The organism is Mesorhizobium sp. WSM4846 (assembly GCF_055811415.1).
This window is the reverse complement of record NZ_JBVVPZ010000034.1, coordinates 1-57,671: the sequence shown is the minus strand read 5'-3', so window position 1 is coordinate 57,671 and position 57,671 is coordinate 1. Positions and strand designations below refer to the sequence as shown.

35 protein-coding genes and 14 pseudogenes (1 of these 49 running past the window's edge) are annotated in these 57,671 nt (G+C 58.1%); 25 read left to right on the top strand and 24 right to left on the bottom strand.

From position 1 onward, the window contains the following. From AC0L15_RS24255 to AC0L15_RS24245, 3 genes are all read left to right on the top strand, one after another. Nucleotides 1–290, top strand: the end of a protein-coding gene (locus AC0L15_RS24255) for a M16 family metallopeptidase (protein ID WP_473497344.1). It extends 1,096 nt beyond the left edge of the window; the window shows 290 of its 1,386 coding nt (coding positions 1,097–1,386); the start codon falls outside the window, past its left edge; its stop codon occupies nt 288–290. Between the two features lie 284 nt (nt 291–574). After that, complete coding sequence (locus AC0L15_RS24250; RefSeq protein WP_473497321.1) at nt 575–2,416, top strand: type II toxin-antitoxin system HipA family toxin; 1,842 nt, start codon at nt 575–577, stop codon at nt 2,414–2,416. A 424-nt stretch (nt 2,417–2,840) separates the two neighbouring features. Further along, nucleotides 2,841–3,380: a hypothetical protein gene (locus AC0L15_RS24245; protein WP_473497319.1), complete on the top strand. Its 540-nt coding sequence runs from the start codon at nt 2,841–2,843 to the stop codon at nt 3,378–3,380. Nucleotides 3,381–3,444: 64 nt separating this feature from the next. Here the strand turns inward: AC0L15_RS24245 and AC0L15_RS24240 are convergent, their stop codons facing one another. Continuing rightward, entirely contained in the window at nt 3,445–4,800 is a 1,356-nt protein-coding gene (locus tag AC0L15_RS24240) for an aspartate aminotransferase family protein (protein ID WP_473497318.1), read from the bottom strand. A 1,474-nt stretch (nt 4,801–6,274) separates the two neighbouring features. On the opposite strand from AC0L15_RS24240, the gene AC0L15_RS24235 reads away from it, so the two are divergent. The 3 genes from AC0L15_RS24235 (at nt 6,275) to AC0L15_RS24225 (ending at nt 10,554) form a co-directional block, all read left to right on the top strand. After that, the gene (locus AC0L15_RS24235; RefSeq protein WP_473497316.1) at nt 6,275–7,750 is read left to right on the top strand and encodes an NAD-dependent succinate-semialdehyde dehydrogenase; all 1,476 of its coding nucleotides are present in this window, start codon (nt 6,275–6,277) and stop codon (nt 7,748–7,750) included. Between the two features lie 1,269 nt (nt 7,751–9,019). Further along, nucleotides 9,020–9,793 (top strand): HAD-IIA family hydrolase, encoded by a 774-nt coding sequence (locus AC0L15_RS24230; RefSeq protein ID WP_473497314.1) that lies wholly within the window; start codon nt 9,020–9,022, stop codon nt 9,791–9,793. Between the two features lie 341 nt (nt 9,794–10,134). Next, nucleotides 10,135–10,554: an aminotransferase class V-fold PLP-dependent enzyme gene (locus AC0L15_RS24225; RefSeq protein WP_473497313.1), complete on the top strand. Its 420-nt coding sequence runs from the start codon at nt 10,135–10,137 to the stop codon at nt 10,552–10,554. Between the two features lie 479 nt (nt 10,555–11,033). On the opposite strand, the gene AC0L15_RS24220 is transcribed toward AC0L15_RS24225, so the two are convergent. Both AC0L15_RS24220 and AC0L15_RS24215 read right to left on the bottom strand, forming a co-directional pair. Continuing rightward, nucleotides 11,034–11,549, bottom strand: a complete 516-nt coding sequence (locus AC0L15_RS24220) for a DUF2285 domain-containing protein (RefSeq protein WP_473492028.1) — start codon at nt 11,547–11,549, stop codon at nt 11,034–11,036. A 115-nt stretch (nt 11,550–11,664) separates the two neighbouring features. Beyond that, nucleotides 11,665–11,841, bottom strand: a pseudogene (locus AC0L15_RS24215) (transcriptional regulator domain-containing protein); the annotation flags it as partial. 1,226 nt (nt 11,842–13,067) lie between these two features. On the opposite strand from AC0L15_RS24215, the gene AC0L15_RS24210 reads away from it, so the two are divergent. The 3 genes from AC0L15_RS24210 (at nt 13,068) to AC0L15_RS24200 (ending at nt 19,459) form a co-directional block, all read left to right on the top strand. Further along, the gene (locus tag AC0L15_RS24210) at nt 13,068–15,197 is read left to right on the top strand and encodes a prolyl oligopeptidase family serine peptidase (protein WP_473497311.1); all 2,130 of its coding nucleotides are present in this window, start codon (nt 13,068–13,070) and stop codon (nt 15,195–15,197) included. A gap of 672 nt (nt 15,198–15,869) precedes the next feature. Next, complete coding sequence (locus AC0L15_RS24205; RefSeq protein WP_473492074.1) at nt 15,870–16,547, top strand: OmpW/AlkL family protein; 678 nt, start codon at nt 15,870–15,872, stop codon at nt 16,545–16,547. Between the two features lie 608 nt (nt 16,548–17,155). Then, complete coding sequence (locus AC0L15_RS24200) at nt 17,156–19,459, top strand: S9 family peptidase (RefSeq protein WP_473497309.1); 2,304 nt, start codon at nt 17,156–17,158, stop codon at nt 19,457–19,459. A gap of 618 nt (nt 19,460–20,077) precedes the next feature. On the opposite strand, the gene AC0L15_RS24195 is transcribed toward AC0L15_RS24200, so the two are convergent. After that, nucleotides 20,078–20,311, bottom strand: a complete 234-nt coding sequence (locus AC0L15_RS24195; RefSeq protein WP_473497308.1) for a helix-turn-helix domain-containing protein — start codon at nt 20,309–20,311, stop codon at nt 20,078–20,080. A gap of 116 nt (nt 20,312–20,427) precedes the next feature. Between AC0L15_RS24195 and AC0L15_RS24190 the strand changes: the two genes are divergently transcribed. Then, the gene (locus tag AC0L15_RS24190; protein WP_473497306.1) at nt 20,428–20,709 is read left to right on the top strand and encodes a DNA -binding domain-containing protein; all 282 of its coding nucleotides are present in this window, start codon (nt 20,428–20,430) and stop codon (nt 20,707–20,709) included. Nucleotides 20,710–21,032: 323 nt separating this feature from the next. Here AC0L15_RS24190 and AC0L15_RS24185 read toward each other — a convergent pair whose 3' ends face one another. The 4 genes and pseudogenes from AC0L15_RS24185 to AC0L15_RS24170 form a co-directional block, all read right to left on the bottom strand. Beyond that, complete coding sequence (locus tag AC0L15_RS24185) at nt 21,033–21,758, bottom strand: LuxR family transcriptional regulator (protein WP_473497305.1); 726 nt, start codon at nt 21,756–21,758, stop codon at nt 21,033–21,035. 396 nt (nt 21,759–22,154) lie between these two features. After that, nucleotides 22,155–22,645: pseudogene (locus tag AC0L15_RS24180) on the bottom strand (electron transfer flavoprotein subunit alpha/FixB family protein); the annotation flags it as partial. 814 nt (nt 22,646–23,459) lie between these two features. Continuing rightward, the gene (locus tag AC0L15_RS24175) at nt 23,460–24,248 is read right to left on the bottom strand and encodes a putative hydro-lyase (protein ID WP_473497303.1); all 789 of its coding nucleotides are present in this window, start codon (nt 24,246–24,248) and stop codon (nt 23,460–23,462) included. A gap of 145 nt (nt 24,249–24,393) precedes the next feature. Next, nucleotides 24,394–25,653, bottom strand: coding sequence for an NAD(P)/FAD-dependent oxidoreductase (locus AC0L15_RS24170; RefSeq protein ID WP_473497301.1), 1,260 nt, complete (start codon nt 25,651–25,653; stop codon nt 24,394–24,396). Between the two features lie 97 nt (nt 25,654–25,750). Between AC0L15_RS24170 and AC0L15_RS24165 the strand changes: the two are divergent. Beyond that, nucleotides 25,751–25,895: pseudogene (locus tag AC0L15_RS24165) on the top strand (IS110 family RNA-guided transposase); the annotation flags it as partial. A gap of 144 nt (nt 25,896–26,039) precedes the next feature. Here AC0L15_RS24165 and AC0L15_RS24160 read toward each other — a convergent pair. Continuing rightward, nucleotides 26,040–27,360 (bottom strand): annotated as a pseudogene (locus AC0L15_RS24160) (Glu/Leu/Phe/Val family dehydrogenase). Nucleotides 27,361–27,549: 189 nt separating this feature from the next. Then, a pseudogene (locus tag AC0L15_RS24155) lies at nt 27,550–28,269 on the bottom strand (trifunctional transcriptional regulator/proline dehydrogenase/L-glutamate gamma-semialdehyde dehydrogenase); the annotation flags it as partial. A gap of 675 nt (nt 28,270–28,944) precedes the next feature. On the opposite strand from AC0L15_RS24155, the gene lhpI reads away from it, so the two are divergent. The 9 genes from lhpI (at nt 28,945) to tnpB (ending at nt 39,882) form a co-directional block, all read left to right on the top strand. Further along, nucleotides 28,945–29,928 carry a bifunctional Delta(1)-pyrroline-2-carboxylate/Delta(1)-piperideine-2-carboxylate reductase gene (gene lhpI, locus AC0L15_RS24150; RefSeq protein ID WP_473497299.1) on the top strand — a complete coding sequence of 328 codons (984 nt, stop codon included), beginning with the start codon at nt 28,945–28,947 and terminating at the stop codon, nt 29,926–29,928. A gap of 865 nt (nt 29,929–30,793) precedes the next feature. Next, nucleotides 30,794–31,813 carry a dipeptidase gene (locus AC0L15_RS24145; RefSeq protein WP_473497297.1) on the top strand — a complete coding sequence of 340 codons (1,020 nt, stop codon included), beginning with the start codon at nt 30,794–30,796 and terminating at the stop codon, nt 31,811–31,813. Nucleotides 31,814–31,865: 52 nt separating this feature from the next. Next, nucleotides 31,866–32,969: a mandelate racemase/muconate lactonizing enzyme family protein gene (locus tag AC0L15_RS24140; protein ID WP_473497295.1), complete on the top strand. Its 1,104-nt coding sequence runs from the start codon at nt 31,866–31,868 to the stop codon at nt 32,967–32,969. A gap of 665 nt (nt 32,970–33,634) precedes the next feature. Next, the gene (locus AC0L15_RS24135; protein ID WP_473497343.1) at nt 33,635–35,473 is read left to right on the top strand and encodes an ABC transporter ATP-binding protein; all 1,839 of its coding nucleotides are present in this window, start codon (nt 33,635–33,637) and stop codon (nt 35,471–35,473) included. A gap of 1 nt (nt 35,474) precedes the next feature. Next, nucleotides 35,475–37,076 carry an ABC transporter substrate-binding protein gene (locus AC0L15_RS24130; RefSeq protein WP_473497293.1) on the top strand — a complete coding sequence of 534 codons (1,602 nt, stop codon included), beginning with the start codon at nt 35,475–35,477 and terminating at the stop codon, nt 37,074–37,076. Nucleotides 37,077–37,107: 31 nt separating this feature from the next. Beyond that, nucleotides 37,108–38,052, top strand: coding sequence for an ABC transporter permease (locus AC0L15_RS24125; protein ID WP_473497291.1), 945 nt, complete (start codon nt 37,108–37,110; stop codon nt 38,050–38,052). 13 nt (nt 38,053–38,065) lie between these two features. Beyond that, nucleotides 38,066–38,923: an ABC transporter permease gene (locus AC0L15_RS24120; RefSeq protein ID WP_473497289.1), complete on the top strand. Its 858-nt coding sequence runs from the start codon at nt 38,066–38,068 to the stop codon at nt 38,921–38,923. Between the two features lie 272 nt (nt 38,924–39,195). Beyond that, complete coding sequence (locus tag AC0L15_RS24115; RefSeq protein ID WP_473497287.1) at nt 39,196–39,495, top strand: transposase; 300 nt, start codon at nt 39,196–39,198, stop codon at nt 39,493–39,495. A 261-nt stretch (nt 39,496–39,756) separates the two neighbouring features. Then, nucleotides 39,757–39,882: an IS66 family insertion sequence element accessory protein TnpB gene (gene tnpB / locus AC0L15_RS24110; protein WP_473497285.1), complete on the top strand. Its 126-nt coding sequence runs from the start codon at nt 39,757–39,759 to the stop codon at nt 39,880–39,882. A 12-nt stretch (nt 39,883–39,894) separates the two neighbouring features. Here the strand turns inward: tnpB and AC0L15_RS24105 are convergent. The 8 genes and pseudogenes from AC0L15_RS24105 to AC0L15_RS24070 all read right to left on the bottom strand — a co-directional run. Further along, nucleotides 39,895–40,106, bottom strand: a pseudogene (locus AC0L15_RS24105) (IS21 family transposase); the annotation flags it as partial. A 134-nt stretch (nt 40,107–40,240) separates the two neighbouring features. Further along, nucleotides 40,241–40,471, bottom strand: a pseudogene (locus AC0L15_RS24100) (amino acid kinase family protein); the annotation flags it as partial. A 305-nt stretch (nt 40,472–40,776) separates the two neighbouring features. Further along, a pseudogene (locus AC0L15_RS24095) lies at nt 40,777–41,017 on the bottom strand (IS21 family transposase); the annotation flags it as partial. Nucleotides 41,018–41,130: 113 nt separating this feature from the next. Beyond that, nucleotides 41,131–41,331 (bottom strand): annotated as a pseudogene (locus tag AC0L15_RS24090) (glutamate 5-kinase); the annotation flags it as partial. A gap of 272 nt (nt 41,332–41,603) precedes the next feature. Then, nucleotides 41,604–42,842, bottom strand: a complete 1,239-nt coding sequence (locus tag AC0L15_RS24085) for an ATP-grasp domain-containing protein (protein WP_473497283.1) — start codon at nt 42,840–42,842, stop codon at nt 41,604–41,606. A gap of 1,103 nt (nt 42,843–43,945) precedes the next feature. Then, complete coding sequence (gene alr, locus AC0L15_RS24080; RefSeq protein ID WP_473497282.1) at nt 43,946–45,115, bottom strand: alanine racemase; 1,170 nt, start codon at nt 45,113–45,115, stop codon at nt 43,946–43,948. A 361-nt stretch (nt 45,116–45,476) separates the two neighbouring features. After that, nucleotides 45,477–46,319 carry an aspartyl/asparaginyl beta-hydroxylase domain-containing protein gene (locus AC0L15_RS24075; RefSeq protein WP_473497280.1) on the bottom strand — a complete coding sequence of 281 codons (843 nt, stop codon included), beginning with the start codon at nt 46,317–46,319 and terminating at the stop codon, nt 45,477–45,479. Nucleotides 46,320–46,371: 52 nt separating this feature from the next. Beyond that, nucleotides 46,372–48,993 carry an AMP-binding protein gene (locus AC0L15_RS24070; RefSeq protein WP_473497278.1) on the bottom strand — a complete coding sequence of 874 codons (2,622 nt, stop codon included), beginning with the start codon at nt 48,991–48,993 and terminating at the stop codon, nt 46,372–46,374. A gap of 621 nt (nt 48,994–49,614) precedes the next feature. Here AC0L15_RS24070 and AC0L15_RS24065 point away from each other — a divergent pair. The 4 genes and pseudogenes from AC0L15_RS24065 to AC0L15_RS24050 form a co-directional block, all read left to right on the top strand. Then, nucleotides 49,615–50,239, top strand: a pseudogene (locus tag AC0L15_RS24065) (IS110 family transposase); the annotation flags it as partial. 299 nt (nt 50,240–50,538) lie between these two features. Then, a complete protein-coding gene (locus AC0L15_RS24060) occupies nt 50,539–50,712 on the top strand; it encodes a hypothetical protein (RefSeq protein ID WP_155249177.1) in 174 nt (57 codons plus the stop codon). A gap of 110 nt (nt 50,713–50,822) precedes the next feature. Further along, complete coding sequence (locus AC0L15_RS24055; protein WP_473497276.1) at nt 50,823–51,131, top strand: recombinase family protein; 309 nt, start codon at nt 50,823–50,825, stop codon at nt 51,129–51,131. Beyond that, complete coding sequence (locus AC0L15_RS24050; RefSeq protein WP_473497274.1) at nt 51,119–51,664, top strand: recombinase family protein; 546 nt, start codon at nt 51,119–51,121, stop codon at nt 51,662–51,664. The genes AC0L15_RS24055 and AC0L15_RS24050 overlap by 13 nt, the downstream gene beginning before the upstream one ends. 379 nt (nt 51,665–52,043) lie before the next feature. Here the strand turns inward: AC0L15_RS24050 and AC0L15_RS24045 are convergent. Next, a pseudogene (locus AC0L15_RS24045) lies at nt 52,044–52,129 on the bottom strand (IS6 family transposase); the annotation flags it as partial. 355 nt (nt 52,130–52,484) lie between these two features. Here AC0L15_RS24045 and proB point away from each other — a divergent pair. Further along, nucleotides 52,485–53,327: a glutamate 5-kinase gene (gene proB, locus AC0L15_RS24040; RefSeq protein WP_473497273.1), complete on the top strand. Its 843-nt coding sequence runs from the start codon at nt 52,485–52,487 to the stop codon at nt 53,325–53,327. An 80-nt stretch (nt 53,328–53,407) separates the two neighbouring features. Here the strand turns inward: proB and AC0L15_RS24035 are convergent. From AC0L15_RS24035 to AC0L15_RS24015, 5 genes and pseudogenes are all read right to left on the bottom strand, one after another. After that, nucleotides 53,408–54,324: pseudogene (locus tag AC0L15_RS24035) on the bottom strand (IS110 family RNA-guided transposase); the annotation flags it as partial. Nucleotides 54,325–54,405: 81 nt separating this feature from the next. Next, nucleotides 54,406–54,768, bottom strand: coding sequence for a hypothetical protein (locus tag AC0L15_RS24030; RefSeq protein WP_473497271.1), 363 nt, complete (start codon nt 54,766–54,768; stop codon nt 54,406–54,408). After that, nucleotides 54,765–55,769 (bottom strand): annotated as a pseudogene (locus tag AC0L15_RS24025) (IS5 family transposase). Before AC0L15_RS24025 ends, AC0L15_RS24030 begins: the two are co-directional and overlap by 4 nt. 285 nt (nt 55,770–56,054) lie before the next feature. Further along, nucleotides 56,055–57,186: pseudogene (locus AC0L15_RS24020) on the bottom strand (IS110 family RNA-guided transposase). A gap of 195 nt (nt 57,187–57,381) precedes the next feature. Continuing rightward, nucleotides 57,382–57,671: cupin domain-containing protein (locus AC0L15_RS24015; RefSeq protein ID WP_473497269.1), on the bottom strand; the 290-nt coding region annotated here is incomplete at its 5' end.

Here is a 57,671-nt window from a genome sequence, read left to right as displayed (position 1 = left end):
GACAAGTAATCAAGGAGCTGGTGGACACCGGGCCAACAGCGGCCGAGCTCGAAGCGAGCAAAAAGTATCTGATCGGGGCCTATGCTATGAGCAATCTTGGTTCCTCCAGGGCGATTTCAGCCACGCTTCTCAGGCTGCAGCTCGACAAGCGCGGCATAGACTACATCCAACGGCGCCCGGCCCTCATCGAGCAGGTGACGCTCGACGAAGTCAGAGCGGCGGCGAAGAAACTGCTGTCGGCCGAGCCCGCCATTATGGGCGTTGGCCCGCGGCTAGCTGGTGTCCCGTGACAGCGAATAATCTCGCGCTCTAAGAATAGTTGCTGAAGGACTCCGCCCACATACGTTTGGCTGATTCGACTATGGTGCGGCAGAATGCACGCCTTGATTTCTGCCTGCTCGCCCTCGTAGACAAGGTTCTCGCCCGGCGGTCCTATTGCCGAGCCGGAGAACGCCCGACCTTCCGAGAAAGCATTCTAACTTTCGCGTATATGAAACACGCGAAAGTTAGATTCTCTTGAATTTTGGAGCTCACTATGCTACTTTCCCGTATTTCAGATACGAGAAAGTTAGAAATGGCCCTTCACCTCGTCGGGGAAAACATCGATAAAACCCGCAGCCACTATCAGGCTGAAACGGGCAAGCTCGTCCAGCTAATGCGCGGCATCTATGTCGATGCCGGGGAGGATATCGAGGCCACGATACTCAAACACGCCGTCCGCGTCGCCAAATACCTGTATCCCAACGCTTACCTCTCGGCGGCGAGCGCTGTCATTCTCGGCCCGACCCGCGATGGCCGTCTGTTCCTGAGCGGGCGACGAATACAGCGCACGCGCTTGCGCTCGCTGGAAATCATTCAGAACGCAGCCCCCGACCACCCATCAGTCGCTCAAGCGAATGTCGATGATGGCATGGGAGAATTCCGGATCGACGTCTCCTCGATGCGCCAGCGCTTCCTCGAAGCTTTCCGCCTGCGCAGCGAACACGCGGCATCCATCGATGAGACGATGCGCGAGACAATCGCGAACCGCCTCATAGAAGAATACGGCAGCGCCCAGGGCGCTGCCGACGCGACATGGGCGCTTGCCCGCGAAAACCAGTGGTATCGCGAAGGCGAGCACGCCGAGCGCTTCCTCCTGCGCCGTCCAGTGACCGCAGAGCCTGCGCGCAATGAAGCCGCGTTCGATCTGATCGTAGCGTGGCACGGCGCTCCGCTCGGCAATCTCACACATGATGGTTTTGAGTGGCGCTGGAATCCAGACGATCAGGATGGCCCGCCACTTGTTCGCCAGACCACGCCGGGCAAGCTCCCTCCTTTCATCCTCTCGCTGCTGCCTGAAGGCTGGCTTGAGTCGGTGTTGAATGACCGCGACGAGCGCGCGACGCTGCGCTCGGGCAAACGCTACATGTCCAACATCACCATCGTCGAGCGTGCGAGCGATCTCTCCGCCCTGCCGCCCGACGTCCTGCTAACCCGGCTCAATGGCTTCACTAGAAATTCTATCTTCACTGGCCAGTATGCAGGGCCGGGTCGGGGCGATCTGGAGCAGAGCTTCGAGCGCAATCTGGCGCAGATTTTCGAGCGTACCGATACGCCGCGTTTATCAGGCGTTCAGATCAAAGCGCCGATGTTCCTCGATAACGACGGTACTCTCTCCCCCAGTACCGGCAAACCATTCACCCATATCCTCAAGCCTGCCGGTACAGGTGGATTTGAACCCCTGCCGGTTATCGAATGGCAGTCGCTCGCTTTGGGCAGCGCGGCCGGTTTCAAGACGCCCGCGACGGCGCTCGTCCCCATGCCTGACGGGATGCCTCCGGCGCTCCTCGTCGAGCGGTTCGACATCAGAACGAGCCTTGACGACAAGCACCTTTTGGCGCTTGAGGATTTTTGCTCAGTGCTCGGTGTGCCCACGGAAGCAAAATACGACGGCACAATGGAGCGAATCGCGCGGGCACTAAGACCGCTATCGACCTCCCCCGAAGACGACGTCCTGCTTGTCCTCAAGCGATCCTTATTCGCCTGGCTGATCGCCGATGGCGACATGCACCTGAAGAACATGGCACTGCTGAAAATCGCAGAGCCCGGCAGCGCGCAGTTCAGCTCAGTCCGCATGGCTCCGCTCTACGACGCGGTCACGACTCGCGTGTTTCCACATCTCGAAAAAGACCGGATGGCCCTCAAGCTGAACGGCAAAGACGATCGTCTGCGGCGCGCCGACTTCAAGGCTTTCGCGAGCACGGCTGGCATCAAGGCAGCCGATGCGGATAGCAGCATCGACGATCTCGTTGCAGCCCTCTCACGCGCTCTCAACCACCTCGAATTGCCGCCGCCTCTATCAGACGGCTCTCAAGGCGCAAAGATGGCGGAGCAAATGCGCGCTATTGTCCACGAACGCATCGAAGGGTTTGCGTAGATATATCGATTACTGATACGACGGTTTCCGCTCTCAGACCCAAACACCCTATATGGCTGAACCGCCTAGCCATATAGCGTTCGAGCTTGAGCTTGCGCTTTTTCCCAATCCGGCCTCCCATCCGCGTCCAATTTTTTGCCCCCTTATGGACTGTGCGACGTCAGCGTTCGCCCGGGCGGAGCTGGTCAAGGTTGCGCAGCCCGGGCGGGCGCGGATCGCGCTTGGCAGCTGAAGGGTGATCAGGCGCGGTTCTTGAAACGCCAGGACTCGCGTGGACAGGTGACAAGTCATTGATGCTGCGGACCTGCAACTTTTCTCTGTCGTGAAAGGACAAGTTCTTTATCAATAATCCTAAATTTCACATTGGAATCATAATTCTTGATGATGTTTCCATAGTCTTTCTGCGCGAAGGATCGTCACCCGTATGGGCCAAGACTCTGCTTCGCCGAAGGCCACGCAGGGGCTTGGCCTATACAACGACGCGATGGAAGCCTTCTTGATGGCGCAGGTCCGGGCCATTGTGCAGGAAGCGGGCTCCCAGCAAAAACAACTCACACTGGGTAGAAGGACTCGGAAACGCCGCAAACCAACCCTGCAAAATCTCAGAAAGCGGCAGGAATGCTGGAGGTCCGGTGAAAAACGACAAACCTCTTCACTGCAGTCAAACCGCGAAGCCGATGGGGCGTCGTTGCGCGCGGCACTCGATTTGCGCGTGTGCACGGGCAGGCAAGCTGACAATTACCGGTCGATCCCGGACCAGCCGCGCCAGGCGCTGCCATACTGCGCCAAGCGCAATTGGCAGCTAACGGTCGAATTTAGTTTGTCGAACCGGGTGCGAGCGGCTCCGATAACCGCCCCCCTTGAACGGCAGCGTGTTCTCGACGTGACGACGTTCGTCGGTGCCGACGTTATTGTCGTGCATTCCTTTCCCGCTTCGCTCCCGATCACTTCTCGGATCCAATAACAGGTATCGGCGAAGCCGCCGACGCGAGCGCTGCCGCGAAACTGCGCTTTCCACCATTGCTCGATCAGTCCCACGGAGATTGTTTCCAAGTTTCATGAACGGCATCCACCAGCGCTGCGGCTAGATCTTGGACATCGGTCTCGCTCATCGGAGTCGAGAGCGCGCCAGAGCAATTCGTCGTCATTAGAAAACTCCGTTCCAGCATTGCAAGGTGCACCTTTGCGAGCGCCGCCTTCTGCAACGCGCTCGGGAACGACGTCCGGTAGTTTCGGATCACTTCAGTCTTCAGGTGGAGCCGAAAGAGGGAGCTCGCGCCGGTAACGTGCGCGGGGAGTTCGCGCCTTCTGAGTTGCTCAATGATTTCACTACGAAGCGTTTCGCCCATCTGGTTAAGACGGGCCACGGCATCCTTTGTGTATGATTGCAGTGCCACCAGCCCAGCTGTCATGCTGAGCGGGTTTGCGCTGAACGTGCCGCCGTGGGACACGGCTGGCTTGCCCCTGGTGTGATCGAAGACCGCCATGTACGACGCAGGCCCCGCTACGGCTCCAACGGGCAAACCTCCGCCGATGATCTTGCCCAAAGCGACCAGATCCGGCTCAAAGCCGAAGATGTCATGGGCGCCACGGAAACCGACGCGGTAAGAAACGACCTCGTCAACCACAAGCAGGATGCCGTAGCGGTTACAGCAATCCTGGATGACCTCCCGCAAATCCGGCTCTATCGGAACCATGCCCACGCGGGGAGCAACTGGATCGAGAAGGATCGCGGCGAGGCGCTCATGGTGTGCACGGATGAGCTCTCTGCACGACTTGGCCTCGTTGTAAGGAAGGACAAGGACATCCGCGGCGGTGGAGGCGGGAGTTCCACTGGCATAGAGCACACTGTTAGGCGACGATTCGCCCCAGTTGTCTGGTGCAGAATCAAGGCTCACTTCCACATAGTCATAGGCGCCGTGATATGCGCCCTCGAACTTGGCAATCATCGGGCGCCCTGTAATAGCGCGAGCGGCCTTGACAGCGAACATAACAGCCTCGGTGCCGGAGCTCGTAAAGCGGACCTGCTCAAGCTTCGGCGAACGCGTCGTGATTGCTTCCGCGAGCCTGGTCTCGCTTGTGGTCGGAAGCCCGAATGCGGTGCCGTCGTCCAGGACCTTGTGCAGCGCCTCGATCACCGGCGGAAAGGCATGGCCGTGAATGAGCGAGAAGGAGTTGTTTGCGCAGTCGAAGACCTTGCTGCCGTCCGCGTCAGTGATCCAGCTGCCCGCTCCTGCCACAGCATAGGGCGGGTGGGGAGCGAAGAACTGCGCAGCACGCATGCTGCCGCCGGGCGTGATCTTTAGCGCTCGTTGGAACTCCTCGCGAGATTTTGGCCCAACGACCTCTCCCCGGTTGTGGCCCAGCCCTGAAATGCGCTGCATGTCCGAACTCCTTGACTACCTTTGTCGAGATGGCGAGGCTCTACGAAACTTTGATGCCATTTGGCGCTGGAGCGAGTTCTGATGGAGGTGATTGCACCATCAACACGGATCGAGAATGCTGCCTACTTTCGTGGCGGAATCGCAGCTCGCCGGCACTCTCGGTGCCGCAACCATCACGCGAAACTGCGGCGTCGGCACGCCGGCATCGCGGGCTAGTCTCTTGGCGATGATCTTGTCGAGCGCTAGCCCATGCCGAGGCGGGCCGGATCCGGTGTACGGGATGCCCGCCGGGGCATGGCGGGAACTCGCCCTGAATACCGTACGCATGTTGAAGGCGATCCCCGAGGGCCGGGCCTGCGGATGGGCGGCATAAACCACACGAGCGAAGCGAGCAGTTCTTTATCGCCGTCGCACCCCGGCGTCTGGTGGCCGCCCTCTCGCAGTACCGCCGTCATGCTTTTGACCTCGCCTCGGTGGTCGACCTCCGGGCGCGGCTGTCCGAACCGATGATCATGCCGGTGTGACCATGGATCTATACCACGACTACTCGCATCAGCTACTCCTTCAGTTTGCGCACCGTCACATTCTGCGCGCAGGTGGTTGATCGATAGGAACAATTCGTCTGGGCCCCCGGCCGTTAACTGTCACGTGCAATTGACGTGCCACCGAGGAGCGCGATCAAAAGGAGAAAAGCACGCATTCGTGCCACGCGGGTGGGATGCCGGCGTGTAAGTTGTGTTGGGTTTCGAACCTAAGACGTCTTCAATCGGACACGGCCGGAAACAGGAACATCTCCTGGTCTTCAGGGATAGAGGCCGAGCTCGAGGCAACCAAGGAACATGGATCGGCGCCTATGCTATCTACAAGCTGGATCCCTCCAGGTCGATTGCAGCCCCGCCCCTCGAATCGCAGCTCGAGAAGCTCGGCATCGACAACACTCAGCGGCGCGCAGCCTGATCGATCGGTGATGCTCGATCAAGTCAGGGCAGCGGCGGAGCTGCTTCCGGCCGAGCCCGCCATTTATGGTCGTCGGCCTGACACTGGGGGCAAGGATGAGCCCGGCAGCCCAGTTCGCCTTCCTTCTCCCTTTCTCGGGGAAATAAATTCGGTTCGGTGAGAAATGCCGGCGGAGCTGTTTTCGCGGGCGTGCGAAGCACCTGCCGGGTCAGTCGACCGATCCGCCGAATCGTGGCTCGCCTTCTCCTCATGGGAGCCTCCCTTCCGATGGCAGAGATCGCGATCCGTTCAGGCCACATGAACTGGCTGCGCGGTCGGAAGCCGATGTCCATTGTTCAGGTTGTCACTTAATGAGAACCGCAAGCCATCGACCACGACAGTTCAAGAATTCTCCCTTTAAGTTGAGTGGAATGGTCTACCAGCCATCAGGCCGAGGCCCTATAAGCATCCCCGGACGCGGAATATACACCGACGCCTGCTGACATGCGTATCCGCAGTGTTTGAGAGGAATTCAGTATTGCCCCTGTGCCTGCCGATGGTCCGCCACCTGAAATCCGCGGACCTGTTTGGCGCCATCGATCGCCTGCCGGCGCTCGGCACGCCAGTTAGCGAGCGGACATTCGAGGTCCTCAACCCGTCGAGCGGCGAAGTGCTGGCAGTACTTCCCGACATGGGTGTGGAGGAGACACGCGCTGCGATCGAAAAGGCCTACGTAGCGCAGCCTGGATGGGCGGCTCTGACCGCCCGAGAACGCAGCGACGTTCTGTGGCGATGGCATGAGCTGATCATCGACCACGCCGGTGATCTTGCCGCCATACTCACTGCAGAGATGGGCAAGCCGTTTGTCGAAGCCAAGTCGGAGATTTCGCATGCGGCCGCGTATCTGCAATGGTACGCCGAAGAAGCCAATCGCATCTATGGCGAGACGATCCCCGCACCCTCGACAGACCGTCGCATGCTGGTGATCAAGCAGCCGATCGGTGTCGTCGGCACGATTACGCCATGGAATTTCCCAGCGTCTATGGTGGCGCGCAAGATCTCGCCGGCCTTGGCGGCGGGCTGCGCGATCGTGCTCAAACCTGCTGAACAGACGCCGCTCGTGGCAGGCGCAATGTTCGCCCTCGCGCATCAAGCCGGCTTTCCAGACGGTGTCGTCAACCTGATCTATGCGTCCGAAGGTGCTGGCGTTGGACGCGAACTCTGCTCCAATCCCAAGATCCGCAAGATCAGCTTTACAGGCTCGACCGAGGTTGGCCGGCTGCTCATGCGCCAGTGCTCGGACCAGATCAAGAAGGTCAGCCTCGAGCTCGGCGGCAACGCCCCTTTCATTGTCTTTGATGACGCCGACATCGACGCTGCGGTTGACGGCGCGATCCAGGCGAAGTTCCGCAACGCCGGCCAGACTTGCGTTTCAGCGAACCGCCTTTACGTCCAATCGAGCGTTCACGATGAGTTCGTTGAGAAGTTCGTGGAGAAAGTCCGGTGCTTGTCGGTTGGCGACGGCTTCGCCCCCGGAGTGGACGTCGGACCGCTCATCGACTTGAATGCTTTGGCCAAGATCGAGTTCCACATCGCAGATGCCGTTGCCAAGGGTGGGACAATTCGATGCGGGGCCGAACGTATTGGCAAGGATGGCACCTTCTTCAAGCCCACAGTCCTCACTGAAATCTCCAGCATGATGGCGGTTGCGCAAGAGGAGACTTTCGGGCCGCTGGCGCCGATCATTCGCTTCCACGAGGCGGATCAGGTTGTGCGTGAGGCCAACGACACGATCTACGGCCTCGCCGCCTATTTCTATGCCTCGAACCTGAAGCGTGTCTGGCGCGTGGCCGAGGCATTGGAATATGGCATGGTTGGCATCAACACGGGGCGTATGTCTTCGGAAGCGGCGCCCTTTGGCGGGATGAAGCAGTCCGGCATCGGGCGGGAGGGTTCCCGCCACGGGCTCGAAGACTACCTCGAAATGAAATATCTCTGCATAGGCGGAATCTGATCTCTATGTGGATGGACACCTCCGGCTCAGAATGAACCAAAGGGATGATCGAGCGCTTTGGCGAACCTGCTTGCGGCTGGTTCGGGTCGTCTATCGCGACCCCGGCCTGCGCGCCTTAAGTGTGCATCTAGGCGCCCAGTACGTTGAACCGCCTCTGCGGCGACGAGCCAAGGCGCCGGTACCTGACGGTACGTTGCTCATCCTATCCAACCGCGGCAAGCATCTCATCTGTGCGGGGCGACAGCATCAAGAAGTACCCGGAGATCCACGCCGCCGACAGCTCACCTTATATGGATATCCTGATAGATTCGGCCGCAATCGCTCGTTTGGGCCTCATAAATGTCCCCTGGTAAACGACGTATAGCGGAACGGGCAGGTGCCGATCACAGTTCGGCGCCCCAATTGCCTCATTTAGTAATTTTGTCCGATCACGTTCAGATAGGGTTGAGGGGCATTTTCCGACCCACGTTTTCGGCTCGCTGTCGTGAAATTCAAACACGGGATGAGCGCCCTTTCCGACGTGCTTGAATCGACGCTCGCCCTTGTCATAGCGCTGCCCTGTTGCCTTCCCTTCTTTGCAACGCCGGCCGCTGCCATTTTCTATCTTCACTCCTGCCAAGCATCAATACCCGGCCGCCGCCCCCAAAACGAAGTGTCTCGGGCTCTGCCTCAAAAAATGCCCTAGCCCAAGCTCGGCGACTAGCAGGCTTTTGAACGGGTCAGGCTCTTCGCGAAGGGACATCGCAGGCGCCCGACTGTTACCCTGACTTGGCGGAAACGCGAAAACAAATGAACGGGTAAACCACTCGCGGTCGGCGTCAATATCGGTACTGAATCACACCTTGGGGGCGCGGGAGCGACTCTCGAAATCGTTCGATAGGCTGTCCGACCATTGGAAAGTCCGCCAAGGCACCGGCGTGTTTGCGTCCGCGGCGCGAGACAATGCTGGATCACTGTGGTGCCGTCAATCACGATGGTTCTGCAGAGAAACGTCTCGCCAGGTGGTTCACGCGAACTAGAACGCGATCGTCCATCAGATGCGCTGACACAGCGAATGTCGTCAGCCCAACGGTGCAGCGCGTCCGCACGGCGAGCGGTTGCGGACACTTTTTACGCCGCAACCTCCTTATTGCCGCACAAGCAATTGAGCGCCCTTCGCGCATCGCTCTGAATCGCTACAGTCGCCGGCATTCTCGCCTGGACAAGATACAGTGACACTAGACGTGCCCAGGCCGCACATCCACGAGAGACATTGAGGGGTGAGATCCAATGATTATAGCGCATCTGCTCGACATGGACGGGGTCCTGGTCCGCGGCGGCCAACCGATTGCTGGCTCGGTCGACTATGTCGCCGGGCTAGTCGCCAAGGGTGAGCCGTTTCAGATCTTCACCAATAACTCGCGCTTCACGCCCGAAGATCATGCCGAGCGTCTAAGAGCGCTTGGCTTCGCCGTGCAGCCAGAGCACATCTACACGTCGGCGCTCGCCACTGCGCGGTTCGTGGAACTGCAAAAGCGCGGATCATCTGCTTATGTCATCGGCGACCACGGTCTGGTCGAGGCCCTGCGGCAGGCAGGCTGCCGGATAACGGAGTTTGCCCCCGAGTTCGTGGTCCTCGGAGACACCACTTCGTACCACTACGAGCAGATCGCAACTGGCGCCGAGCTTGTGGCGAAGGGCGCGCGCTTTCTCGCCACCAATCCGGATGCGACTGGCCCGACCGAGCGGGGCTCCCATCCGGCATGCGGTGCAGTCGCAGCACTAATCGAGAAGGCCACCGGCCGTCAGCCCTATTTCGTCGGGAAGCCGAACCCGTTCATGATGCGCAACGTGCTCGACCGGCTCGGAGTGCGAGCTGTCGATACCATCATGGTCGGTGACCGCATGGACACCGACGTGCTCGCCGGGCTGGAATCGGGGCTGAAGACAGCCCTTGTGCTTACTGGGGTCACGAAACTGGCTGACATAGAGCGGTTTCCATTCAGACCGGACCACGTGGTCGAGTGCCTTGCCGATCTGGGCCAGATCATCGTGAACCAATAAGCCGAGCGCACCACTACACGAAGACCAAAGGCTCCCTCTGCGTTCCGCATGGCGGCCGTCAACCTGGGCAATTATCGGCAGGAACAGCTGGCCGCATCCAGAAAAGAAGTGATAAGCATGACAACTTAGTCGAAAATATACCCATGTAGACCAATGCAGGCCGGTCTTGGCTTCTATGAAGCAAGAGTCTTCGACCGAAGAGTCTCGCGCGCCGAAGTAGGCTACGTCCAGCGAATGGGTCAGGTCGGATCGACCAGATGCGTTCGCTGCGACACTCACGCCCGACACCGCCTTCGTTTCTGTGATGGCTGCGAACCACGAGATGGGCGTCGTTCAACCCATTGGAGTTTAGACCGATATGCCGCCTCGCTCCGGAGGCGATCCTACACGTGGACGCCGCGCAGGTTGTTAGTCGTATACCCATAGGTCTGACAGACGAGTTCGTCGAAGTCGATCTGCTCTCCCTATCAGCGCATAAATTCCAGGGCCCGAAAGGCGTTGGCGCGTTATACATTAGGGAGGGGTTGCGCCTCGAACCGCTTTTTTATGGTGAACAGGAGGACGGGCGCCGGCGCGGGGACGCTGAACAGCTAAGCAGCCGTCTGACTGGCCGTTGCCGCGAACAGGCGGCTCGGCGGCTGCGTCAGCGAGTGGCATCGACGCGCTTCGAAACAACTTTGAACGGGAGTTGGCAATCCGCCTGCCGCAAGTACGTTTTAATGGGATTCAAGCACCGCGCCTTCCAAATACGTGCTCTTTGACCATCCCGTGGTGTGAGGCCGATGCGAATGTCGAGCGCCTGGCGATGCGCGGAATCTGTCTCTCCACAGGTACCGCATTGCGCCTCTAATTTGAAGTTCTGAACGCGAGTACATCTGAACACGGATGCCCGGCAGGAGACTGAGCTCGCTGCCGGGCCGGGTACGCCTTGGGAGGTGGCGTAATTCAGCGACTCTCGTGGAGGTGGGAACCACTCAGTCCGCGTGTTTTGCTGAATAGCATGCATGTACCGTGCCAGGTCAAAAAGCGCTTAAAAACACCCGAGAGTCAGGTTCCTGTACCTTGCGTACTCGACATTGTCGGCTATCGGACAATACGAACGTGCCTCTTGGCATCGAGGATGCCTCAACCAGAGCGCCCTCGAAGGCCGTTCGCTGCCATGTCGAGCGGGCCAATCGGTGGTAACGGGTTTTAGCTCCGAACTGTTCGCCCGCTGACGCACAGGGCGGACTGTCACTTTTTAAAGAAGGAAATCTCTGTACCCTCCATTGATGAGGGCGCGGCCACGCGAGACGGCACGGCGAATGCGGTCGCGCAGATGATCGCGAGGATCCCTCCAGTCGGCATGGACGCGCCGTTGACCAACCAGCGCTTCGGCGAGCTCACGATGTGACGCTCCAGCAAGTGAGCCGTCGAGCGCACGAAGAACGAAGGTCAAACGCGGACCGCGTCTTTCCGGCGGAAACAAGCGGGCGGGCAGGTGTTGACCCAGACTTAGAGCATTGAGGCACTCGAGCGCCCTCAGACGGGGCTTCGAAAGCATCGCTGGCCAGATCGCCTCGGTGCGGAGGCAAACAGGGCGCAAGATATCCGCGCCAGAGACGGCGAGCTGGAGCGTATGTTCCGCATTGCGAAGAAGAACATGCTGGCCCTTGTCGGGCGCCAGCAGGACCGTCGCACGACATGGCAACGCCGAGAGCTCGAACGGCAATGTCGCCGAGGATGCGGACAGCTGTTCTGCAATGACCGGCAGCACATGGACGCACCAGAGCGGAGACCAGAATACGAGCGAATTTCGCCCATAAGACTCGGCGAAACAGGAGACCCCATTGTGACAGGTCGCCGGGCGACGCGACCACGTCGAGAAAGGGTTGGTGCGACAAAGTATTGGCCTGCTGGCTTGCAGCCGTCAAATCACGCTGGAATGCTGGATTGCGGCGCAAGAACTCCCAGGCCCATTCGCGCGGCGTCAGACCAGCGGTGTAATCGTACGATCTTTCATCGCGCCAATCAGCCTCATCCGCGCCAGTCACGAGAACTGTAGGCATCACTGTGCTCCCCTGCCCGCCCCCAGGGAGGTCGAAACATCATGCCACCTGGCAAAGCACCGGCGCCGGGGCCACCAGACCCCGATGACGCCATTTGGTCGAAGAGTGTGCCATTGGCACCTTGGAGGGCAGAAGGCGCGCGCAAATGGCCACCAGACCGTCGAACCCGCGCAGCGACAGCCAGCGCGGCCTGAGCACCCCAAGGGAGCCGGTTTGATGGCGGTGATCGGCTCCTGCGTCGCGTTCCAGACGTTCCTTGCAGGCGCATTAGCGTGGCGGTGGATTGCACGCTGCTTGTGGGAAAGTTGTCGTAGCGCCGGCGCTATAAGCTCAGTCATGGAGGTCTCCTCGGGGGAATTTCCGCCATTGGAGGCCAAGTTCCGCGCTATGGCAGCCTGTATAGTTGTACAGGTTAAGCCGACACCTCAGTGGACCGCAAAACGAACCGGCGAGGCGCGCAGATCGCTTTTTGCCGGTGCTCACGCCGGGGTTTTGCGAGCGGCATGGAGATGGAGCGGCCGGGGCTCACTAGCGCCTGCTGCAGCTGATTCTTCCAAGCAGACTTGCCCCGCACTGCCCTGTTGCCGCGGCACACCAATGCGTAGCGTCAGGTAGACATCGTCGACCATTAGGCGTCTCGTTGAGATACTACGCCGAGCCCGAGCTCCCCCAATCCTAAACCCTCATATCGGACGGCGGCCCGACATCAGCCCAGGTTGCCATAGGGACGAGTCCCATGCGTTCGCCCGAATGCAGCTTGGTGACTTGATCGACAGACTTCAAGAATGCAACCAAGGGAACGGTGCAGGCCAAGATTGCGGCAGGGCTTGGGCACCATCAGGTCGCCCAAGCGGCGCCCAGCCCTTTCCTCGAATCTCCGGTTTTTTGCCGCTGGACCACAGCCCAGCCACTCCTGCTTGAGTGCTGCACGGTGTCACCGCTCGCGCCGGAGGTTGATCCAGTGATTGCGGGGTACGCTCGTTGTCGCATTCGCGACGATGTCTGACATCTGACACAGCGCTGCCAGAGCGATCCCATTGTTCCGTAAGGATTTCCCAGTTGGCACGACGGTTGCGGTCCTATGCGCAAAAGCACTGCGACGCCGCACCGACTGGGAAGAACTCATCCATGATCACGCTTTTCGAACATGCGGGCGACGCCGCAAACATTGATCCTTCTCGAGCAGGCGAGAGCCATTGCGCCTTCATTCCTCAGGTCTTTCGCACATGAGCGAATTCGATTTCCGCCCAACGCTGAATGCGCCCGACGATGACCCTCATCTTTGGCTTGAAGATGTAGAAGGCGAACCGGCACTTGCGTGGACCGCCAGCCAGTCGGCAAAGACCCTGAAGCACTTCGCGGGAACGCAGTTCGAGCGCGACCGGGCGGCCCTGACAGCGATTTTCGACCGTCCTGACAAGATTCCCACCATCTGGCGCCGTGGTCAGTACCTCTACAATTTCTGGCAAGATGCCGGAAATCCGCGAGGACTGTGGCGCCGGACCACCCTTGCCGCCTATATGAAGGCGGATCCCCAATGGGAGCTACTGGTCGATCTGGACGCCCTCGCGGCTAGCGACGGAGAAGACTGGGTCTGGGGCGGCGCGTCGATCGAGCCGGAGACGCGCGAAAGAGCCGTCTTGCGCCTGTCGCGCGGCGGCAGCGACGCGGTCGTGCATCGCGAATTCGACCTGAGCTCTCTGAGCTTTGTCGCCGACGGTTTCAATCTCCCCGAGGCCAAGGGTGACATTGATTGGCTCGACCCCAACACGCTTCTGCTTTCCAGTGCGCTTGGTCATGGCATGGCCACCCGCTCCGGTTACGCGCGCACCGTGCGACTGTGGAAGCGTGGCGCGGATCCCCTCACCGCGCCGGTAATCTTCGAGACCGGTTCCGAAACCCTGGGTGTGTCTGGCCATCTGGACCGTACCGCCGAGAGCGAGCGCGTGTGGTTCATCGAGCAGCTGGCCTGCTTCGAGAAGATAGTCCGCATTGGCGATGAAAGCGGGCCGAAGATTGAGATCGACCTTCCTAAGGACGCCTGGTGGGGTAACTTCGGCGATTGGCTGGCGGTAAAGCCGCGCACAGCATGGACGGTTGCCGGGACGACCTATCACTCCGACGCGCTGATCGGCATCTCGCTTTCCTCTTTCCTGGCCGGCGAACGCCGTTTCAGTACCCTGTTTGAACCGGACGAGAGGCGCTGTCTGCAGTCATTCTTCTGGAATGACGGGAAGCTCATTATCGCCTACCTGGCGAACCTCGTTCCGAGATTCGAGGTGTTCACGCCGGGCCCGCAGGAATGGACGCGCCGAGCCCTGGACACCGTTCCCGTGCAAGGGACTGTTCACCTCTGGTCACTCGATGCCGCAGACCACGAGACCAATGGGGAGGTTCTGGTCGGGGCTCATGATCCAATCACCCCGCCGCAGCTTTTCCTATTCGATCTCAATGCCGCGCCGCCTGTCAGCGCTTCAGTAATCCTGAAGCGCAGCCCGGAGAATTTCGACGCATCCGGCCTGGTGGTCACGCGCCACGAGGCAGTATCGACCGATGGTGAGATGATTCCCTATACACAGGTCGGTCCGGCGGATGGGAACGGGGATGCCCCGGTTCATCTCAGCGCCTATGGCGGGTTCGGCATATCGCTCCTGCCCTCCTACAACTCCTCGCTCGGCAAGCTGTGGCTCGAGCGCGGCGGCACGTGTGTGGTGGCGAACATCCGCGGGGGCGGCGAGTTCGGCACCCGGTGGCACGATGCCGGGCGGAGGGAGGGCAAGCGTCTCGCCCATGACGATTTCGCCGCCGTTGCCGCCGACCTCGTGCGAAGGGGCATTACGCTGCCGAGGCGGATTGCCGCCGAGGGCGGCTCAAATGGCGGCCTGCTGATCGCCAACATGCTTACCCGCTATCCTGAGCATTTCGGCGCGCTGTTCTGCACGGTTCCGCTTATCGATATGCGCCGCTACACCAAGCTCCTGGCGGGCGCGAGCTGGATCGACGAATATGGCGATCCCGACAAGGCTGACGATTGGGCTTTCCTGAAGGAAGTCTCCGCCTATCACGCCGCGACGCCCGGACAGCCCTATCCGCCTATCCTGCTCGCGACCACGAAGCGGGACGACCGCGTCCATCCGGGCCACGCGCGCAAGATGGCGGCAAAGCTGCAGGCCCTTGGCTATCCCGCGTACTTCTACGAGCCCGGCGCGGGCGGCCACGGCTACGGCAAGGACAATCGGGAGCGCGCTGCATTCATCAGTCTTGGCATCCACTTCCTTCGCAGCGCGATCGGCTGGCACGCCGATAGCTTTAATAGACGACCGGGAGCTCGAGAAAGGCTGGCGTCGAATGAGTGAGTAGAGGTCGAGGACTGCGACGAGGTGCAAATAATGCGAGCACGGTTTGCGCAAATGCGCGCCCCGCACGCTGTCGATATCAATCAATACTGCAGGACTATTGCAGTCTACCATTTCTGAAGAGCAAGGAGAAATATCATGGCAACAAATCGAGTGAAGGTGGCGCGGGGAGTACCAGCGGCCGTCGTCTTGATGCTGCTGGCACAGCCGGCTATCGCGACTCCAAAAGCCCCCTGCGCCTCTCCGCCTCCCCCTCCGCCTCCCCCTTACCCGTGCCCGTCTACGACACCAATCTAAGAGCCAAGCTCTGGGCAGTTCCGCCTGCGCCGCCTCGGGGACATATTCGGGCTACGTTTATACGATGCCTATCCCGCTTACTTCTACGGACCAGCGCAGGCGGGCACAGCTACGGCAAGGACAATCCGAGCGGGCCGCATTCATTGCCTTGGCGACAATTTCCTTGGCAGCGCGATCGGCTCGCACGCCGATAGCGTTCATTGGCGACCGGCAGGTCAACAAGGGCGAACTTCGACGAAGTGAGTACAGGCCTAACAATGCGCGTAGAATTTTCAAATAATTCTCGCCAGTATTCTGTTGATAGCAATCAACACAGCAGGACTATTCAAAGTGAAGTCTAACGAGCAAGGAAACAACATTATGGCAACAAAGCGAATGAACGTGTTGCGGGGACTCACTGCGGCCGTCGTCCTGTTGCTGGTAGGACAGCAGGCGGCCGCGGCAGACCTTGCAGAACCGTGCGACCCGGATGAGGGTGCCTTGTTCAGGGAATGGCCAAGCCCTTGGCAGATCCGCCTGCGCGCGTTGGGGGTTATCACTGAGGATTCGGGCTACGTTAACGCGGTGCCCGGCTCCGGTCTTTCCTATTCGAACACCGTAACGCCGGAACTCGATATTTCGTATTTCTTCACGGACAATGTCGCAGCCGAGCTTATCCTCGGCACCACCTATGCCAACATCACAGGCCAAGGCTCGATCGGCGGGCTGGGGAATATCGGCAAGGTTTGGCTGCTGCCGCCCACGCTGACATTGCAGTACCACTTTACCGATTTCGGCGCCTTCAAGCCCTATGTCGGCGCCGGCGTGAACTATACGATCTTCTATCATCAGCAAGCCGGCAGCGCCGATGATCTCAAGGTCAAGAACACGTTCGGCACCGCGCTGCAGGTCGGGTTCGACTACATGGTCGACCAGCACTGGGGCGTCAACTTCGACGTGAAGAAGCTTTTCCTGAAGCCAGACTTCGACGTCACCGTGGCCGGCACGAAGCAGACGGGGAAGGCGGAGCTCGACCCCTGGCTGATTGGCGCAGGCGTCACGTATCATTTCTGACGCCGGCGAAGTCGGCTTACGCGCAGCCCGAGTCGAATGAAGGGCGCCTCGTGCGCCCTTTTGCCGTCGGCCCGACGGTCCACTTTTGTCAACCGACATACACCCAAGGTCATGTGACTTGGGGTTGTCCGAGCTGTCGGATATGCGACGGTAAAGTCGTTCACCCGACACAGACAGTCCGATCGATTGCCATGATCTAAAAGGATCTCCTTTGGCGCGCATATTGCATCGTTCATCCGGACACGGATCAACGGACTGACGACAGCCATGCAGAGAATGTCCATAGCCAACACTTTGTGCCGGGCCCAATTCCGGCCCTTCCAGGTACAGAGAAAGGAAGGGAGTGTGATTGCAAAGCGTCATCGGGCTTTGAATTTTCCATCATTGTGGAAATGGAAAATACCCTGCTGGCTCGGCGCCAACTCTTCAGTCTGCTTCACCCGGCCAGTTCCTGGATATCCGCGTAGGGCGCACGGGTCATGGTGACTGCCGTCTCGGCTGCACCCCGCGTGCTGACTCCTTCCAGCAACGCTCAACGCTGCTGCACACCGGCGATGAAAAGCCAGATCCAACAATGCGTCTCCCGAAAACCGAATGGGTGAACAGATATGGTCAAGATCGGCGCTTCGGCGCTCTCGTTATCAATTCAAGAGGCATCGGGATCGGCAACCGCTGGGGCGCTGGCCAACGGTTCAAACGGTGCACATCCACCGCTAGCGCTGAGCGATTTCGAGCGGGCACTGGCGATCAACGATCGCTATCGCGGGCTCACCGTGAATGTCCCCGAGGGGCCGTTCTGGCTGACTGGAGCCAACACGTTCGTATACCGCCGGACTATCCACGGCGAGCAGCAGTTTATGCGGGTCGATGCTGCCACGGGTTTGAAACGGGCCGCCTTCGACCATGCCCGTCTGGCGGCGGCGCTAAATGAAGCGAGCCATAAGAGCTATCAGGCCGGCGATCTTCCCTTCGAGCGTTTCGAATTGACCGAGGATGGTCGCAGGCTCGACTTCCTGATTGAGCAGGTCCGGTGGAGCTGCGACGTTGCAAGCTATGTTTGCACCAGCACAAACTTGGATGTGGACGCGCCGGACTTTCAGCTCCGCCACGACTACACCCCCCCGGCCAAGAATAACCCCGACCAGAGGAGCGTCTCGCCCGACGGCAAATGGATCGTCTCTATAAAGAACTGCAATGTTTTGCTGCGCAGCAAGGACGGATTGCAGGATGTTGCGCTGAGCCGGGATGGATCAGAGGGCAATCACTACGTCTTTTCGACACTGAGTTGGTCGCCGGACTCGCGCCATCTCGCGGCCTACCGCGTTCGCCCCGGCTACAAGCGGGTGGTCCCCTACCTCAATTCGTCGACGGACCGGTTGCAGCGCGAATATTCGGCAATGGTCTATCCCAAGCCGGGCGATGTCCTTCCGCTGCCCCAGCCGGTCCTGTTCGACATTGCCGCCCGCCGCCAGATCGTGATCGACAACGCCCTGTTCTCCGACCCCTTCAAACTTTCCGCTCTCCAATGGTGGGCAGACGGTCGCGGCTTCACCTTCGAATATAACCAGCGCGGCCATCAGCTCTATCGGCTGGTCGAGGTAGACGCCGCCACAGGGCGCGCACGCTCGCTGATCGAAGAGACCAGCACGACCTTCGTTGATTACCGGCTGCTGGTGATGAACCAGCACCGTACCGGGAAAATCTTTCGTTACGATGTCGACGACGGGAAGGAGATCATCTGGGCGTCCGAGCGCGACGGGCACGAGCACCTGTACCTGTTCGACGGCCAGACGGGCGCGCTCAAGAACCAGATCACCAGCGGTGAGTGGGTGGTCCGCGCGGTCAACCATGTCGATCCGGTCAAGCGCCAGATCTGGTTCGAGGCGAGCGGTAGGAACCCGGGGGAGGACCCCTATTTCGTCCATGCGTACCGCATCGGCTTCGACGGTGAGGGGCTGACTGAGCTCACGCCCGAGCCGGCCAACCACCATGTCGAGTTCTCACCCGACGGCCGCTACTATGTCGATCTCTGGTCACGCATCGATCTGCCGCCCCGCATGATGCTCTACCGCGCCAGCGACGATGTCAAACTCATGCAGGTGGAGACCGCCGACATGTCCGAGCTCGTCGCCGCCGGCTGGCAGCCGCCACTCAGCTTCCACGCCAAGGGGCGCGACGGCAAGACTGATATCTGGGGCGTGATCCACCTGCCCGCCAATTTCGATCCGAAGAAGAAGTACCCGGTGGTGGAGAATATCTATGCCGGGCCCCAGGGCTCCTCCGTCCCGAAATCCTTCTCAACGCGGACAGAGCCGCTCACGCAGCTGGGCTTCGTCGTTGTGCAGATCGATGGCATGGGTACCAACAACCGCTCGCGCGCCTTTCATGACGTTGCCTGGAAAAATCTGAAGGACGCAGGCTTTCCCGATCGCATTCTATGGCACAAGGCGGCCGCCGCGAGGTATCCGTGGTACGATATCTCCAATGTCGGCATTTTCGGCGGGTCCGCAGGCGGCCAGAACGCGGTGGGCGCGCTGCTCTTCCATCCCGAATTCTATAAGGTCGCGGTCGCCAACAGCGGCTGCTACGACAATCGGATATACAGGATTAGGTGGAGCGAACAGTGGATGGGGTGGCCAGTCGGCATTGAATATTCCCAATCCTCCGCCATCGACAATGCTTTCAGGCTGCGGGGCAAGCTGATGATCGTCGTGGGCGAAATGGACCGCAATGTCGACCCGTCCTCCTCGCTGCAGCTTGCCGACCGACTCATCAAGGCGGGAAAAGATTTCGACATGGTCTATGTGCCTGGTGCCGATCACAACGTGCCAGGCATCTACACTGAGCGCAAGCTCCTGGACTTCTTCGTTCGCAACATTCTTGGTCAGACCCCACCCGACTGGAACGCTTAACGAACCGAGCTGCAAAAGAGCAAATCGTCACGATGATGGCTTCGGCAGCTTCTGCCTATAGCAATCCTCGCCCCTGTTTTGTTGGCAGTGATCGAGGCGGCGAGCGAGCGGAGAACCGCTCGGACGAGGGCCTGCGTGCGCAATGGTGGCCTTAGCAAGACGAAAACGGGAACGATTCCGACGCTCGACGGCCGCAAAGCGGGAATTGAGGACATGGGCCCCCCCGCCTCTGCCTGCCTCTTCGATGACGGCACGCTTCTATCTTGCATGCTTCGTTTTGCCTCCGCTCGCCAATCGCGGCTTTCCCCGGAAGCGGGACGGAAGCGGGGCGGGCGGCGAGTTGCGACCGGAAGGGCCGCCGTCCAGGCGGACCGCATCCGAAGGACCGGAACGAAGAGAAGGACCGGAAGCGAGAGCGAAGGGTTGCGGGATGACGCGGCGGCCCTAGGAGGGAGTGCCGCCTACCCTGCGCGGCGGGAAAGGCGAAACAGAGAAGAGCTGGGCGGATCGGACGACCGCGCCAAGCTGGGAGCCGAATGGGTGAGACGCGTGAGCTTTCCGACTAAAAGCGGGGCTGGTCCGCGGCAGCCGGTGCGCCGCGACCCGCGGCGGCGCCACCTATGACCGCAGGCTCAACAGAATCTCGCACGGGTCAGCGTCAAGCACCGCAGTTACGTCGAGAAACTCAATGACATCGAGACGCCGCTCTCCACCCTCATACTTGGCCACGAAAGATTGCGGCCGACCAAGTTTGTCAGCTACCTGCGTCTGGGTCAGGCCTTTGGCCTTGCGCAGCGATATCAGCTGGTCCAGAAACCGCTGGTGGCGGGGAGAGCGAAGAGATTTGGGCATGTAGGCGAACCGGTCAGGTAAAGACCGGCTCAGCCACTAATCCCGGTTCCGGATTATCCCATTTTGGGATATGTTGTCTTGAATCCAGCGATCAACATGCGAGGTTCGCGGCAGACATGAATCGATCAACGGGAACAGATGGGACTCAAAGCTCAACACTGCGCGACGAAGTCCCCTGGTCAGACAACATCACGAGCTACGACAGGCAGCATTCCACCATTTACCTGCGCATCCTCGACGCCTGCGCCGACAATGCCAGCGTAGAGGAAATGGCCGAACTCATTCTCGGCATCGACCCCGTCCTTGAACCGGTACGCGCAAGCAAGGCTGTTCGCAGCCATATCGACCGGGCGAACTGGATGGTGACGACCGGCTACAAGGAAATGTTCGGCGGCTGACGCACGGCTGGAACTGTCACGTTTTCAGGCAAGGAACTCACGATAGCTCCATTCGTGAGCGCACGGCCGCGAGAGACGGCGTGGCGGATGGGTCGCGGAGGTGATCGAGAGGATCCGTCCAATCGGCGTGGACGCGACCTTTCCCCCATCAGCACTTCAGCGATTTCGCGATGTGACTCTCCGGCGAGCAATCCGTCGAGGACCGAAGAAAGTTCACTCAGGGGCCCAGTTTTTCGGCGGAAACAAGGGGGCAGGCAGCACAAAGGGCATTGAGGCACTCGAGCGCCCACAGCCGACGCTTCAACGCCGCCGCGCACGTGAAGCTAACTTGTCAGTGAACCGAAACCCGAACCGGCCAGGCGCCCAATTGCCTGCCGGGTGGTCGTCACCCTAAGCTTCCGGCGAGCGTTGCCCAGATGAAAGGCGGCGGTGCGCTGCGTGATCCCCAGGATGCAGCCGATCTCCCAATCGGACTTGCCTTGTGCTGCCCACTGCAGGCACTCATATTCCCGCGGCGTTAGCAAGACACCATCGATCATTCGATCGGCGGACAGTTTGCGGCGAACGAACATATGAAAACAGGTCGCGATATACGGGAGACCTTCTTCGTGGCGTTCTGCGGCGCGGAAAAATACAGCGTCGGGCTTGTCGGCGGCAAAGGTTATGGCTGCAAAATTCCCTCGGCGGTCAATAATTGGGATCGTCATGCCGCAGCAGATGCCAAACTGCGCCGCTTCTTCGAAAACATGAGCCCCTGCAGCCTCCTCGCCGCTCAGATCGGATCCCCAACGAAACGGGCATCCGCCACCGCGTGCTCGCACAATGACGGGGTCGACACTCTGATACCGGTTCTCAAGATAACGTGCTGTCCAGGGCGCCGGATAATTCGAGATCAGCGTGGGTTTGCCATCAGACCGCTGGGGCAAGGAGAGGTAGGCAAAAGCGAGCAGATCGAGTCCTGAGGCGACATCGGCCAGGGCGCCGCGGAGATCAGCCTCATCGACGCTTTCTGAAAGCCGTTCCAAAAATCTCTCGAAGGCAGCTTGCACGTTTCTCGCCCCTACCTGAACTCACCCCCGATCCATACACTTGAAGCGCTGCTACAGTGCATACCGCGAGCAGACAGCGGAAAGACAGGCGGCCTAAATCGCGGGAATCCAGCACGTCGTAGATTCAGACCCAACGCCGCGAAGTCGGCACGATATCGGGCCAACCTTCTGCCTGTTCGAACAAGGACGCTTCGGGACCTTTGCGAGCAGCGCAATGCCGGCCGATCGGGGAGAAAGCTGCTTCGCTGCTGAGATGCTTGGGGTCCAGCCGGAATCATTGCTGTTACGACGGTAACGTTGCATTCGGCCCAGTACCCCATGAAGGTCCACCCGTTTCCCGATCATACCAAAGGTCGGCATCGGTCTGCATGTCCTCATGATCGTTCGAGGCAGCCATATGTAGAGATCAGACGCCACCACCTTGGCGGTCTGGCCGCCTGCCAGTCGTTCGGCGCATAGCCGGCATCGACCGCGGCGCGGGAAGCGCCGACGGCGGCACCGAGCTTGTCGGCGACGGGTAGGATGACCTCCTGGAATTTCTCGGAGGAGCCCAGCGCGCGACCGCCCGAAATGATGATCTTAGCCGAGGTCAGCTCCGGACGATCAGTCTCGGAGAGCTTGTTTTCGACAAAATAGAAAGACCCGGGTCGGCTGCCGCCGAGATTCTCGACGGCAGCCGCATTGCCTTGGGAGGCGCTTGGGAACGAAGCGGTGCGCACGGCGGCGATCACCTTTTTGGGGTCGGTCGACTGCACCGTCTGGATGGCGTTGCCGGCATAGATCGGCCGTTTGAAGGTGTCGGGCGACACGACTTCGATGATTTCCGATACCTGTGCCACATCGAGCAGCGCCGCCACGCTCGGTGAGACGTTCTTGCCCGACGAGGTCTCTGCTGGTCAGGAGTCAAGCGGAAGGAAAAGCCCCTCGGCGGCAGGGGCGCGGGGCCCTTGACCGCTGCCATAGTCGGCGGGATCATCGCCCATTCAATCGAAGTATTCGTCATTCCACCTCTGTGGTTCTACTGAGTATGCGTAACGGTTCTTCGCACCATCTGAGATGGCGCCTGAACGCCTGTGACTCAAACCGCGCGGTCGGGGAGCCAGCGCTGCGGGCGCGCCGTCGACCGCCACCCCGTGACATAGAGGACCATAGTTTGAGCACCGGCATAAGGGTCAGCAGTGATGCCACGGCAGCGACTGCGGGGGCGATCTCGTTGCGTATGTTCTCCACATTTTCAACGGCAGAGTGTAAACGGAGAAACTGCTGACCAACGACGTAATGACGAGTTCGTCAAAGGAAGTTGAGGAACGCGAAGACGGCGCCGACGATGGAGCGGCAGACCTCTTGCCTCTAAGAAATGCCTGTTCGAGGGACCACGTTGTATTGATAGCGGCTCGGGAGGAGAGTTTGCGCCAAAATGCGTCGGCTGCTGAAATACGGGCTGCAGAAATCTGCGCGATTTATCCTCGATGACGGCCATTAGGCGGCGATGGGACATCCGGGTGCCGCCGTCATCCCCGTCGCCCTTGCCATCGCGGCGGAAACTAGCGCAACCGGGGCGCAAACTATCAACCACCCTGGTCGTGGCTGCGGTTCAACCAAAGTTCGCCAGCAGGTTCAAAGATAGCATTGCATCCGTCGTTTAGCTTGCGCAGCCATCGAGTAGGGTGGGCTCGTTCCCTGGGGCACATCGATTACCGATCAGATCGCCATTTCAGCGTTCGGAATGTCTGTCACGAGCATGTGCCCCGGCGCATGTGTAATGCAAAACTCAGGCCTTGCCTCCGCAATGGCAGCTTGGGGAGTGACTCCACAGGCCCAGAAAACCGGAACCTCGCCCGGTTTGATTGTCACAGCTTCACCGTAGTCTGGATCGGAGAGGTCGTGAATGCCGATAGCAGTTGGATCACCCATGTGAATCGGGGCGCCGTGAACCGAAGGAAACCGCCCAGTAATCTGCACCGCTTTTATGGCATCTTCGGGCGACATAGGCCGCATTGATACGACCAGCGGACCGGAGAACACCCCAGACCGTGTGGTTTCGATCGACGATCGGAACATTGGCACGTTCCGCCCCTCCTCAATGTGCCGCACCGGCACGCCGGCCGCCAACAAAGCTTCTTCAAAAGAAAACGAGCAGCCAATTGCGAAAGCCACCAAGTCTTCACGCCAATCGCTGGCAACATCCTGCGGCTCATCAACCAACTTCCCGTGCCTCCAAATGCGGTAGCGCGGCAAGTCCTTACGAATGTCGAGATCGTCACCAAGACCTTCAATGATCGATGCACCCGGATCGGATACGCCAAGTAGTGGGCAGGGTTTTGGGTTACGTTGACAGAACAACAAGAAGTCGTAAGCGAGGTCTCGTGGTAGAATCGCGAGATTGGCTTGAACGAATCCTGGTGCGAGGCTGGCGGTCGGACCGGATAAAGCACCCGAACGCGCCAGCAAGCGAACATCTCGCGGAGATGGGCAGGAGATGGGACGCATATTTAACTCTCTCTTCGTGTGGAACTTAAACTCCAAGATTGGCCGATGTAACTGGACTGACTGATTGTGGGTTCGGAAGCCGAAATGGCCACTCGAACAGCGTCACGGTTGGCGTGGCCATTTGCGCGGAAAGAGTACCCGTAATTCACGATGGCGCACTTCTCCGAGCGAAACGGGCGGCAGAGAAAGGCTCCAGATTGAGGCAGGGCTCACGTCCGAACAGTAGGTCACTGACGATTTTGCCGGTTGTCGGGCCCTGCGTCAGTCCGAGATGACCATGTCCGAATGCATAAATGATGTGCCCGGTCGGACCAGACCGACTTATAACAGGCAGGCTATCGGGCGTGGCTGGCCGGTGACCGCTCCATTCAATGCCTCCTTCCTTAAGGCCGGGAAGATAGAGTTTCGCAAGCTTCACGAGAGCTTTCGAGCGCCTATAGTTTGGTGCGGCGTTCAAGCCGCCGAACTCTGCCGCCCCGCCGATCCGCAAGCCGATCGAAAGCGGCGTCGCCACAAATTTTCGCTCAGCGAATATCACTTCGCGCTCAAGCGCGACGCCCGGCGAGGCAATCGTGGTGTTGTATCCGCGCTCGCTTTCGAGAAGCACGCGATCCCCCAACTGCCTGGCAAGTTGGGCCGACCAGACTCCCGCTGCGATGACGGCCTTCGCCGCGCTGAGCGTCCCACCGCCGCTCAGCGTAATCTCGGCCCCGTCGGTTGTCGGACTTACTCGGTTAACCTGACCTCTTAAGATTTTCGCGCCGTTAGCGGCAAGCCAGTTACGCAGAACGCCCGCGACTTCCTTCGGATCGGAAATGTGAGACCATTGAGGCGTGAACACCCCGCCTTTGACGATCGGGCCCAGCGCCGGCTCCATGTCTCTGACCTGTGCCGCCGACAACTCTTGCACCTCAACGCCGAGTGCTCGCTTTGCGTTCCATTCATATTTGTTGTTCATGAGAGCGCTCTTGCTTTCGTATACGGTCAACGCACCCTTGCGAAATAGATCACCTGCCAACCCAACTTTGTTAAATAGCGGCACGAGGTCGTCATAGACTCGGCTATTGAGTTCGGCCAGTGCCGCGGAAATTCGCATCATTTCGGACGGCTTACCAACTCGCGCAAAGCGCCACAGCCATGGCAATAGACGAGGCGTGTGCGCGACCCGGAGGGCAAGCGGACCAAGCGGATCTACAATCCAGAACGGCACTTTTTTCCATAACCCTGGAACCGATGCAGGTATCACTTCTGTTACGGCGATACCGCCGGCATTGCCGAATGACACCTTATCACCTTCAGGGTTTCGGTCGACGATTGTGACTGCTGCTCCACTACGGAGCGCCTCGTAGGCAACACTTAAACCGACAATGCCAGCGCCCACGACTATGACGCTCATTTCAGCCATGTGTCTGCTCTTTCTTTTTCAAGCGGATCGGTCAACCGCGTCCCACAAGGGACCACTGTATCCAATCTACAATATCTTGACAATCTGGGGTTAAGGCAAAACGGGCAAGATTTCCAAAGAGGTGAAAATTCCAGCCACCCCGATGACCTGAGATCCGGCTTCGAATCTTGAGCGGGTTGGCCTTGAAGCAGGACCTATATCGCAATGGCTATTCGGCACTAGCCAGGGCCGGTGTGCCGGTGCGTCACTGCGACATATTCGACCAATGCAGGGCCGGAGAAATAGAGGGACGGCCGCGCATAGTGCGGCATTGATGTTATTGTCCGTCCGGTTGTCCGAAAATCTTACCTGCATGGCTGATCCCGGGCCTAGATCCCAATTGCCTCCTAGGCTTCCGCGATTTGACGGATGGAAGCGACGTAAGCAGCAGTGCGGTAGTCGCCGAACTCTGGTTGAGCCTCCAGGAGATCACCGATGCGAGCCCAGATGCTGCGCATAACATCCTCCAGGCCCGAGCGAACCAGATCGATCTCGGCGCCGCCTTCGAGGAACTCGTCTCGGAGATCGGCCGGGAACTCCCTGCAAGTCATCCGTTCGAGGGCTGTAGCAATCGTCTGGTTGCGCCGCTCGCGCCGGCGCCGCTCCATTAGGCCGAACGGGATGTGTGTGAGGTTCTTTACCCACTCGAAGTAGCTGACGACCACACCGCCGGCATTGAGGTAGAGATCGGGAAGAATGGTCACGCCGCGAGAACGCAAAATCTTGTCCGCTTCGAACGTGATCGGTCCATTGCTTCGACAACCAGGTGCGCCTTGATGTTTTTTGCATTCACAGCATTGATGGCGTTCTCCATCGCCGCTGGAATGAGAACGTCGCAAGGCTGTTCGATGCCGGTCATTTCGCCGGCAAAGGACTTCGCGCCTTCAAAGCCAAGAATGCTACCGGTTCGGATTTGGTGCTGATTTAGTGCTTCGATGGAAAGGCCATCAGGATTGGCGACATATCCATCTCGTTCAGCGACAATGGTGACGCGTGCGCCATCCTCTTCGGAGATGAATTTCGCCGCGTGATAGCCGACGTTGCCGAACCCTGAACGATGACCGATGCGACTCTTAGATCGCGGCAGCCATCGAGAGCAGGCGTGCGGGAATCGCGAAGGAAGCTCTGAATGGCAAACTGGACGCCCCGGCCAGTCGCTTCCGTTCTACCGGCAATCCCACCCTTGGAAAGCGGCTTGCCTGTCACGCAGGCGCGCGCATTGACGACATCAGTCGGATTCGCTCGGCGGAATTCATCGACCATCCAGGCCATCTCACGCTCGCAAGTGCCGACATCGGGAGCCGGTACGTTGATACCGGGACCGATCAGACCACGCTTGTTCAACTCCTGTGTAAGCGGCGTGTGATGCGTTCGAGTTCCTGTGGCGTCCACTCCCGGGGATCGATCTTCAACGCTCCTTTCGACCCACCGAAAGGCACGTCGACGAGTGAGCACTTCAAGGTCATCAGCGCAGCAAGTGCCTCTACTTCCTCTGCATCCGCATTTGATGCATATCGAATGCCGCCCTTCACTGGCTCACAGTGCTCGCTGTGAACCGATCGCCAGCCGATGAAGCTGTACATGCGCCCGCGCAGCCGGACACCGAAGCGAACAGTTGCACTGAATGACCCGTTCTGCCAGTCCCTCCGGTAAATCAAGGAAGGACATCGCGTGGCGGAAGATCTGGTCTACGCTTTCAAGGAAGCTAGTCGAAAGCGGCTCATCGGCCTCGATAACGGTCTGCTGCGAATTATAATTCACTTGATGGATCCTCGTTTGTCACAGGTGCTGCCTAGCGAAGCGCAGCGATGGAAGCGAGATCGAGCAAGCAAGGCATAGATCGGCGTAAACAGCTGCCACGCCGCGTCCGTTCGCCGGCTTGCCGATGGCGTGGATGACGTTCTCATAATCGCGAATAGCGCTTCGCATCGGCGCCCGTGGTCGCGGCATGTCTAGGAATGCGGGCTTCCAGCGGACGCGCACGCTTTAGCGCCTCGTCGATGGTCTCGCCGGTGACGAACTGCTCGCCCATGATGCGCATGGCCATTTCGACGCCGCGACGGATCACCGGGTCGCCGGCGCGCGCGATGAGGCGCGTGAGCGCCGCGCCGCGGCCGGATCCCTTGCCTGGTCGGTGACGACGACGCCCCAGGTCACTGCATTGACGAAGAGCGATTTGCCGCCGCCGATATGGAATTTCCAGACATCTTCGGCAATCTTGTCGCGGCTGAGCGCGTCGCGGGTCTTTGTATCGGGAATGCGCAGTGGGACTTCGGCAAGGGCACATCAGCGCAATGCCTTTTTGGCTGAAGGGCGAATATTCATGCACCAGGCCCTCGATGCCCGTTCCCTTGTGCTTGGCACGCAGCGCCCCGACCAAGGTGATCGCCGCCTTCATTTGGGGCGGCTCTACGCGGGAGGCAGCCTCGGTAAGGGACCCTGTCCATTCGAGTTCAGAACGACGATACGCCTCGGTAACGGCATCACGCAACTTTGCGAGGACCGGACGCTAGGAGCAAATTGCGCGAACGTCGATACGGATTTCCTTTCAGCAACACATTCAACAGTTTCAAGCATGGCGTACTCTTTGGGATCCGATGAAGGCAGAACGAATTATGAATCCTCTGGGGTAACAATATTTTCCAGAGCACGTTTTCACCTGACGTTCTTTTCTTATTAAGCTATTTGGATCGAAGGCCGCCCGCAACGCAGCTATTCCAATCGAGCGGTAGTTGTCCGAGAGAGATCTATCCTCCCCTCAGCCTCATTAGGTTTCTGGTTACGAAAGCCTTCGGGCCAAATGCTCGCAAGTCGACAACCAAGGTCCATAGCATCGCAATCGCGAATTGCGTTCGAAATTGACCCTTAAACGCTTTACGTTTTCGCGCTTGCAGCTCCAAACTGCGCCATTCACAGGCACCGGTATCCGCCTAAACTATCATAAGGAAAATTTATCATTACAAGACGTTTCTGTATCTTATGAGCTGCCTTCTGTGCGAGCAATTTTCAACCTACAGACGGAGAGGCAAGGCAATGATTGGGAACCAATGCTCTCCAGGAGCCCACAAAACCCGAGAAAAATCTATTGAAAGAAATATTCTTTCCGATACGATAAATGCGGAGCGTCATCTGAGGCCGTAGTGGGTTCCATGACGCACGCCGGCTATGCTGCGGTCGGTCGCTCATCTTACTGCCGAGGTTCCCTAGCAAGAAGTCTTTCTTGAAAACGAAATGAGTGTAAGGACAGCTTGTATGCATGATAACCAAATCAAAGTGATAGATGCAGAGAGCACGATAGCTGGCTTGCCACTTAAGGCGCTCGTCGATGAACTACAGACCGCCTTTACGCAAGGTTGTATCGTGCCAGTGCGTCATCATCACACCATCGCTAAGACGGCAGAGCCAGATGCAACCCTGCTCTTGATGCCCGCTTGGTCTAACCCAAGCGACGGCGAGCAGTTTCTTGGTGTGAAGCTAGTCACAGTCGTGCCGGGAAACAGGACACGCGGGGTGGCTGGACTAACCTCAACATACGTACTCTACAGTGCGGTAGACGGTCGCCAACTAGCTTTGATGGACGGAAACGTCATCACCTCAAGACGCACAGTCGCTACTTCCGCGTTGGCCGCCCGCTTTCTCGCTCGTGACGATGCGCGGTCATTGTTAGTTATCGGCGCCGGTCGGGTGGCGAGCCTCATCCCAGATGCCTATCGCGCAGTGCGGCCTATTGAGAAAGTAGCAATCTGGGACATCAATGTCGATAATGCTCACGCGCTCTCACGGTCGTTGAATGACAGGGGAATCGCAGCGGAGGTTGTAACGGATCGAGAACAAGCAATCAGGCAGGCGGATATTATAAGTGCAGCTACATTAGCGACGAGTCCGATTATCCGAGGAAATTGGATCAAGAGCGGCACCCATATTGATCTCATTGGCGGTTTTACACCGCAAATGCGTGAAGCTGATGACGCGGCGCTAGCTATCTCTAGGGCATTTATTGACACCGACGAAGCTTTGCACGAGGCGGGCGACGTCATTCAACCTATCCAGGCCGGGATTGTGGGTGAAACCCATATCCAAGGTACTTTGGCAGATCTGACAAAAGGTCTTGTTCAAGGTCGTACAACACCCGTCGAAATAACCTACTTCAAGGCAGTCGGATCCGGTCTTGCCGATCTCGCAGCCGCTAAGATGGTTTACAAAGAATTCTGTGCGCCCAGCTCGCGTCGCTCTTAAGGCTTAGCCGACATACGATCGTGCCGCACAATGGTCCCTTTAGGGACCGCGGCGCGTCGGAGAACGGCAGCTGCTGCCCAAGTCGCGTCGAGGCCATCATGAGTTAGTCCCGTTCCTCGCCCATTGCCGCGGCTGTCGGCGAGGAGGTGAAGGGCTGTTGTCGTGGTTGATTCACTGACCGACGATGCAAGCAGCGAGGATAACCACGTGTCCATTCATCGGATGGAGATTGTGAGTGGGACGGGTCGGCGTCGGAGCTGGTCGACTGCGCTGAAGGAGCAGCGGAGCTGCGGTCCCACGTTAGCACGGGTTTCGACACGTCCCGCGGCGCCACCGAGCCAGCATATCCTTGTTGCCAACGACGAGATCTGTAGCGGGGCGTGATTAGATGCTCCCCGACAAGCTTAAAGATTCGCCCGGAACCGCTAGAGCGCTCATTAATTTCACAGACCCATTCTTTCCTATTGGAAAAACGTTTTATTGTAGTGTATAATGGATCGTGTCGACTAGGGAAGGTCGGCAAGGCATGAGCTTCTGCTCAGTAAGAGGTTTTGGTTCAAGTTTCGAACAAAACAACCCTTCGAGAAAGGGGTGCTCAAGAATTCGCTGGCTAAGGCCGATGACAAGCCTGCAGGTGGCCGCCGGCGGGCCGGTGCAAATCAAGGGGCGGCTCGTTTCAGCCATGCAGCAGTCTCGCCGCTACTGCCTTTGTGAGTTGACCGGGACGCTTGCTATTCGAGGTTCAGCGGGCGGAGCAGACGCAGCTATCAGCCAAGGTCGAGCTATTGAAAGCGAAGTTCAATAAGAGCAAGGATCAACGGCGAGATCGGTCCTTTTGCTAGCGTTCATCTAAAAAGGAGACAGGATGTCCACCGCAGATTTGTATAAAGACAGTATTGTCATCGATCTAGTTGCGCCTCTGCTCGCAGCAGAAAGAGAAGGAACAGTGGAAAAGATCGAAGACTTTCGACGCGGTGGGGTCACGGTGGTCGGCCCAACAGTCGCCGTTGAGGAGGACTTCGCTGGCGCCATTTCCAACATTACGAACTGGTATGGTTGGTTCAACGAGCATTCCGACCGCATACGGTTGGTCCGCAGTGTCGCCGACATTGAACAGTGCAAACGGGATGGCAAAACGGGTATCTTGTTTCATTTCCAGAACTCTGTCGCGATCGCGCAAGATCTGAGACGCCTGCACATCTTCCACGCTTTGGGGGTCCGAGCGATCCAACTCACATATAACCGCAGGAACTTTATTGGAGATGGATGCACGGTTCCGGAGGATGCTGGCCTTTCAGACTTTGGCCGCCGCGCAATTGCCGAGATGAATAAAGTCGGCATTGCGGTTGATCTATCTCATACGGGATATCGTACAACGATGGAGGCTATTGAACACTCAACCAAGCCCGTTATGTTCTCCCACTCCAACATTGACGAGATTTTTCCCTCCAAGCGCAACATCAATCGTCACCAGGTTCGAGTGGTCGCCGCGAAACGAGGAGTGATTGGTCTCAATGGATGCGAGTACTTTATTAAGGTGGGACGAAAGTCGACTGTTGATGATCTGATCCGGCACGCAGAATTCATCGCCGAAGAGGTCGGAACGGACTACATCTCTGTCGGGCTTGATCACTTCTGGGGTCATTCTCCGCACATGTCGCCGGAACAACAAATTAAGCATTATGCTGACGCTGTCCGAAGCGGCCGGTTAGATCCGGACACGTGGCCTGCTCCACCCTGGGCCCACGCAAAGGGAATCGAAACACCTCAAGAAACCGTCGAGCTCGCAGAAGCCCTTGCCCGGAATTCATTTTCCGATGCTGATATCAGAAAAATTCTCGGTGGCAACCTCATGAGATTCTTCCGCGAGGTCTGGATCGCGTGATCGCAGCAACAAGGTCGATGCAATACCTTTTCGCCATTTATATGAGGACACTATGAAGATAAAGATGTGTGAGGTGTACGGATACACTCTCAGCTACGCCCACGGTGAATACGTAATGTCTGGGGGCAGGATAGCCACCACGCAACTCTCAACCGTGGTACGCCTTGTCACAGACAATGAGCTTGAAGGCTGGGGAGAAGTATCCACGCTTGCTGGCACGTATCTGCCCAGCTTCACTGGCGGCACACGGGCCGCTCTTCAAGAACTTGCTGAGGGTCTCATCGGCCTAGATCCGCGTAACATCTCACGGGTTTGGCAGATGATGGAATCAAGATTGTTGGGCCAGCAAAGCGCAAAGAGCGCTATTGATATCGCGTGCTGGGACCTGCTGGGAAAATCTGTGGATCTTCCCATAGCCACCTTGCTTGGCGGCGTACTTCAGGAGGACTTCCCGCTCTACGAGGCCGTACCTCTCGGCAGCCCTGCAACAATGGTCGACTTCGTCGCGAGACGATCTGCAGCAGGTATCCGCACGTTCCAGCTTAAGGTTGGTAACAATCCCTATGAAGATGCCGAACGGGTAAGGGAAGTGGCCGCAGCAGCGGAAGCTGGGACGACTGTTATCGCTGATTCAAACGGCGGATGGTCCCTTCAGAATGCGCTTATCGCGATCAAAGCTATGGACGGCCTCGATGTCTATGTTGAGCAACCCTGCCGTGACCAAGAGGATTGCGCTCTAGTTAAAGCCACGACTGCTCTCCCAATGGTCATGGATGAGTCAGTAGTGGGCGTTGCCGATCTCTACCATGCGAAGTATCGCGCGGGCGCAGGATCAGTGAACCTTAAACTGAGCAGACTCGGGGGGATTACGCCTCTTGCGACCATGCGGGACCTCGCCCAAAGCCTGGGCCTGTCCGTGACGATTGAAGATACATGGGGCGGAGATATTACTACTTCCGCTACCGCGCAAGTCGCTGCAAGCACTCGCCCGGAGCTCATGCTGAGCACAAGCTTCTTCAACACATGGACGAATGAACATATCGCTAGAAACCCGCCCCGCAGTGCAGATGGCCGTGGGATTGCACCAACCGGTGCAGGTTTGGATATCGATGTTGATTTGGCGCGCTTGGGTCAACCGCTATTCAGTGTGAGGTAAGTCTCGACACCGAGCTTTTGATGCGCGCCGTGCCGCCGTGCATGGCGTGAATTCAAAAAATGCCTGCAAGGGCTAGGAAATCGTATTGGAAGAAGAGGCTTGGAAGCCGAGAGCATCACGGCGATGCAATCGTCATCGATACCGCGGGATCCTCGCCAGTTGAACCTGATGTTCGACTCCAGACGGATCGTGGAATTGGGCATGGCTGTGCAACCAGTGCTCACTTAGACGGTCGATCCAAACCGAAATGGTGAACACCGGCTGCCAATGGGCAGGGCGTGGGCAACACGGCTGGGACCGTGTCGATGGCAGCCGGTATAATCCGGAATTTCCGAAACTGTGGTTGCGAAAATCACAATTTTCCTTTAAGATAAATTTGCACAGGAAGACACGTACAGCGTGCCTCCTTCAAGGTTCCGATTGATGGCCAAGTTCAAGAACAACGGAATGGACGCTCGTGTGAGTAAAAGCGCAACAGAACTCCATGACACTGCGCTCATCATTGATGCTGTTAGTCCACCTCTGGATGATCAAGAGCGCATAGCAGATTGTCGCGCCGGCGGTCAGAGGGCGCGCGGATTGGGATCCGCCTCTCATCCAATAATAATGAAAAGCCTGTGACCCAACCCGTCCTGTCCGTTTCGCATCTGGTCACCTCTTTCCGAATGGGAGGGCACTGGAATCCGGTCGTGAATGACGTTTCGTTTGAGATCGGACCGCGCGAGACTGTCGCCGTGGTCGGCGAATCCGGATCCGGCAAGAGCGTGACTGCGCTCTCGATCATGCGGCTCAATGCGCCAGGCCGGAGCAAGGTCGAAGGGTCGGTCAGGCTTGAGGGCAAGGAGCTGCTCAACCTGCCAGATGCCGAGATGCGCCGCATCCGGGGCAATGAAATCGCGATGATCTTCCAGGAGCCAATGACTTCACTGAACCCGGTGCTGACCATTGGCTTCCAGATCGCAGAAGCGCTGATCCTGCATCGCGGCCTATCACGTGCCGAAGCTGAGGCGGAGACCATTCGACTATTGGAGAAGGTGCGGATCCCGACCGCCAAGTCCCGCTTGCACGAATATCCACACCACTTCTCGGGCGGCATGCGCCAACGCGTGATGATCGCGATGGCGCTGGCCTGCAAGCCGAAGCTGCTAATCGCCGACGAGCCGACTACGGCCCTCGACGTGACGATCCAGGCGCAGATCCTCGAACTGGTCAAGGAGCTGCAGGAAGAGGAGGGTATGTCCGTCCTCTTCATCACCCACGACATGGGCGTGGTCGCCGAGATCGCCGACCGAACGGTCGTCATGTACAACGGCCAGGCGGTCGAGGCCGGACCGACCGAGGACATCTTCAACAGGCCCGACCACGCCTATACGCGATCGCTGCTCTCGGCCGTTCCGAGGCTAGGCTCAATGAAGGGTCGCATACGGCCCATGCGCTTCCCTGTTGTCGACCGCACTACTGGCTTGTCCGACATGCCGGCGGAGGTGCCGGATACCATTGAGGACACCGAGCGCCCCGTCCTAGAGGTCGCCGGCTTGACCAAGCGCTTCGAGATCCGCTCTGGTCTGTTTTCTTCGGTCAGGGGCCGGGTCTTCGCGGTCGAGAACGCCTCTTTCAGCATTCAGCGCGGCGAAACGTTGGCATTGGTCGGTGAATCCGGCTGCGGTAAGTCGACAACCGGCCTGTCGGTCATGCGGTTGACGGAGCCGCTCTCGGGCTCAGTGCTTCTTGACGGGATCGACGTGCTGAAGCTCAGCCCTAGTGAATTGCGCGAGCACCGCAAGCGCGTGCAGATGATCTTCCAAGATCCGTTCGCATCGCTAAATCCGCGAATGAACGTCGGCATCGCCGTTGCCGAGCCGCTACTGATCAACAATCTCGCCAACCGTTCGGAGGCACACGACAAGGTCGCCGATCTCCTGAAGCGCGTCGGTCTTTCGCCAGAAATGGCAAGTCGCTTCCCGCACGAGTTTTCAGGCGGCCAGCGCCAACGTATCTGCATAGCACGAGCGCTCGCGCTCGAGCCGCGGTTGATCGTAGCGGATGAGGCTGTTTCGGCTCTCGACGTCTCTGTAAAGGCACAGGTCATCAACCTGATGCTGGAACTGCAAGCCCGTATGGGGATCGCATATCTTTTCATCTCGCATGACATGGCGGTGGTTGAGCGCGTTAGCCACCGGGTCGCGGTGATGTATCTCGGTGAGATCGTTGAGATTGGTCCGCGCGAAGCGATTTTCCAGAACCCGCAGCATCCTTACACCAAGCGGCTGCTCGCGGCAGTGCCAATCGCCGATCCCGCGCGGCGCCTGCAGAAACGACCGGTCTCGAATGACGAGATAAAGAGTCCGATCCGATCCGCAGACTATATCCCACCCGTGCGCCAGTATCGTCAGGTCTCGTCAGGCCACAGCGTCATGAACTGGGGTGAGGAGTGGGAGAGCGGGGACGCTCAGGCGCAACAGCCTGACGGATATAGAAGACCACAACTCCAGAAAGGGAACTGAAATGACTGGCATATCCAATAGTAGGACGCTTTCGCGTCTCGCTCGGCCTGCTGCAATTGCTGCATTGTTCGCTGGCGTGCTTTTCGCCGGCACGGCGATGGGCGATACGCTGCGTGTTATTTCAGATGGCGATTTGAAAACCGTCGATCCTATGCTCACAACCGCTGATTTAACAAAGGTGCATGCCGCCCTGATCTACGACAAACTGTTCGAGCCCGATGAACATGGTGCAGCTCAACCGGCGTTGGCTGACAAGGTAACAGTTAGCGCCGATAAGAAAACCTACACGATCTCGCTCCGTCCTGGTCTGAAGTTCTCCGACGGCACTGCAATAACGACCAATGATGTGGTCGCGTCGCTAAAGCGCTGGGCATCTACGGATCTGATCGGAAAACTGTTCTCAGCTAGACTCAAGCAAATGAGCAGCGTCGACGATGTAACGCTACAAATTGAAATGGCGGAGCCCTTCGATGTACCTGCTGCGTTAGCTGGAGCGACAGGAAACATTCCGTTCATATTGCCGCAGCGGATTGCATCTTTGCCACCAACTGAATCTCTGAAGGATGCAACTGGCTCTGGCCCATACATGTTTGACCTTTCGACTTGGAAGCCCGGCCAGCCGCGGGTGTACTCCAAGAACCCCTACTATGTTCCGAGGAGCGACGCAGCCAGCTTTATGTCCGGCAAAAAGGAGGCTGTCTCCGACAAGATCGAGATGAGCTATATCCCGGATCCGAACACCGCCATGGCGGCGATGCTGACGGATCAATACGACATCTGGCTTCAACCACAGGTGGATAATGCAGTTGCCATGAGGAGTGACAGCAGATTCGCTGTCGAAAACGGAGTTTGGTGGCAGTTCAACATTCGACCAAATATTTTGAATCCTCCCTTCAACAACGTCAAGGCACGAGAGGCACTCACATATTTGATTGATCAAAAGGAAATTGGCCCTCTGGTGGCAGGAGATCCAAATTTGTGGCGCGAGTGTTTTGCGATCTTGATGTGTGGCAGCCCCCACGGCAACGAAGCCTCTTATACAGGACACCGCGGTGCGCCGGATTACGAGAAGGCCAAACAGCTACTGACGGAAGCTGGCTACGACGGCGAGCCGATCGTAATTCTCGAACCAACAGATTACGCTCCCTATCACGCAGCCGCCCTGTATCTGGCGCAGCAACTCCGAAAGATCGGTGCACAAGTCGATTTGCAATCCATGGACTGGTCGACTCTAACATCGAAGCGTACGTCGAAAGCACCGGTCTCGGAAAGCGGTTGGAATCTGATGATATCGAGTCTGGACTTCCCAAGTGCTTCGTCCCCGATCAAGCATATTCATCTGGCTTCTACTTGTGACGAAGCTTGGTTTGGGTGGCCATGCGACGAGAAACTGGAGGATTTGAGGGCCGCGTTTCTTCGTGCAACAGATGACACCGAAAAGAATAAGATTGCCTTCGACATCCAGACGCGTGCATCGGAATATCTGCCCTTCGTACCGATTGGAGAGTCTTCTCAACCGGTCGTCCGTAGGGCCGAAATTGAAGGCTTCGACGCCGATGTAGCGGTCTTTTATTTCTGGAACGTTCGTCGATCCAGCAATTAATGGCCTCATACCCCGGACTTAAGAGGCGAATATGATCAGATACATCATTACCCGAATTCTTTCGCTCATTCCTATCGTCGGGGTAGTGACAGCGGTTGTATTTGGGTTGGTCTATCTAAGTCCGGGCGATCCGGCAGCGATCATGGCGGGCGATTATGCGACGCCCGCTCAGATTGAGGCCATCCGGGAGCGATTTCAACTCGATGCTCCGGTTGTTACTCGATACTTTCTGTGGCTGGGTGATGCCCTGCACGGCAACCTTGGTGTGTCGCTCTTCTCCGGGCAGCCGGTGATGAGTCTAATCCTGTCGAGTGTCGAGCCGACGATCACGCTCGCGACCACGGCGACCCTGATCGCGGTGGTTGTGTCTGTGCCGCTGGGGCTGCTGGCGGCACATCGACCGGGGACGGTTCTGGACCGGTTCGTCCTCTTGTTCTGTGTAGCGGGCATGTCGGTTCCGGTTTTCCTGATCGGGTATCTCCTGATCTTCACTTTCGGCGTGTCACTTGGTTTGCTGCCGGTCCAGGGTTTCGCAGGCATCAGCCAGGGAATTGGCGAGCTCGCGCGACACGTGGTGCTTCCGTCGATCATGTTGGGATTTACCCAGACCGCTTTGATCGCTCGTATTACACGAGCAAGCGCCATCGAGATATTTGGCCAGGACTTCATCCGGGTTGCGAGGGCGAAAGGCCTGAGCGAGTTTGCGATCATTACGCGGCATTGCCTAAGGTTGGTTGGTGTTCCGATCGTCACGATTGTCGGGACTTCCTTTGCAGCCATGCTGGGCGGAGTTGTTATCACTGAGACCGTGTTTGCAATTCCCGGTGTCGGACGGCTTCTGGTCGAGGCTATTCAGCATAAGGACATCCCCGTTATCCAGGGTGTCTTGCTGCTGAGCGCAATCGTCTACGTTGCAATAAACCTGATCGTCGATCTCACGTACCCGCTCATCGACCGCCGAATAAAATACACCTGAGGAGTCGAAAAGTATGGCACTCAACAAAATGGCCAATCGATTGCGGTCGTGGAGAAATTTGCGCTCGCCGGGGGCCGGGCCAACCGCTGCATTCCTACTGCTCCTGGTAGTCGTGGCATCCTACTGCGCCCCCTACATCGTTGACACTGATCCCTTGGCGATCAACCCGGCGTACAGACTAATGCCACCCAACTACGAACATGTACTTGGAACTGACATGTTTGGGAGGGATGTGCTGACCCGTGTGCTCTATGGTGGGCAGATATCGCTTGCAATAGGAGTTGGCACTGCGGCATTGGCGATAGTTGTAGGAACCATCATTGGTCTCGTCGGTGGCACGAGTAGGTTGACTGGTGCCGTCTTGATGCGGTTCATGGACGGAATCATGGCAATACCGGGTATTCTGCTTGCAATCGCGTTGGCCACGATATTCGGAAGTGGTATCTTAACAGTCATTATTGCTTTGGCAGTCCCCGAAGTTCCTGTTGTCGCACGTTTGGTCAGAAGCCTTACGCTGACTCTTCGCGAACAAGTGTTCGTCGAAGCAGCCCGATCGTATGGTGCTAGTACGATCCGGCTGCTCTTCAAGTACATCCTGCCAAACGCATTGGCACCGATTGTTGTCCAGGCGACATACATCTGTGGATTGGCTATTCTATTCGAGGCCTATCTCGGCTTTGTGGGTGTTGGTGTTCCACCGGAGCACCCGAGTTGGGGCAACATCGTTGCCGAAGGACGTAGCTTCGTGTTGGTAGCGCCGCATCTGATATTGTATCCGAGCGTCGTGATCGCAACCGTCGTGCTCGCAATCAATCTCATAGGGGATGGCCTTCGCGACATGCTTGATCCGCGCTTCGCGCTACCCGACTAAGTCTACCGGCAGGAACGCTGCAGCGTGTTTGTCGTTACGCGCGAAAGGACCTCGGCCGCAAGGCCAGCGCCGATGAGGCTACGCAAATTGCGCAGGAAGAGCCAAAATCAAATCGAGGGCGCGCCGGCCGCACTCGGTGCTCAGGGCTACCTCCCCAGTAACCGCTGTGCTCAGTCCACGGCTTTTGACTAGTGCCCGTCCATAAACGGCAGCTTCTTAATTTGTGTAAGCGCTGTTCCGGCGGCACCTTTCGCGCGTGGATGTAAGGGACGATGTTCGACGCTTTGAGGGCTTCGACATATGACGATTTCAGAGTTTACGTCTTAACTCCAGGGGCGAGGAACCGGACCGTCGGCTGGAGATCTTCACTGGTTCGGGTCGGCGGCGTGAGTGGCCGCCGGAGGAGAAGGCCCCGGATAGTGGCGGAGAGCTACGAGGCCGACGAGACGGTTTGTGCTGTGGCACGCCGGTATGGACTTTCCCCGCAGCAATTGTTCACCTGGCGTCGGGCTGCTCGCCGGCCGATGGTGAGACAGCGATATCGGAATCCATATTCGTGCCGGCAGTGGTGACGGCGGCGCCTCGGAAGCCTGCGGCGAAGCATCCGCCACAGCCAAGGAAGCGGGAGCCGGCTCGAAACGCTGGTGTGATCGAGCTCGAGATCGACGGCATCGCAATGCGGGTGGGTCGTGGGGCGGATTCGAAGACGGTTGCAGCGGTGATCCGCGCGCTGGAGGGCGACGTCGTGATCGGGCCAACGGGAGCGGTCAAGGTCATGGTGGCGACGAAGCCGGTCGACTTCCGCAAGGGAGCGGAAGTCTGGCAGCGCGCTCGTGCGCGAGGCGATGGGCGCGGATCCGTTCTCGGGCGCGGTCTACGTGTTCCGGGCCAAGCGGGCCGACCGCATCAAGCTCGTCTACTTCGACGGGACGGAGGACGACGCCATTGCTGATCCCTAGACTGCGCGCGATGACGCGTTCCGTCAGGCGCTTGTGATCTTGGAAGATCTCGACCACCCGATGGGTGAGCCGGACCTGGGTATTGCGGCCGATCAGCCAATGCGGAACCGAGCACCTTGGCCGTCTTCCATTCGGCATATCGAACGGTGCCGCCTCAAGACTGCCCGCTCGATCTCCTAGAGCAGTTCGAGGTGGCTTTTGCCGACGTGGCGCGTCGGCCGGCTTTGGCGAGCGGAATAAACCACGTTGATGGCCCGCCGTTCTCGATGGCGGCGAGCGGGTAAGATTTGTTTCTTTTCGCGATGACCATTTCACAGCCCGCCTCCATGGCAATCCTTGTTGTCACCATGCCACCCGAACTGTGGCGAGCGAGCGAATGACCCGCGATGGCCTCTATCTCGGGGGTAATGAATCGCACCTCTGTCACCAGACGGGCCAACGGGTTGTCGTGTGGGTCTTCCGTGAACAGGCCATCTACGTTCGAAAGCATGAGCACGTCGGCGTTTACCATCTGCGCGACCGGTGCCGCCAGCCGATCATTGTCACCAAAACAAGTCTCGGCCGTTGCGGTCGTGTCGTTCTCGTTCATAATGGGTACGGCTCCAACTTTGAGAAGTTGTTGAAGGCTCGACCCTGCATTGAGGCCGCGATGCTGGTTCTCTATATCTTCTGGTTAATAATAGTTGGCCCAGGCCAAACCGCCAACCAAGAGATTATCGATGCATCAGGCTTCCTCGTTTTGAGCGAGGCATCCTGTAGCCAGTTGCGTTGTCGGCCGAAGCGTCCAGCACCTCCGAAAACGTTGCTCACGATCGCCTGAAATCGCTGCTCACGATCCGCGAAATCCTTGCTCACGATGCGGTGAAATCGTGGTCACGTTCGCCTGAAATACGCACAAACCGCCTCCGTGCGCTCCCGGTCATTGCGCGGCGAGAGCGACAGGATGCCCATGGCCGCGCGAAAACCCTGTTCCAGCCCAATTGCGCATCATCCGCTCGACCAGGATAGCGGCGTTGAGACCATCCTGGTCGAGCGGATGATCAGGTTGGCTGTGTCGTGTTGGAATGGCGCCACGCTCGTTGGGTATGTGAGCGTTGACGGTGACGTGGCCGGAGAGCTGCGAGCGCCGAACATGTTGGCGACGCGCCGGATCAGAGACGTAACACGATTGAGATATTCCCAAGGCCTATGAGGTTTTAAACTCTGGTCATAGGCAAACATGAGTCGAACCTGACCAATCGCGATGGCCGTTTGCTTCTCCTCAACTCGCAGAGATCTGTTCAGATTATTGAAGTGTTGTGAGACAACCGCCACAGCACTGGAGGTGACAATGATCACCTGCTGCCCGCGTGCGAAAAATCGGACGATATCCTCTATTAAGGTCTCAAGCCAAGGACCGCGTATCTCTCCAGTCTCCGCATCGGCAATCAGTGCGGAGCCAATCTTCACGATCAGCCGGCGAGCCGAAAGCAATCGGACCGGGCTCGTTATTGTTGCCGTTGAATGTTACTGCGCTAGACTAGAAGTGAAGACATGCCTCTTCAATCTCCCGTTTCCTGAGCGTCAGGGCCTTCTCGCGCCGAAATGCTTTCAACTGCCCAGAACCGAATATAGGCATCGTCGTCGACCTGCGTCTCTCTCATGCCCTCAAATTGCACCAATGTTCGGCGAAGATCACCTGCCATCTGGCGCCACCTCCCGTGAGAGGTCGGTGATTGCCCCTATTCGTCAAGGGGCGGAAATGGTGTGATGGACCAGCTGATTAGGTCGACAGCCCGCTCAAGTATCGCCTTAGTCTCAGTAAGGCTGGGCGAAGCAGCGACGACATGGCCGATGTAGTCTCGATAATCGCCTTTCCTGACAATCGGCGTCTTGGGTCCAACATAAAACTTAACCTCGGTCACACCTGATAAGGCAGCCGCCCGACGGTCGCCACCAATCCAATCGAGGGTACCATCACGATCGGGAACCAGGGTCCGCGTGGCTGCAGTGTGCGAATGCCTTCTGCGCAAATTCCATTCATCGCCGATGACAAGCTTGACGTGCTCGGTGATGAGATCAACACCGTAAGCCAGCTGAACCAGTTGAGGATCGGGCGCGCCAGCAAGGCGCGGATTGGCTTCAATGACGACTGCGCCACGCTTCGTCCACCGGAATTCGATGTTCGTTGGCCCCCAGCCAAGGCCGAGAGCTCGCAAACAGCTCTGAGAAACATCGCTCATATGCTCATGCTCGTGATCGGTCAGCGGAGCCGGGAAGGTCGTCTCGCGAAAGAGGAACTGCGGTGGGGGGCCGAAGTCAGCGGCGGCAATCCCAATGACCTCATTTCCCATTATCTCAGCGCAGTAAAAGGGGCCTTGTGCGAATTCTTCGACCAGGATCCTTGGCGAGGACCGCCACGAGTGCTTCCCGCCCAACAGATAGGTCGTATGTTCGGCTAACTCATCGACGTTCCGGCATAATCGGACGCCACTGCTGCCGCTGCCTACAGCTGGCTTAAGGATCACCGGCAGGCCGATCTCCGCGGCAGAGCGTTTTACGTCCGTTGCATTCGCGGCCAAGCGATAAGCAGGTACTGGAACACCGGCCTCCGCAAGGAGCTGACGTTGAGTGAATTTATCGCAGCATCGTTCAATCGATGCGGGGTTCGGTCCCGGTAGATCGAAGTACCGGCAGAGCTTGCCGATTGTCGCATAGATGGACTCATCGTGGTCCGTAAAGCCGGTGATGCCAGCAATGTCGTAGGTCTCACGTAGCCGAGAACATTCGCGGATCAGCGCATCGAGATTGTCTGTATCGACGCAGATTGAATCAAGCCCTTCCGCCGCCAGATAGTCGTATTGAGCTGGATTAGAGGACAGGGTAATTGGATGGAGACCGAGACGACGGGCCGCTTGAACGTACAGCAGACCATTACCCCTTGCATGGCCTTCAACTAGGATGAGCGCTCTTCTTTCCATTGGGGTTGACCCTCCGTTGCGGGTTGTGCGGCGATCTGAGTGGTGAACAGGCATCAACTTTTTACCCTGCCTGACCTCAGACTTTGTGGTGAACGTACCATTTCAGCTATTTGCGGTGGCAAAGATTCTGTGAATTAAGTTGAACGATATGTTGCGAAGCCTTGATCGCCGACGGTCTGGCGCGGAGCGTCTCGATGAATTTCGGATATTGCGATGTTCAAGGGAGCCAGCTTGACCAGTTATTGATCCTGTTTTTTCTCTACATCGTCATGGGTATGGGGCGCAGATCGGCAGGATTCCCAGATCTGTGCTATAATTCTCTTTGTTTCCTGGGTTGACGTAATCGGGTAGTACGATAAGATATTTGGGCACCTTCCATCCCTATATCGAGGGTGTCTACTTCACTTCGCCCAGGCCGCAGCGCGCCGGTGTTCGACCCGCACTGCAAGGTGGCCCCCCAGATTTGCTACGATGCAAGTTTCCCTGAGCTTACGCGCCTATATGCAATCCGCGGCGCGGGTTGTTAACTTGGTGATCTCGGCGGGCCCATCCGGCTCTCATGAGGGCTGGGCCAACACCTTACGCGAGCGCTCGACGGAGAATGTAATGTGGACAGCCTATTGCAATACGGTCGGCAAGCAGAAAGACTTCTCCTTCTTCTTCGGCGGAAGCTAGATCGTCAATCCTTTCGGGCAGATCGTTACCGAAGCGGAGGTTGACGAGGAGGATTTCCTGGTGGCCACCATCGATTTGGAGCAATCCTTTCATAGGCGGCGGCATGCGATGACGTTCCGAGACGTCCAGCCATGGCTGCTTAGCGAATTGGCCGAGGCCTCAGTCAATGCCGCATGAAGATGCGACCGGCTTGACAATCGGGGGATCGAGGGAAGGACTTGCCCCGACGTGTAAGATCGGCGCGCAAGTAAAATGGGCAGACTCTTGCTGAAATCGGAGTTCGTGTCGGACTATCTGCTTGCCCTCGCTCGAAGGTCGCGCGCGGAGGACGGCGCATAATCCCCAGGTCGCCGCCGTTCTCGCTCTGTTTTGGTTTCAGCTCACCGTGGGGTGGATTTCCCCCCGACCGCTGGATCGCACGCAGGAGCTTATGATGAGGACACTTGATGGTCCGCGTCATCCGAGTCGCGATTGGCGACCGCAGATGAAACGGAAGAATTCAGATATTTTCTTGCGCAACCGGCACCAAGGCGCGTTAGCACTTCCTGTGGATTGACGCCAGCGGCCGCTGCAAGGTTATCGACGGTGAAATCTTTACCCAGCAATTCCACAAATCTACCTGGACCACAAAGCCCCTCAGGTACGTCTGTTACGTCTATCGTTATGTATTCCATGGATACTCTTCCGATTAGAGGAGCCGTACATCCAGCAGCCCGAACGTATATCTTGTTCGCGCAGGTCCAGGGAAGGCCATGCTTGTAACCGATCCCCGCAATGGCTACGCGGCTGGTTCGGGTCGTACGAAACGTCGCGCCGTATCCAACAGCCTCATGCCTTGCCACATTACGCACGTCGAGTATCTTTGCTCGGAGGCTGGCAACGGATTGCAGAGGGTTTGGCTGAATCCCAGCGTTGTTGAGCCCGTACAGTGCTGAGCCCACCCGCACCATGTCGAAATGATAGGATTTACCTAGCCACACACCGGCGGAGGCAGCAAGGCTGCCACGGGTGGGCTGAAGCAGATCGTAGATTGCCCGGAAGCGGTTCCTTTGCAATGCATTAGTCGGGTCCGCAACGCAGTCGCTGCATGCGAGGTGACTGAGTACGGCCGAAGGACGATGCCTTTCGAACATACCAGAAACGCACATGCGCCGCACGTCGGCAAAAGCGAGCCCAAGGCGCGCGAACCCCGTATCCACGTTGAGAAAGTATGGTTGCGTCTCCCCTGTGGCACTGATAGCATCCAATTCACCGCAATTGTTCACAACGGGTATGAGGTCGTTGGAGCGATAGCATCGGCTAAACTTCGCAAATTCATCGCAAAACACCGCAACTGCCACGCCTGGATAGGACGACCGTAGAAGCAGCGCTTCGTGCAGATTGGCGACAAAGAGCAGATCGCAGCCGATATCAATGAGCGCCCCTGCGATCTCTACGAGACCAAGCCCGTAGGCGTCGCTTTTGACGACAGCGGCTACCCTTACGTCTGGCCCAACAAGGGCCGAGATGGTCTGGAAGTTCGCCTGTATCGCCCCCCGATTGATCTCGAATACGACACTGGCAGGCCGCTCTAAAGAAAACATCTTCTGCTCGCTCATAGTATCCAGGCCCGCTTCATAAAGCCTCAGCCTCTCGACGCGCACAACCCCCTACAGCCATACCAATGTTTCCATTGCAAACGTGAAGCCGTCATGCGAATCTCGGGGCCGTCGTGCCGCCTTTCGATTGGGCCTAGCTCGGCTCTTCTTTAGACGACACGACCATCTGAGGATGGGAGCCCGAGGCCCCCCGCTCTCCGAAGCCTGCAATGCACCCAAGTCCGACCTATCTAGGACCCTCGCCCAATAGGAAGGTCGGTGGGCTCAAAATGCAGACTGCGCGCGAACATTGTGCTCTTCGAACTGATCGATCGCGGCATATCCCTCATGTTCCTGATTTCAGATTGAAACGCACGAACACTCAATAAGTCATGACTTCGCCGGCTGCACGATCAATAAGGCAGAATCGTTCGAGCGCGTCGGTTTTCTTGATAAGCGCGGGGTCGCCGCGACGTCGACATAGTTCCTTCAGCCAAGCGTACATAGCCTGGCAGTCGACCTTGTAGAAGAAGTGAATCTTCGCCAAAATAGAAACAATCTCTCGGTAATTGGCCTCGCTGATAATCTCTGATAATCCCAGAACGCGTTCGAGCGCTTCGTTGGTCCACTCCTCGCGGGTATCGACCACCTCATCTCTTGCCAATGGCTGTTCGACATTGCGCACAACCGCGTCGGGGTGGCAAGTCCCCTCGAAGTCGACTATCAGATGCACTCGTGGCGTTGATGAGAAACACCCAGCGCTGTGCGGTATGCTCGCGTCGAGAAACCAAATCTCCCCGGATCTCATGTGGTAGGCTTTATCCAATTCTGTATTGGTACACTTTTCATTCGTTTCAAGGGCCAAGTGCACTCTTACGAACTTTGCATCCAGTTCCAAGTAATCACGGTGAGGAATGATACAAGCGTTGTCCGATATACGTATAATCCTAGCGTAACGTATAGCTTCCGTATCGAAGTGTGTCTCCATCAATTCGTTGAGATACGGTAAGGATTGGCCCAGAGGCGTTGCCACAGCTCGGGCATCGTGGCTGACGAGAGTATCCTCCTCCTGCAGTCCAGACTGGTTGCGGAGTACGCACGACTCCCACCTCCCGCAGGCGAAATCCGAATATGCGCTCGAGAACTTTGTGTTCGCTAAGATGTCTAGATCGGCTGCCAGCCGCGTTTTATTAAGACCGACTATACCTAAAATCTTCGTTGTCATTTCCAGCTCCGAGTTATCTAAGTTCAAAGAATCAAGTGTACTTTCAACTGACTCAATCAGGATATGCGCGTCGTGCCTCCTTCCGTCCCTCTTCCCTGAGAAAGCCATATGGCTCATTGCGCATTGCGCGAACCAGTACGGCCTCCATGTCTCTTGCGTTGACTAGCCTCGCGTAGGTCCCAGCTATGGGAAACTGCCGCAGAACATCTCTCATTTCGCAAACGTCACGCGTAGTATCGTGTGCAAGAAATGAATACTCAGGTCGGCCCTTGATGTCGCGAATATAAACCGCCGTCGACACATCAATCGGGCCTCCTCCGAAGTCGGCGAGCCCCCGCAAGTTGACCGTTTTGTTATAAGGCACATCCGCTAGCAGTTCGCACCTGTGCACATGTGTAAAGCTTGACGTCCCCAGGCCGACGATCAAACCAGCTGAGCGGCTTATGTCGCCAAATATCGAGTCTTCACCGAACGGGCTGCATTTCCACCAGTCTGTATCACACAGTTCGTGCATTCTCGGGCCGGTCACGACCATTGAATAGGCGGGATGTTTGGTGCGCCGGGCGAGGAGATGTCGCTGCGCAAGATCGGCCAACACTCCCGTTTCGGACCTGGTCTCTGTCCAATGAAAATGCTTCGTGGCGCAGTAACTCAATGTGAACGCTGGGAAAATAACCGTGCACGTCGCGGATACGCGCTCTATCGCGTCAAGTAGAATGGATGATACGTCATCCGCAGTTACATTCCTCAACGCTACAAGAGAAGAATGCAACACAATCGTGCTGGGGAGCTGTGTTTCAATGTATTCGATAACTTTTCCGAGCTCGTCCCGAAATTGGGCAGCCTGTCCGTTCCTGCCTGTGGTACCTGCTCGAGATGCGCTGCGAGCGACCGGTTGAATTCGCCTTGCCCACTCCTTGATCGACAGGTCTTGCTCTTGATAGACGTCCTTGCCGAACATGAGGCCGGTTTCGGCCAGCTTGAGCTGTATCTCGAGGAATCTCAGTGAATCAATCTCGCACTCCCGAGCTGTCATGCTGGGTGGTACCCATCGTCCCGTGACGGCGTGTACCGCAGCCAGCAAATGGTCCAATGGTGACTCCGTTGCATTGCAAGTCTGGTGTTCGGCAGGCTTCCCGTTCGCCCTGAGCGCCTGCTTGGCAGTTCTCTCAAGGGCGCGCTGGTCGAGTTTCCCATTGGCAGTACACGGGAGCTCGATAAGAGGCACGATGAGCCTCGGCACACGATCATTCGGCAGCGCATCCGACAGCCGCCGACGAACTTCATCCGCGTCGGCGCTCGCGGGCGTCACAATGCAGACCAGCTCCTGGCCCGTGCCGCCCTCTCTATCTACTACGACCACCGCCGAGTCCGCGCACAGGCCTGTTCGATCGATCGCGCTGGTAATTTCCCCCTTCTCAAGTCGGGTTCCTCGAAATTTGATCTGATCATCCCTTCTCCCGAGAAGTCGCAATCCATGTTCTTCCGATGCCATGACATAATCACCAGTGCGGTACAGCACTTGTTCGCCGTTGGCCGTCATGCATGGCACGAAGCGCAGTTTCGATTGGACTTCGTCAGCCACATAGCGTTGCGACGTCTGCACGCCTCCTAACCAGAGCTCGCCCTCGGCTTCAAACCCAACGTTACATTGGTTCTCATCGAGGACAAAGAAGTCGATGTTGCACGCTGGTTTGCCGGTGAACATTGGGAGGTCGGCATCATCACGACGGCAATAGTGGTAGTTAACGGCAACACAGCATTCGGTTGGTCCATAGCTGTTTATCAACGTCGCGTTGGGCAGAATCGAGTAAAATCGCCGCCTCATCGAATCCGGTAAAGATTCACCACCGCTGACTACATATCTGAGATCAGTGAACCGCTCCGCCATGGAGGGGAGACGTTCAAGAGTTCCAAGGAAGCGTCGCAACAGCGTTGGAACCATCTGGATGACGTTTGTGCCGCTTTGAATTAGGAACTCGATTGTTTGAATGACCTGTGCCTGCAGTTGGGTGGTGGGCAAGACTATTGCCCCGCCCGTCGCAAATGGTACGAAGAACTCAGGGATCGAGAAATCGAATGCTGACCGCGTAAGCTGCGAAATGCTGGCGCTCTCCGAGAAATCGATCATGTCGATATACCAGTCGATCAAATTCAGAAGAGCTGCCTGGGAAACCGGTACCCCTTTCGGGATTCCCGTGCTGCCGGACGTGTGCATGATGTACGCGACGTCTGGGAACGCTGGGCTGATGCGACGACGTGTCGGAAGTCGCTCAACGTGCATCGAACCACTTGGATCCTGACTAACTATTGCACTGGCGTTCGTCTTGTGGAGTATATGATCCAACCGCTGGTCGGATTCCAGCGGATCAACAGGGACTAAGGCAACGCGCAGCATTTGGGTAGCAAGAATGGCCGTGATCAAATCAACTGATTGGGGAAGCTTGATGACGACCGCATCACCGGGGCGGATGCCGATGGCCTCGAAGCGCTCCATAAGCCTGGACGCGGACTTCCCTAACTCCCGGTAGCTTACGCCGTCACCGTCGTTCGTACGCACAGCGGTGTTCGACGGAAACTTATCCAACGTCTGGGCAATAACATCGGCTATCTTGACGTGGCCGAAACGTAGCGGCCGGCGCGGACCGGACAGGGTTGGTATTAGAGTCTGCATCGTAGAGTTCCCCATTTCAGTTCTCCGTCAACCGCCCTGCAGTTTTCAGCCTTCAACCAGGCACATCGGTGTGAACCGTTTCGTCGCCGGCACCTGGTCGAAGGATGTCGTGTAGTCAGGCTGTCGAGCGAAATCAGCGGTACGGACAGCGAACGGCTCCGTTCTTGGGTGGACGTCACAGTTCACGACGCAAGGGCCGTGCCAACTCAGAAAGCTGGATTTAGTTCAGAATCTTGGCTTTTCGCGTCAGATTCTGTTTGCTCCGACGCAATTTTGTCAGGCTTCTGACAATGGACCAGCGAATTGGGTCGCGAGAGGCGCCGGGTCGCAGGCATACAGAGTGCGAGGAGGGGCAACTCCAACGGTGTTGTCACGTCAACTGACCGCGACCGACGGCCGGCATGAGCAAGCCCATGGAAATGAGCGTGATGTCGGGTGCGTGGGGGAGCCGGGCGACGTTGCAGGCCGCCAACGGTGCGCCGATGCCGACGAAGCACACGTCGTCACGATGCCGTAATGGGCCGGCGCTCCTCGAATAGCCAAGAAGGCGGCTGTCCCTCAGGGTGATGATTTTGGACGGGGCCGATTGTGTCGGCCCCAAGCATCAAGCGAGGGACAACCATGGACTGTTATGCAGGAACTGATGTGGCGTTTGCGTGGTGGATTCATCGGGCAAGATCGTGCGAGAGACGAAGGTGGCGAGCGAGCCCGAGGCACTGTTGCAGCAATTCCCGATCTGGGATTGCCGGTCATCCGCGTCGGCCTTGAGGCGGGCCCACTGTCGCAGTGGTAGCGCGAGGATCTGGTCGACGGCCGGCTGAGGTGGTGTTGCTGGAGACACGGCAATGCGGCACTGTCGGCGATGCCGGTGAAGACGGATCACAAAGATGCCCGCGGGATCGCGCAGTTGCTGCGCATGGGCTGGTACCGTCCTGTGCACGCAAGTCTGCAGATGCCCAGGAGGTGCGGGCACTGCTGGTCGGCCGTAAGCTATTGCGGGCCAAGCTGCTCGACATCGAGCTCAGCGTCCGCGGAATCCTACGCGGTTACGGGCTCAAGGTTGGCGAGGTGAGCGGGCGTTTCGAGGCGCGCATTCGCGATGTCATAAGGCCATGACATGCTTGCGACCGTGATCGGCGCGATGCTGCACGCCCGGGCCGCATTGTGGAACGAGTTTACCCGGCTGCACCGCGCGATGCTGAAGATTGCCTGCATGAGCGCGCCAGGTGTCGGGGCAATAGCTTCATACTACCCGCTATCAGTCGGGTGAGACGATTATCCGTTACCGTTTCCATCCCCGTTACGGGGAAACGGTTACTGTTGCCAGGCGCAATCGTCGTGGTGACGAGGTCAGTCTGACCATCCGCCAGCCTGACGGCACCCTGGCGCATCTGCCGATCTGGATAACGGAAGATCAAGCGAAGGCGATGATGATGACGGAGCGTCCCCGTTTGCCGCTGGCGTATCTGCACGAACTTCGTCTTGAGCTCGATGGCTGTCTAACCTTGCTGTGTGACGATTCCCGTGACGAAGGAGGAGACAAGCATGAAGCAACGGCAACCCTGTCACCGCCAATTCGATCTCTTCGTGCCCAAGACCCCACCGGTGCCGGTAGCAGCGTCCGAGCGGACGAAGTTATTGCCATTGGTGAGCGCGCTGCTGTCGGAAACACTCAGCGTCCCCGCAGTGACGGAGGCCGGCGATGAAGATCACGTCTGACCACCTGGCGCGCGGCGCCTTCATCTACATTCGGCAATCCACCGTCGATCAGCTTGCCAACACGTCAATATGGACTTGCCGACCGTACCCATGCTCTTGGCTGGACGGATGTGACAGTCATCGACGACCTTGGCCGCTCGGGGTCAGGCGTCAGTCGTCCGGGCTTCGAGAAGCTGTTGGCAGCGATCTGCGAAGGCCGCGTCGGTCCCGTCTTTGCGATCGAAGTGTCGCGGCTGCCGCGCAATGGACGCTACTGGCGCACGCTGATCGAATTTTGCGGACTGGTTGGCACGGTGATTGTCGATGAGGATGGAATCTATGAACCACGCCATCCAAACGATCGGTTGTTGCTGGGGATGAAAGGGGCGATGAGCAACTCGAACTGTGGCTCCTGCGGGCCCGTTCGATGGAAGCCTTGAAGCAGAAGGCACGACGGGGCGAGCTCTTCTTCACGGTAGCTGTCGGCTATATGAAAATGGGCCGCGACAAGATCGAAATAGATCCAGACCTGCGTGTGCGAGAGGCGATCGGGTTGGTCTTCACCCGCTTTGCCGAAATGCAAAGCATCCGCCAAGTGTTCTTGTCGCTTCGAAGCGACCAGGTCGCGTTGCCGTACCTCAACTCCAGGAACTCCGGACAACGGCAGGTGCTGTGGAAGCTTCCGGTCTGTACGACGGTGAGCAATCTTCTCACCAATCCTGTTTATGCCGGCGCTTACGCCTTTGGCCGAACCGGAAGTCGGACGATAATCGAAAACGGCCGCAAGCGAATCGTGCGAGGCCGTCGCAAAGATCGTTCAGATTGGGGTGTCTTGCTCATTGACCATCACGAAGGCTATTTGTCCTGGGCGGAGTTTGAAAGGAACCAACGGCTGATCGCTGACGATGCCAACGGCAAGCATGATGGCGCGCGGGGGCCGGTGCGCAAAGGACGAATTCTCCTCACTCTATGATGCGTTCGCAGCTCACTGTGCATGTACCGTGCCAAAGAAGAAAATCGCTTCTAAACAGCATGATGGCTCCCATACCGGCTACGTCGATGGTCCGACATCGGACAATGCGGAATGCGGTTGGATGACGTGTGATTGCGCTGTTCCCGCGGGGGATCCTGTCCGCCAGTCTTGGGGAATACGCGGCGACCGACACCTGCTGTCGGGTTTGTCAGGTCCGCGCCACGGTGCGGTGCGGCCCGGCGTCCTGCCGCACTCTAGTTGAAGGTTGAATAATAAGCAGAATATTTTTTCTTCGGCTCGATCAGCCTACTGGCACGAGATTTGCTCTTTTCAAAGCGAGGTGGCAGGAGCCGCCGACCCAAATCGCGAAGGCCTGAGCTCAATCCTTCCGATGATCGGCCGCGTTGCTGTTTGCAGGACGGCGGAAGAGATTGACGATCTGTCGTGAGTCGAAAGGAATCGCTGGCCCTATCAAAACGAATGCCGCCGATCATTGCAGATTCCGAGCCTAAGCCTCTACGACTTGGGCTGAGGTGACTGGCCTCGCTAGTCGCCAGGGAGGAGGTGATCGTCGCCGAACATTGGTGCAATCGAGAGCACGAGAGAGACGCAGGTCGACGGGAATGCCTATCCTCTGGGCACCTCTATGCTGTTGAAGACAGTAAAGGCATTACGCATCTGCGACCGACAACCGTCTTCTGGCCAATCTGTGTGCTCAGTCTGCTCTTAGACGCAGGGCCTGGATAGTAAGCTCCGATATGCTGAGGTATTTCAGCGCGCTGCAGGTCATGATGATCAAGAAAGGGAGATTGGGAGAAACATGTCGTCACTTCCAGTGCAGCAACACTCAACGTCAGAGATAGCGAGCGCGGTCCAATTGCTTTCGGCTCGCCGGCTGATCGTGAAGATTGGCTCCGCACTGATTGCCGATACAGAGACCGGAGAGGTACGCCGTCCTTGGTTAGAGACGCTGATAGAGGACGTCGTCCGATTTTTAGCCCGCGGGCAGCAGGTGATCATCGTCACTTCCGGTGCTGTCGCGCTTGGATCATGTCACTTCAATCAGCTGGATAGATCTCTGCGAATTGAGGAGAAGCAAACGGCCGCCGCGATTGGTCAGGTTCGACTTATGATTGCCTACGAACAGAGCTTAAAACGGCATGGGTTTGGCCTAGGGCAGGTATTATTAACACGCAAAGATATAGATGACCAGCATCGCTTCCTCAATGCGAGGTCAACCTTTCAACAACTTCTCAAAGTTGGCGTTGTACCCATTGTCAACGAGAACGACACAACCGCAACGGCCGAGACTTGTTTTGGTGACAATGATCGGTTAGCGGCACGGGTTGTGCAGATGGTAGACGCCGAGGTTCTCATTCTGCTTTCTAACATAGATGGTCTCTTCACGGAAGATCCACATGACAATCCGTTGGCCCGTCTGGTGACAGAGGTGCGATGTATTACCCCCGAAATAGAAGCCATGGCTGGTTACTCGCCTGCTCGCCATAGTTCGGGTGGCATGGTAACAAAGTTGGTGGCGGCAAGGATAGCCACGGACGCGGGCTGCAAAATGGTCATTGCGAAAGGAAACAAACCTTACCCGCTTGCTGCGATCGAGAACGGTGGCCCGTCAACATGGTTTTTTCCGCGCGCTAAAGACTGAGCTACCCGGGCACCTGTGCCGACTGTTTGCCGCAGACCTAAGGGGCGTGCGGCGTGGCTGGTTATTGAGGTCGTGGAGCTCTTCCTAAAGTTCATGCCCCATGCCCTTAGGCCCGACCATTTCTTGCTGAGCACGAGCAGCGAATGCGCCGCCTCATAGAGGGCCTGGGCCGTGCGGGCGAGGTCGTCGCCGCATCGGCTGACCTTGCCTGAATGTCGGTTTCACCGGATTGATAGCGTGCCGGGGTCAAGCCCAGATGTGCGCCCACATCCCTTGACCGGCGAAAGCGGTCCGGCTGATCGATCGTGGCATGGAAGGCGAGCGCAGTGATCGGCCCGACGCCGGGCGCGCTCATCAGCCGCCGTATAATTGCTCTTGGCGGGCGATATCGAGGACCTGCTTTGTCAGTCGCCCGAACTCGCGCAGCATCGTGGCCAGGATCGCCCAGGAGCGGCTCGACCAGCGCCATGACGATATTGTCGGCCAATCAGTTCGCGCACGCGATCGGCGAAGGCTGAACGGCTTGGCCTGCCAGTCTTAAGGCCGGCCTCCCGAAGAATCGACCTGACCACGTTCTCGATCGTCCGCATTTCGTTGAGGACCGTGCGTCGAGCGACGAGGAAGGAACACCAAAGCCGACACTGCTGGCTTTTCACATGCACCTGTCGGTACCAGCCGGTGCGCATGATCTGCGCTAGGGCGCGTGCGTCATTCCGATCCGTCTTGTTCGGCATCGTCTCATCGCTGCGCTGGCCTGTCGAGTTTCAATGCAGACGGCCGGCCATCCTTCGGCGCGGATACCATCATAAAGGCAGGCCGCCAGCGAGCAGGCTTCCAGTCCGATGCTTTCCAGCGGCAGATCGACTTTCGGGAGGGCATGAAGAGGTGCCTGTGGTTCACTCGCCGCCCGCCCTTCCTTCACAATCCGGCCGTTCTCATCGACGACACAGATGGCGGTCTCTTCCAAAGATACATCCAGTCCGGCAAAATACTTCATGGCTGCTCTTTCCTGATTTTTATGACGATCTACATCGACCACGTTCTCACATCTCGACAGGAGCAGCCGCCCTCATTTCAGCTAGGGGCCGACCCCAGTCACCCCATCTATTGAAGAAGGATCCCGCTTGGCTTTGAGGATGGCCTTGTCGCCGTTGTGATAGGCGAATGTGATCTCGATCGAGCCGTCGTCGAGCCATTCCGCGGAGCCGTCGCCGGTGACCTCGTCCATCTCGTCGAAGCCGACCCATGGTGAAGAAGACCGTTGAAGGACCGTAGCCGAGGTCGAGACCGGCCTGCAGAGAGCCGAAGGCGATCTCGCCGTGCTTGCCGCTCCGATGGTGATCGTGGCTGGTCCGCCGAGATCGAGATAGCCGCGATCCCATATATCAGCCTTGACGATGCGCCAGCGGCCGATCAGTTGGCAGCCTGCTGGCGCAATCATGTCGGCACCGTCAGCAGCTTCGGAAGCCGCACCAGATTGTACGCGGCGGCAGCGAAGGTGAAGGCCCACCCGACGCGGTCGCGCCCCCGGAACTTTGTCTTGTTCTGCCCGGCGACCGTCTTGATCCAGCCGAATGCCTCTTCGATGCGCTTGCGGATGCGCGGGCTGACACCATAGCCGGCGTGCCGTGTCGTGCGGCCATCGATTGCCGAACTGCGCCCGTTTCTGCGCCATGTGCTGCGTCACCTTCATCGAGCGCAGTTCACTGACGAAGTCTTCCGCCTCATAGGCATTGTCGGCACCGAGCGTGATCGCCCGGCCGGTCGGCACGCGGCTCAATCATGTGCAGTGCCGCCACCCGCTCAGCATGGCCGTCTGCGAATGTCAGGCAGGCGTCGACCAAAAGGCCGTGGCGGTTCTCCATCAGCCCATGCCCCATAAAGCAGAGCTTTGCATCTTTGCCGCGTCCCTTGCGGTAGAGCCTGGCGTCGGGATCGGTGGTTGAAGCATGCGTCTCATTGGACCGTTTCTGCCTGTGGAAGTCCGCTTCCACATTGCGCCCGCCGCCGTCGGCAGGTGGCTCACCCGCCCCATCTTGTGGCTTGACGCTCTATCGAAGCCAGGCCTCGCCCAGCGTGCCGTCGGCTGAAAGTGATCCGCAGCAAGGAACTTAGCCGCAATGTCACCCTCAAGCAGCCGGTCCCGGTTTTTCGAGACACCGAACGGTTCCAGGCCGGATCGTCGACGCCGATCCCGACAAACCAGCGAAACAGGAGATCATATTCCAGCTGCTCCATCAGCAGCCGTTCCGAGCGGATTGAGTAGAATTCCTGCAAAAGCATCGCCCTCAGAGCTTCTCCGGCGGGATCGAGGGTCGCCCAATTGGCGAATACAGCGCCGCGAATCCTCCGCCAGTGCCGACAGTGCCTCGTTCACGATCCCCTGGATGCGCGCAGCGGACGGTTTCACCGAACCCGCGCTTCAAGATCCACGTAGCTTATGTGAGGAGTGTCAAGGCTTTAGGCTCCGCATTTTGGGGTGGTCTGAGCCCGATTGCATGACCCGGCTCGTTCCCCGAGCCAGATCCAAGCTATATACGGTCGCTGTTCGAAGCAGCCGCACCAACATCCCGCTTACGGCGGACAAGGGCTCAGGAGACGAGACCATTCTGAGACAACGGCATTTTGAAGCCACGCTACGTGCCGGTTCGTCCACCTGGATCCGCCAGGACAGATCAGGTCCTGGAAGATAGCAGAATTCGGTGGATGTAGCGCATCGGGCGACCGTCATGGTTGCCCCCTTGAGACGTATTTCCACAGCGCCATGAGCAGCTTGCGGGCGAGCGCCACGGTCATCGTCTTTTTCAGCCGGGCGTTGTTCTGCTCACCCGCTCCTTGAACCATAAGGTGAGTGCCGACCGCGGCTGATGGCGCACCCACAGCCAGGCCATCTGGACCAGCGTCGTTCGCAGGCTCGGATTACCGGATTTCGACACCCCCTGCTCGTGATCGATCGCACCACTGTTCCTGGGCCGTCGCCGCCAGGCCGGCATAGGCGACAAGCTGTCGCTGGTTATCGTAGTGGCGGGACAAACCTTCCGGCCACAAGACGGCGGCAAACTCCGTTCCGATGCCTTTCAGAGCGAGCAGCATCGCCGGAGCGGGCGAGACGGCCAGCTCAGCAGTAGCATGGCGTCGCGTTCGGCCTGTACCATCTTGGTCTGGTCGATCAGCAGCTCGAGCCGGTCGAGTTCGCGGCCAATCTGCCGCTTCAGATGAACAGGCAACGGGCGACCATCGCCGGTCTTCAGTTCCTCCAGCCGCTCGCGCCGGTCGCGGCGCAACGGCTCATGGCCGGATATGCCTTGCGCAAACAGCAGCCTCTTGAAGCGATTGACGTGGGGTGTGCGCTCATTCGTCAATGCTTTCCGCTCGCGTGCAATACGGCGGCGATCTTCTTCCTCGGGTGTGGGAACCCGCAGCATCGCGCACACACGCGGCTCGCCTCGCTTGTAGGCAAGCAGCGACACGTACCAGCGCCTCGCCGTCGATCTTTCTTGGCCCGTCGCCGCCGACGCGACGTGGCGACCGAGGCCGGATCCACGACGTGGCTCTCGATCCCCTCGGCCTCCAGTACCCGGTGGACCGAGAAGCCGTCGAGTTCCGCTTCCTGGATCACGATGCTCGGAAAGCATGTCCCGGCTTCGCGCCTCAGCCCTCCGCTTGAGCTCGGGAAACCGCGCTAGCAGGTCGGCGACATCGCCCGCCGCCACCATGTGCTTCGACATCTTCTCTCCGCCACCCGGCACAGCGACGTGATTAGCCATGTCGAGCGGCTCAATTCCAACGACACAAAAATTGCCCCAAGATGGGTGCGGATAGCGGTCGGTGCTTCCAGCTGGCGAACTGCGGCTGGCATGTTTAGCTTCCAAGGTGAGATGTTTTGGCGACCTCACTTTGCCACCGCGCCGGTCGCTATCCCCTCCTCACGGGATCTGAATAGTTCGCCAGTCCGACTATCGCTGCCCCGCACGATTCATCCTCCAATCCCTTCAGAGAAAAATGAATCACGACCGCGGCCAAGAGCGAGCGCCTTTTTCAACATCCTGCTAAGCTAGACTAGAGGGTTTCTCCCGCACAAGCATCCGTGAACGCTGGTGGCGATCCACAAAATCAATGCATCGTCCTCGTATGCCGAGACAAGTGCGTGTCCCATGGTTGAATCGAAGTAGCTGCTGTCCCCCGGGGAAAGACGAATGTGCGCATAGTGTTGGGTATACAGCAGCACTTCACCCGACAGAACATAGAAGAATTCCTCCCCCATATGCTCGATTCTGGAAAACTCCTCAATCGAGTGCGCACGCACGCGCGTCAGCAGAGGCGTGAACTGTTTGGTTGAAAGGT

Excerpts from the sequence above, each read along its gene's own strand:
- AC0L15_RS24250 (WP_473497321.1), top strand. The coding sequence starts at position 575 with ATGGCCCTTCACCTCGTCGGGGAAAACATCGATAAAACCCGCAGCCAC.
- AC0L15_RS24245 (WP_473497319.1), top strand. The coding sequence starts at position 2,841 with ATGGGCCAAGACTCTGCTTCGCCGAAGGCCACGCAGGGGCTTGGCCTA.
- AC0L15_RS24240 (WP_473497318.1), bottom strand. The coding sequence starts at position 4,800 with ATGCAGCGCATTTCAGGGCTGGGCCACAACCGGGGAGAGGTCGTTGGG.
- AC0L15_RS24230 (WP_473497314.1), top strand. The coding sequence starts at position 9,020 with ATGATTATAGCGCATCTGCTCGACATGGACGGGGTCCTGGTCCGCGGC.
- AC0L15_RS24210 (WP_473497311.1), top strand. The coding sequence starts at position 13,068 with ATGAGCGAATTCGATTTCCGCCCAACGCTGAATGCGCCCGACGATGAC.
- AC0L15_RS24205 (WP_473492074.1), top strand. The coding sequence starts at position 15,870 with ATGAACGTGTTGCGGGGACTCACTGCGGCCGTCGTCCTGTTGCTGGTA.
- AC0L15_RS24200 (WP_473497309.1), top strand. The coding sequence starts at position 17,156 with ATGGTCAAGATCGGCGCTTCGGCGCTCTCGTTATCAATTCAAGAGGCA.
- AC0L15_RS24195 (WP_473497308.1), bottom strand. The coding sequence starts at position 20,311 with ATGCCCAAATCTCTTCGCTCTCCCCGCCACCAGCGGTTTCTGGACCAG.
- AC0L15_RS24190 (WP_473497306.1), top strand. The coding sequence starts at position 20,428 with ATGAATCGATCAACGGGAACAGATGGGACTCAAAGCTCAACACTGCGC.
- AC0L15_RS24175 (WP_473497303.1), bottom strand. The coding sequence starts at position 24,248 with ATGCGTCCCATCTCCTGCCCATCTCCGCGAGATGTTCGCTTGCTGGCG.
- AC0L15_RS24170 (WP_473497301.1), bottom strand. The coding sequence starts at position 25,653 with ATGGCTGAAATGAGCGTCATAGTCGTGGGCGCTGGCATTGTCGGTTTA.
- lhpI (WP_473497299.1), top strand. The coding sequence starts at position 28,945 with ATGCATGATAACCAAATCAAAGTGATAGATGCAGAGAGCACGATAGCT.
- AC0L15_RS24145 (WP_473497297.1), top strand. The coding sequence starts at position 30,794 with ATGTCCACCGCAGATTTGTATAAAGACAGTATTGTCATCGATCTAGTT.
- AC0L15_RS24140 (WP_473497295.1), top strand. The coding sequence starts at position 31,866 with ATGAAGATAAAGATGTGTGAGGTGTACGGATACACTCTCAGCTACGCC.
- AC0L15_RS24135 (WP_473497343.1), top strand. The coding sequence starts at position 33,635 with ATGGGAGGGCACTGGAATCCGGTCGTGAATGACGTTTCGTTTGAGATC.
- AC0L15_RS24130 (WP_473497293.1), top strand. The coding sequence starts at position 35,475 with ATGACTGGCATATCCAATAGTAGGACGCTTTCGCGTCTCGCTCGGCCT.
- AC0L15_RS24125 (WP_473497291.1), top strand. The coding sequence starts at position 37,108 with ATGATCAGATACATCATTACCCGAATTCTTTCGCTCATTCCTATCGTC.
- AC0L15_RS24120 (WP_473497289.1), top strand. The coding sequence starts at position 38,066 with ATGGCACTCAACAAAATGGCCAATCGATTGCGGTCGTGGAGAAATTTG.
- AC0L15_RS24115 (WP_473497287.1), top strand. The coding sequence starts at position 39,196 with ATGTTCGACGCTTTGAGGGCTTCGACATATGACGATTTCAGAGTTTAC.
- AC0L15_RS24085 (WP_473497283.1), bottom strand. The coding sequence starts at position 42,842 with ATGGAAAGAAGAGCGCTCATCCTAGTTGAAGGCCATGCAAGGGGTAAT.
- alr (WP_473497282.1), bottom strand. The coding sequence starts at position 45,115 with ATGAGCGAGCAGAAGATGTTTTCTTTAGAGCGGCCTGCCAGTGTCGTA.
- AC0L15_RS24075 (WP_473497280.1), bottom strand. The coding sequence starts at position 46,319 with ATGACAACGAAGATTTTAGGTATAGTCGGTCTTAATAAAACGCGGCTG.
- AC0L15_RS24070 (WP_473497278.1), bottom strand. The coding sequence starts at position 48,993 with ATGCAGACTCTAATACCAACCCTGTCCGGTCCGCGCCGGCCGCTACGT.
- AC0L15_RS24060 (WP_155249177.1), top strand. The coding sequence starts at position 50,539 with ATGAAGCAACGGCAACCCTGTCACCGCCAATTCGATCTCTTCGTGCCC.
- AC0L15_RS24050 (WP_473497274.1), top strand. The coding sequence starts at position 51,119 with ATGGAAGCCTTGAAGCAGAAGGCACGACGGGGCGAGCTCTTCTTCACG.
- proB (WP_473497273.1), top strand. The coding sequence starts at position 52,485 with ATGTCGTCACTTCCAGTGCAGCAACACTCAACGTCAGAGATAGCGAGC.
- AC0L15_RS24030 (WP_473497271.1), bottom strand. The coding sequence starts at position 54,768 with ATGATTGCGCCAGCAGGCTGCCAACTGATCGGCCGCTGGCGCATCGTC.